Annotated in this window: 38 protein-coding genes (1 of these 38 running past the window's edge); 8 read left to right on the plus strand and 30 right to left on the minus strand. The window is 47.2% G+C overall.

Annotated elements, in window-relative coordinates; translation table 11 throughout:
* The 11 genes from BC351_RS30355 to BC351_RS30405 all read right to left on the minus strand — a co-directional run.
* On the minus strand, positions 1-1566 hold a 1566-nt coding region (locus BC351_RS30355), incomplete at its 3' end, for a fibronectin type III domain-containing protein (RefSeq protein ID WP_144028573.1).
* Between the two features lie 235 nt (positions 1567-1801).
* Positions 1802-2785, minus strand: coding sequence for an SDR family NAD(P)-dependent oxidoreductase (locus BC351_RS30360; protein WP_208629868.1), 984 nt, complete (start codon positions 2783-2785; stop codon positions 1802-1804).
* A gap of 477 nt (positions 2786-3262) precedes the next feature.
* A complete protein-coding gene (locus tag BC351_RS30365; RefSeq protein WP_079418108.1) occupies positions 3263-6625 on the minus strand; it encodes an S-layer homology domain-containing protein in 3363 nt (1120 codons plus the stop codon).
* 227 nt (positions 6626-6852) lie between these two features.
* The gene (locus tag BC351_RS30370; protein WP_079418110.1) at positions 6853-8928 is read right to left on the minus strand and encodes a glycoside hydrolase family 65 protein; all 2076 of its coding nucleotides are present in this window, start codon (positions 8926-8928) and stop codon (positions 6853-6855) included.
* A 35-nt stretch (positions 8929-8963) separates the two neighbouring features.
* On the minus strand, positions 8964-11024 hold the full coding sequence (locus BC351_RS30375) for a beta-galactosidase (protein WP_079418112.1): 2061 nt from the start codon (positions 11022-11024) through the stop codon (positions 8964-8966).
* A complete protein-coding gene (locus tag BC351_RS30380) occupies positions 11014-13047 on the minus strand; it encodes a beta-galactosidase (protein ID WP_079418114.1) in 2034 nt (677 codons plus the stop codon). Before BC351_RS30380 ends, BC351_RS30375 begins: the two co-directional genes overlap by 11 nt.
* Before the next feature lie 103 nt (positions 13048-13150).
* A complete protein-coding gene (locus tag BC351_RS30385) occupies positions 13151-14737 on the minus strand; it encodes a type 2 periplasmic-binding domain-containing protein (protein ID WP_079418116.1) in 1587 nt (528 codons plus the stop codon).
* Between the two features lie 68 nt (positions 14738-14805).
* Positions 14806-15675, minus strand: coding sequence for a carbohydrate ABC transporter permease (locus BC351_RS30390; RefSeq protein WP_079418118.1), 870 nt, complete (start codon positions 15673-15675; stop codon positions 14806-14808).
* A gap of 2 nt (positions 15676-15677) precedes the next feature.
* The gene (locus BC351_RS30395) at positions 15678-16583 is read right to left on the minus strand and encodes an ABC transporter permease (RefSeq protein ID WP_244209223.1); all 906 of its coding nucleotides are present in this window, start codon (positions 16581-16583) and stop codon (positions 15678-15680) included.
* A 158-nt stretch (positions 16584-16741) separates the two neighbouring features.
* A complete protein-coding gene (locus BC351_RS30400) occupies positions 16742-18325 on the minus strand; it encodes a response regulator (RefSeq protein WP_079418120.1) in 1584 nt (527 codons plus the stop codon).
* A 40-nt stretch (positions 18326-18365) separates the two neighbouring features.
* Positions 18366-20183 (minus strand): cache domain-containing sensor histidine kinase, encoded by a 1818-nt coding sequence (locus tag BC351_RS30405; protein ID WP_079418122.1) that lies wholly within the window; start codon positions 20181-20183, stop codon positions 18366-18368.
* A gap of 463 nt (positions 20184-20646) precedes the next feature.
* Here BC351_RS30405 and BC351_RS30410 point away from each other — a divergent pair, with 463 nt between their 5' ends.
* Positions 20647-22323 (plus strand): hypothetical protein, encoded by a 1677-nt coding sequence (locus BC351_RS30410; RefSeq protein ID WP_079418124.1) that lies wholly within the window; start codon positions 20647-20649, stop codon positions 22321-22323.
* A gap of 308 nt (positions 22324-22631) precedes the next feature.
* On the opposite strand, the gene BC351_RS30415 is transcribed toward BC351_RS30410, so the two are convergent.
* The gene (locus BC351_RS30415) at positions 22632-22979 is read right to left on the minus strand and encodes a VOC family protein (protein WP_079418126.1); all 348 of its coding nucleotides are present in this window, start codon (positions 22977-22979) and stop codon (positions 22632-22634) included.
* A gap of 270 nt (positions 22980-23249) precedes the next feature.
* Positions 23250-23834, minus strand: coding sequence for a TetR/AcrR family transcriptional regulator (locus tag BC351_RS30420; RefSeq protein WP_079418128.1), 585 nt, complete (start codon positions 23832-23834; stop codon positions 23250-23252).
* A 400-nt stretch (positions 23835-24234) separates the two neighbouring features.
* Here BC351_RS30420 and BC351_RS30425 point away from each other — a divergent pair, with 400 nt between their 5' ends.
* Together BC351_RS30425 and BC351_RS30430 are read left to right on the plus strand one after the other, a co-directional pair.
* Complete coding sequence (locus tag BC351_RS30425; RefSeq protein WP_079418130.1) at positions 24235-25140, plus strand: SDR family oxidoreductase; 906 nt, start codon at positions 24235-24237, stop codon at positions 25138-25140.
* Positions 25137-26645 carry an MFS transporter gene (locus BC351_RS30430; protein ID WP_079418132.1) on the plus strand — a complete coding sequence of 503 codons (1509 nt, stop codon included), beginning with the start codon at positions 25137-25139 and terminating at the stop codon, positions 26643-26645. The genes BC351_RS30425 and BC351_RS30430 overlap by 4 nt, the downstream gene beginning before the upstream one ends.
* Before the next feature lie 533 nt (positions 26646-27178).
* Here BC351_RS30430 and BC351_RS42490 read toward each other — a convergent pair.
* The 9 genes from BC351_RS42490 to BC351_RS30490 form a co-directional block, all read right to left on the minus strand.
* A complete protein-coding gene (locus BC351_RS42490) occupies positions 27179-31021 on the minus strand; it encodes an RCC1 domain-containing protein (RefSeq protein ID WP_158082278.1) in 3843 nt (1280 codons plus the stop codon).
* A 129-nt stretch (positions 31022-31150) separates the two neighbouring features.
* Entirely contained in the window at positions 31151-34630 is a 3480-nt protein-coding gene (locus BC351_RS30455; RefSeq protein WP_079418136.1) for an S-layer homology domain-containing protein, read from the minus strand.
* 205 nt (positions 34631-34835) lie between these two features.
* Positions 34836-37394: a winged helix-turn-helix domain-containing protein gene (locus tag BC351_RS30460; RefSeq protein WP_079418138.1), complete on the minus strand. Its 2559-nt coding sequence runs from the start codon at positions 37392-37394 to the stop codon at positions 34836-34838.
* A gap of 95 nt (positions 37395-37489) precedes the next feature.
* The gene (locus BC351_RS30465) at positions 37490-38197 is read right to left on the minus strand and encodes a DsbA family oxidoreductase (protein WP_144028575.1); all 708 of its coding nucleotides are present in this window, start codon (positions 38195-38197) and stop codon (positions 37490-37492) included.
* Positions 38198-38244: 47 nt separating this feature from the next.
* Positions 38245-39135, minus strand: a complete 891-nt coding sequence (locus BC351_RS30470; RefSeq protein ID WP_079418190.1) for a class I SAM-dependent methyltransferase — start codon at positions 39133-39135, stop codon at positions 38245-38247.
* A 54-nt stretch (positions 39136-39189) separates the two neighbouring features.
* Positions 39190-40587 carry an MDR family MFS transporter gene (locus BC351_RS30475; RefSeq protein ID WP_079418192.1) on the minus strand — a complete coding sequence of 466 codons (1398 nt, stop codon included), beginning with the start codon at positions 40585-40587 and terminating at the stop codon, positions 39190-39192.
* 32 nt (positions 40588-40619) lie between these two features.
* Positions 40620-41537, minus strand: coding sequence for an NAD(P)/FAD-dependent oxidoreductase (locus BC351_RS30480; protein ID WP_079418142.1), 918 nt, complete (start codon positions 41535-41537; stop codon positions 40620-40622).
* 56 nt (positions 41538-41593) lie between these two features.
* The gene (locus BC351_RS30485) at positions 41594-42097 is read right to left on the minus strand and encodes an RrF2 family transcriptional regulator (RefSeq protein WP_079418144.1); all 504 of its coding nucleotides are present in this window, start codon (positions 42095-42097) and stop codon (positions 41594-41596) included.
* 223 nt (positions 42098-42320) lie between these two features.
* Positions 42321-43292 (minus strand): alpha/beta hydrolase, encoded by a 972-nt coding sequence (locus tag BC351_RS30490; protein ID WP_079418146.1) that lies wholly within the window; start codon positions 43290-43292, stop codon positions 42321-42323.
* A gap of 411 nt (positions 43293-43703) precedes the next feature.
* Between BC351_RS30490 and BC351_RS30495 the strand changes: the two genes are divergently transcribed.
* Entirely contained in the window at positions 43704-44009 is a 306-nt protein-coding gene (locus BC351_RS30495) for a copper amine oxidase N-terminal domain-containing protein (RefSeq protein ID WP_158082279.1), read from the plus strand.
* A gap of 568 nt (positions 44010-44577) precedes the next feature.
* Here BC351_RS30495 and BC351_RS30500 read toward each other — a convergent pair.
* Genes BC351_RS30500 through BC351_RS30520 form a run of 5 tightly spaced genes read right to left on the minus strand, consistent with a single transcriptional unit; the run spans position 44578 to position 49321 of the window.
* Positions 44578-45096 carry an RNA polymerase sigma factor gene (locus tag BC351_RS30500; protein ID WP_079418150.1) on the minus strand — a complete coding sequence of 173 codons (519 nt, stop codon included), beginning with the start codon at positions 45094-45096 and terminating at the stop codon, positions 44578-44580.
* Entirely contained in the window at positions 45089-46432 is a 1344-nt protein-coding gene (locus BC351_RS30505) for an ABC transporter substrate-binding protein (RefSeq protein ID WP_158082280.1), read from the minus strand. Before BC351_RS30505 ends, BC351_RS30500 begins: the two co-directional genes overlap by 8 nt.
* Positions 46433-46445: 13 nt before the next feature.
* On the minus strand, positions 46446-47588 hold the full coding sequence (locus BC351_RS30510; protein WP_079418154.1) for an efflux RND transporter periplasmic adaptor subunit: 1143 nt from the start codon (positions 47586-47588) through the stop codon (positions 46446-46448).
* 19 nt (positions 47589-47607) lie between these two features.
* Complete coding sequence (locus BC351_RS30515) at positions 47608-48465, minus strand: carbohydrate ABC transporter permease (protein ID WP_079418156.1); 858 nt, start codon at positions 48463-48465, stop codon at positions 47608-47610.
* A gap of 22 nt (positions 48466-48487) precedes the next feature.
* Positions 48488-49321 (minus strand): carbohydrate ABC transporter permease, encoded by an 834-nt coding sequence (locus BC351_RS30520; RefSeq protein WP_079418194.1) that lies wholly within the window; start codon positions 49319-49321, stop codon positions 48488-48490.
* Positions 49322-49531: 210 nt separating this feature from the next.
* On the opposite strand from BC351_RS30520, the gene BC351_RS30525 reads away from it, so the two are divergent.
* Together BC351_RS30525 and BC351_RS30530 are read left to right on the plus strand one after the other, a co-directional pair.
* Complete coding sequence (locus tag BC351_RS30525; protein ID WP_079418158.1) at positions 49532-50245, plus strand: response regulator transcription factor; 714 nt, start codon at positions 49532-49534, stop codon at positions 50243-50245.
* Between the two features lies 1 nt (position 50246).
* Complete coding sequence (locus BC351_RS30530; protein ID WP_158082281.1) at positions 50247-51662, plus strand: sensor histidine kinase; 1416 nt, start codon at positions 50247-50249, stop codon at positions 51660-51662.
* A gap of 456 nt (positions 51663-52118) precedes the next feature.
* Here the strand turns inward: BC351_RS30530 and BC351_RS30540 are convergent, their stop codons facing one another.
* Complete coding sequence (locus BC351_RS30540; protein WP_079418164.1) at positions 52119-53246, minus strand: NADH:flavin oxidoreductase; 1128 nt, start codon at positions 53244-53246, stop codon at positions 52119-52121.
* A gap of 378 nt (positions 53247-53624) precedes the next feature.
* Here BC351_RS30540 and BC351_RS30545 point away from each other — a divergent pair, with 378 nt between their 5' ends.
* Positions 53625-54044, plus strand: a complete 420-nt coding sequence (locus BC351_RS30545) for a GNAT family N-acetyltransferase (protein ID WP_079418166.1) — start codon at positions 53625-53627, stop codon at positions 54042-54044.
* A gap of 755 nt (positions 54045-54799) precedes the next feature.
* Here BC351_RS30545 and BC351_RS30555 read toward each other — a convergent pair.
* A complete protein-coding gene (locus tag BC351_RS30555; protein WP_079418170.1) occupies positions 54800-55912 on the minus strand; it encodes a dienelactone hydrolase family protein in 1113 nt (370 codons plus the stop codon).
* A gap of 219 nt (positions 55913-56131) precedes the next feature.
* Complete coding sequence (locus BC351_RS30560; protein ID WP_079418172.1) at positions 56132-56779, minus strand: HAD family hydrolase; 648 nt, start codon at positions 56777-56779, stop codon at positions 56132-56134.
* Positions 56780-57165: 386 nt separating this feature from the next.
* On the opposite strand from BC351_RS30560, the gene BC351_RS30565 reads away from it, so the two are divergent.
* Positions 57166-57671 carry the 5' portion of a stalk domain-containing protein gene (locus BC351_RS30565; protein ID WP_079418174.1) on the plus strand. The gene runs 163 nt beyond the window's last position, so the window shows 506 of its 669 coding nt (coding positions 1-506); the start codon lies at positions 57166-57168; its stop codon lies beyond the right edge, outside the window.

Below are 57671 nucleotides of genomic sequence, written 5' to 3' on the forward strand. Positions count from 1 at the left end.
CTTCGTTGTATAAGCCGTCTTATTGCCGGCCTCATCCTTCACGATTACGTTGAAGTAATAGGTCGTGCCTTCCGTTAATCCCGTCACATTATATGTGCCGATATCCGCTGTGTAGCTGCCGATTGCCGTTCCGTTCGTTTCGATATTCGCTACCGTGCCTAGGTTATTGCTGCTGGAGCGGTACACTTGGTACTGCAGGGCGCCTTGCGCGCTGACCGCATCCGTCGCTTTGGTCCAGTTCAATGTTACTCCTGTGCCTGTGATGCTTGAGGTGCTTAGCGTACTATTCGACACTACGGGTGCTGTGACGTCTAGAGTGACAACCTGCTTCGTTGTATAGGCCGTCTTATTGCCGGCCTCATCCTTCACGATTACGTTGAAGTAATAGGTTGTGCTTTCCGTTAGTCCCGTCACACTATATGTGCCGATATTCGCGGTGTAGCTGCCGATTGCCGTTCCATTCGTTTCGATGTTCGCTACCGTGCTCAGGTTATTGCTGCTGGAACGGTACACTTGGTACTGCAGGGCTCCTTGCGCGCTGACCGCATCCGTGGCTTTGGTCCAGTTCAATGTTACTCCTGTGCCTGTGATGCCTGAGGTGCTGAGCGTGCCAACAGACACTACGGGTGCTGTGACGTCTAGAGTGACAACCTGCTTCGTTGTATAGGCCGTCTTATTGCCGGCCTCATCCTTAACAATTAAGTTGAAGTAATAGGTCGTGCCTTCCGTTAGTCCCGTCACATTATATGTGCCAATATCCGCTGTGTAGCTGCCGATTGCCGTTCCGTTCGTTTCGATATTCGCTACCGTGCCTAGATTATTGCTGCTGGAACGGTACACTTGGTACTGCAGGGCGCCTTGCGCGCTGACCGCATCTGTGGCTTTCGCCCAGTTCAGCGTTACTCCAGTTGCGGCAATGCCTGACGTGCTAATCGTACCGTCAGATACCGTCGGTGGGGTGACATCCGCGCCAACCACATTGGCAATCGTAATATGATCAAAGTTTAAATTCGAAGGTGCCAAGGTATTTGCGAATTTCCAGGTTATCGTTACTGAGGCTACATTGTTGTAATTATAAGTTGACTCTCCAAGCAAGCTGCTCAATTGAGAAGCAGTAGTTGTAAGGTTTACAGTCCCCGACTTTGAAAGCGTAGCAATTGTAGCACCTCCCAAATCTTTTAAGACAACAGATAGAGAGGTAAGATTCCCAGAAGTACCATAAGCGCTTATCCCCAAATCCTTAAAGGTAAATGTCTTGCACGTACTCGTACCCGCAGCCTTGATAACAAGGGTTCCTGTTGTGTCAGGAGCTTGCTGATTCTCAGACCATAACTGCGTTCCTGTAATTGCAAAACCATTGCTCACAACGAATTTATCAGCAAAGATCGCATATCCTGCGCCTCCACTATTATTCACTTTCAAAGGACCGCTGAAGTCGTAAGTGCCGTCCGCTGTACCACTGGCTGCTGCATACACATTTGAAGAATTTATACTTAAAACAATTACAAATGCGAACGAGATAACAATCAATGACAGCAGGCTGAATTTCTTAAACTGTTTTTGCATGACCCTCTTACCTCCAAAACTTGATTTTTCTAATCATCTCTATTCTAGATCCCTGAGACTGGCTCTGATTCGATCGGAGACTTCAACTCATGGATGGAATGATAAGACTTCATAATTTAAGTTTATAATAGTCAACTGAAAGAATAATGAAAGACTTGGCTGCTTCTCTTTTGAAACGCAAAAAACCAGCAAACTCAAGAGTTTGCTAGTTTCCATAACTTCATTTATTAATTGATCAATTACTTTTCACTGTTAAAATAGCGCCATTTCTCCTCTGCAACGCGTGAACCGTAGCCGTGATTCCCTTTTCGAAGGTTGTTGCCCGCATCGGTCCAATCAGCCGCTCGTATTTGTCCCCGCTCAAAACAAGAGGCTCTTGCGTCAAATAAAGCATCTCCACAACTTCCTTCATTACGGGCACAGCCAGACCTAGCAAAGACAACCCCACTCTTCCAAGTGGAATAACCAGCTTGGCGCTTCCGCTTGCCTGCTGGGCTAGTTGCACAATCTCGCTGCCAGCGATCAAGCCTGCGCCAGGAATATGCCAGTTCTGTCCATACGCATCATCCCTGTCAGCGAGCTCCACGATCATGAAAGCTGCGTCTGGCAAATAAATGAACTCACGGGGGACACGCATATTGCCAACGAAAAATGTCATCTTGCCAGCCGCAATTGCTTCAAGTGTAGACCCCAGATAAGAAGCCTCATTGGCCGTCGGGCCGTAATAATCCGGCAAGCGGACGATCATAACCTTAGCCCGGCTCCACCGCGCATCGAACAGCATTTTCTCATAAGCGAGCCTGACTTTACCCTTCCTCGTATGCGGCTGCTTAGGATGTTCCTCGGTCGCCCGAGCCATCTGTCTTCTTCCATAGGGATAAATCCCGTCAATGACTATTATTTTGATACTTAGCCGATCCGCAGCCTCCATCACCGATTCACCAAGAGGAACCAGCTTGTTTACCATCTCGTGATAAGGCACGTTCGCGCAATGGAACAGGACATCCGCACCCTCCGAAGCAGAAACAATATCGTCTGGGCGAAATGCATCACCTACGGCAATCATCAAATGCTCTGGATGACCCAGATTAGCTCTAAGATCCTCTAGTTTTTGGCGAGATCGCCCAAAGGCTACCGTCCGAATCCCTCGCTTGACTAGCTCTTCCACCACTGCAGCACCTGTACCTCCTGTTGCTCCAACTACAATTGCCTTTTCCACAGGAATCACCTCTTTTTATTATTTGTGATTGGTCAATCACTAACTTAAAACCAATATAGCATCCAGTAATTGATTGGTCAATCACTTTTTTTGAACAGTTTCTTCTCTCACTGTAGCTATAACAGGTTCCGATAGTCTCTTGATAGACCTCCTACTTTCTTTGAGCTTCTAGCTCCAGTTGCTTTCTCTAAACCTGCAATTATACATCTTTTTTGCTCTTGGAATAGCCTCAACGATTAAATTCCTGCGTTTGTGCAGGTTTTTGAAGCTTTTTCTGAATGTACGGCTGAAAAAGATAAAAATGCCTGCACAATTGCAGGCATTTCCACTTTTTAACCGAATTCACCCGGAAATTCCTGCATTTTTGCAGGCTTTTACACTTGGGTGAACTGAACTCAACTCAACTGATCTGGAAACCCCATCATCTATCGACGCTTATCTACTAAATTTGGCTTATGGGGCTGCCTCTATCCTACATTACTTAATAGTACCCAAAAGAGCATTTAAATCCGGATTTGCTTGCAAAACATGCAGAACAATAGTCAAAGCCTCTGCTCGAGTAGACTGTTTGTTCGGAGAGAACAACCCGTTACCTTCTCCGCTGATCAGGCCTGCGGAAGCTGCCGCTTCAATTTGTTCTTTGTTCCACACGCCATTGATGTCCGTAAACACAGTCGTAGCTGGCGTGCTTCCCGCTTTAATCGTTATCAATTTGCTAATCATAGAAATAATTTCAGCACGTGTTATTTCTTTATTTGGTTTGAAAGTGCCCTCTTCGTAACCAGAAATAATTCCGCTTGCTGTTAAAGCATTAATGGAAGATTCTGCCCAATGCCCCGAAGTATCCTTCAGCTTATTGCCAGACCCAGTGGCAGACAAGTCAAATACTTTGGCAATGATGGTCGCAAATTCAGCACGTGTAATACTTGCATTGGGATGGAAATTACCATCCGTGTAGCCGTTAACAACACCAAGCTTCACGAAAATAGAAACCGTCGCATCTGCCCAATGAGAATTTGTGTCCTTAAATGTAACACTAGGAGCAACCTTAGCTTCTTCAACTTTTTGATTGAGCTTCGCAAAGACATTTGAAAAATTAACAACCTTATCGTTAAATTTCACTTCGGTTTTATTCTCTGGTTTTGTTTCTGGTTTTGTTTCTGGTTTAGGATCGACTGAAGGAGGAGTAACTGAACCTGAATCTGATCCCGAGCCTGATCCTGGCGTAGTATCATCTGGCTTTTTAACCACAGTAACAACTACACTACCCTTTATAGCCGCATTCTCAACAGACGTTGCAGTAACCGTAACAGTACCTGCTGTTAAACCTGTCAGCACTCCTTCAGCAGAAATGCTAGCATTCCCGCTTCCTTGACTAACGGTCCAAGTAACACCAGTGTTTGTCGCATTACTAGGTGCTACAGCAGCATTCAATTGCAGCTTCTCCCCTACGTATACACTGTATGTATTACTGCTCACCGTAATTGCTGTAACAGGAATACTTGCAGGAGTGTTTTCCAACCATCTCGCATATAAAATGGTGTCACCTGTTATGGCTATTGTTGATCCTGCTGCATAGCTGGTTCCGCTGCCATCCTTTTTTGTATTCCATCCTGCGAAAGTATAGCCCGTCTTCACTAAATCTACGTCTTGGCTATATACATTAGCCGTTACTCCCTTTGAATAGGCTTTGCCATCCGTCGGAGGCGTCCCGCTCGTGCTGCCGTTCCCATCATAGTCCACATAGAACTGTACATCTCGCAAGTAAGGGTACCCGTTATTTCGTGATGCGTTGATCGCCCATATACTAGCAAAATCCCATTGCTCATAGGTTTGTTGTATCTTCATTGCTTCAGTTGATAGCCCTTTACCTAATCCATTATCCGTTTGCCCTGTTGTTTCGGTGTTGAAGTAACTATTCATGATGTCAAATTGAGAGTATGCAGTCAATCCACCTAAACTATTAGCACTGCTGTTAGATTTTCCTGTGACATTACCTATCGCATACGAATTATTAATTTCTCCGGTGCTGGAGCCAGCCAAACCGCCGATCTCACTATAACCATTGACACTTCCCGCAGCGTAGCTGTTACTTATGCTTCCCTCGGTAGCGTTATTGCCAACTAAACCACCGGTATTATAGGTACTGCTGACGTTCACTTCAGCAAAACTGCGGCTAATCGTTCCTTTGTTGTAGCCAACTAAACCGCCAGCCGCAGCATTGGCTTCCACACTGCCTGTTACGGAACTGTTACGAATCATTCCTTTGTTGTAGCCAACCAAGCCCCCAGCTTGCAAACCGCCAACTACATTTATATCTTCCAAACGGATATGACTGATTTCACTATTCGTTTCCGTTACTCCGAAAAGTCCTAAGTAACTATTCTGAGATCGATTAATAGTTAAATTTCTGATTGTAAATCCATTGCCATCGAAGTTCCCTTGAAATCCAAAATCGTTGTCACCAATAGGCAGCCAACCATCTTCAACGCTAGGGAACGAGGTAATATCGGCAATCAAACGGTAGTACTTATAGGTATCTAAATGATATCTAATTTCGCTTAACTGCTCCGCGTTGGCAATCTGAAAAGGATCACTTGGTGTACCGGATCCTCCTGCGAAGGCTACAGGAATCTGCTTAATTAATATCGTTTTAAAAGCAGATTTTTTACTTTCGTCATTTGCCTCGGCCCATACGGTTACAATGCCAGCCGAGGTCCCAGTCAACACGCCGCTCGCATCAATAGTAGCTGAACCGGTGCCATTGTCAACGGACCATGTGACTGCCTTGTTGGTAGCGTTGACCGGTAAGATCTCTGCGGCCATAGCCAAGGTATCGCCTATTGTCATACTAGACACATTGCCGTTCGTGGTTATTTTGATATCAGTTACTAATGTCGGTTGTATCGTCATTATTTTAGAACCGACCTTTGTACTTCCATCGTTAGCTGTAGCCTTCACAGTAACCGTACCTGCAGTAGTTCCGGTTAACAGGCCGCTCGCATCAATAGTAGCCGAACCGGTCCCATTGTCAACGGACCATGTGACTGCCTTGTTGGTAGCTTCTACCGGCATAATGGTTGCACTCATAGCCACGGTGCCACCTACTTGCAATGTAGCTACATTGCCTTCAGACGCTACTGTCATATTCGTTACAAGATTAGTTCCAGTATGGAAAGGATCATTGGAAATTAACTTTGAACCGGAATATAAAGAGAGTGGTTCGGTTGTGATCGGATTACTAGTTGATTTAATACGAAAGGTAGCTTCTCCATTCACCGTGAACGTAGAAAAGCCTTCTTTCACCTCATTAGACCGATACGTGCTCGTGTCAAAAGGGTCCGTATTGTAAAACATGGATCCAAGCTTTGCCGAATGAGCAAAAACCTCCGTTTGCCCATCCACAAGTTTACCTTCTTTATCATAGACGGCAAATGTGACAGATACATACAGGCCTTGAGTTTCTGGCGGTTTAGTTAACTTGACATGGTCGGCAACGAGTATAGGTTTTTGCGCAGCAATCCCACTAACATTTACCGCAGAAGGTGGATCTCCGACAAAAGAGTAATTAGGAACCCAACTTACTACCCCGTTACTTACATACCCTCCTACTACTGTTTTAGACCCCGGATTACTTACGGTTGCCGTAGATGCTCCCGCATTGTAAGGTACTTGAGTTACGTTTCCATCTAAAAATCTGACAAATAGTTGCTCGGAATCGCTTAATTTATCATTCGGAAAATTAAAGGTGATTGTGCTTGCGGAACTCACGCAGCCACTTAATACAACCAAAATCAAAGTTGAAAGCACAAATAAACTTCTTAATGAAAATCTCTTCATAAATAAACTTCTCTCCCTCTCTTTATTATAGAAATGAGTATACCACCCCTCAATGACAGCAAAATGACAAACTTCGACAACATGACGACAAAATCCGACGGTAATAAGCAAAAAAAGGCCCTAATACATATTAGGCCCTTTATTGTTCGATAAATCTAGATTGGAACATATCTTTAAGTTTCTCGCCAAAGCTCTTAGTACCGTTACCGCACTGTCTTTATAAATGTTTAAAGCATTTTATGTATTCCCTCACAGCGTACCGTCCAGGTACCATCCTGTGGAAACCCGGGAGTTGTCGTATCAGGACCTCCCAACCAACCGCCCGCCATCATGGCAACAGCCGTCAGTAAGCCACCATTGCCAGGCAGATAGATCGGCAGCCTGCTGGTCTGAAAGTTATGGCCGTTCGGCAGATAGGTATTCTTCTTCTGATCGATCAGAAGAAGATCGACGGCAAGCTCGCCTTCTCCTAGCCTTGCTGCCGTCATCGCCATCATCGGATAGTCCCAGCCCCACGTATCCTCCCAATGCCAGACACGGACGACTTCCTTCAGTGTTCGCCGCATCGTTTCCGTATCTGTCATCAAGCCGGGCAGGATGCCAAGCGGAGCTAGCATCGTCGGATGGTCGTCGATACCCGTCATGCCGCTGAATGTGTCGGGAGCCGTTTCGGCTGCCACATATAGGCCGTCCGATACAGGAAGTGGAGACAGGTGTTCCAGTACATGATCCCATTTGTCCACTCGTGATAAGCCGAGCCTTTCCCTCCAACGATTCGCTGTGGATAAGCCGAAAGCCCAGTAAGCAAGCTCGAAAGTCGGATTCATCGTTACCGCATGATCATAGATTTCTTGCGCTGGTGCAAGCGGCGGTCCCAAAACATAACGATTGCGAACATCATCCCATTCTGCATAAGAAGCCATGAAATCTGCGCTTAGGAATACGATGTCTTGATACCGCTCTAAGGTGTCACGATCGTTTCGTACCGTATACAGCAGTTCAGCAAAATAGATGGGATGCGGCTGCTGCCAGATCAGAAACGGCTCGATAAAGCAGGGAGCATTTATGCCCTCCTCTGTTACGCACTTTGGCCAACGGGCCCCTTCGTATCCTTGGGATTGTGCCAGTCCTTGCGCTTTGGGGAGTATCTCACCATACCAGCCCAAGTTATTCTCCAACAACTCAGGACGGTTCCATAGCGCAAAATGCACGGAATGCCACCAATGCATCTCGAGATGGAATTTGCCAGCCCAACTGTTCATCGTCAGTCCCGTCTCTTGGGGAGGAAGCGATCCGGACGACTGGACAGCGGTCAAATATTGCGAAAGCACGATGCGCCGTTCTAGTTCATGGGCGCGGGAATCCTGACTCCCAGCCAGTTCTACAGCCCCACCGCTGTTCCAAAAAGCACGCCAATAATTGTGAGATTGCGACAGGACATCCTCGAATTCAGGAAGCGGTGTGGCCTGTTCGTCCTTAGAATAACGAATCACAAGCTCTGCCTCATCAATATCTGATGTCAATACGAAGTGGTGCGGGTCGCTCGCATCACGTTCGAGGGCGCCATTTGACCATTCGGCCGTGACAAAATAGGCATCCTCATCCAATGTTCGTCTTAAACGGACTGAGTGGTCTGTTGATGCTGCAATCTCCGTCTGATGTGCTTCGGGACGATCCCATACTGCGCCTGAGCCGCCAAAGGATGCTGATCCATACGGAAAACGCATAGCCAGTTTGAGCTGACCTGATACCAAGAGCTTAGATCTAACCCGGATCGCAAGCATATCTTCATCAGGATGACAGCAGGTCAGTACCGTAACCATTTCGCCTGATAAGGAAAAACGGCTGGAGATCACACCTGTCCACAGGTCCAGTGCTTGTTCAATCTCCTGTAAATTCTCTGGCCTTGCCGGTTCGGCAGTAGGAAGAGTAAGAAGGAATTTGACTGCCCCCAAATGCAGGCGGTGGGGATTCATCCGCAGCCACTTGTATTCCTCGCTAGTCTCCTCACGCGGCATGTAGGGAAATCCGATCTCTCTCCCACTAAAAGTGCTATAGTAGGTTTTCGGAAATTTCTCTACCTCGTAGCCCATTGGATTAGGAGAGGTGTGCCATCCCCAATTCGACAGATGACCCAGCGCGACTCCACCATTCTCGTAGATCTCAGGAAATGTCTGCAGCCCCGTTGCATCAACGGTGAAGGCATAATTCCCGTTTCCCACCGTTAGTGAAGAAAATTTATCAAAGCTCCTAACGACTGGGTTGTGGCGGCGCACTAATTCTTCTCGATTAATTCTATCCATTTTTTACATCCCTACTTGTCGTTATAATTGGACTGTTAGATCTCGATAACGCACACCTCAAAAGGCTTGATAGCGCAAACGCCATGAAGGACAGTTTCTGTGAGCAGATCGCGCTGCGGGGTCAAGAAGGTGACCGACCGCTCTTCGTGAGCATAGTTCAGCAGAAAGGCATATCGTTTATCTGAACCTTCATGAGCCCGTATCGCAAGCTCTACGTCTTCAGGCAGCTCGGCCCATTTCGCTGCCGGGGATATCAGGCCCATCTCGGCAATGAGTGCGCAAGCTGCCGCTTCTGTAAAGGCGCTGCCGTAATAATAAGCGGTCCCTTTACCGCGCATGTTCCGTACAAGAGCTGGTTTACCCGCATAATAATCGGAGGCATACGAGGCCAAGACTTCAGCGCTGTTCGACGTAACGCGCAAAATATCTACGAAGGCATCTCCTTGAAGGGTATTGCCGCCTTCCCAATGTATATCTGGCGCCTGCTGCAGCGGCCCGATCAGCGTAAAATCCTCCACCTCGATGCCGCACAAGTCGGCGAGCGGTCCTGGGAACGGCTGCATATAACACTGGCCCGTCGCATCCTTGTAGCCGCTTCTGCAACCGAGAATGAGCGTTCCTCCGCTTTCAACGTACCGTTGAAGCAGTTCTGCCGTCGACTCCGGCATAATGGCTGGATGCGGATAAATGAGCACTCGATATTTAATCAAGTCCTTCAAGGTCGTAGAGGAACGAATGTACTTCGTGTCCGACGGGATATGGCGGCGCTGCAGTGCCTTGAACCAACCACTGATGCTTTTCCCAGTCAGCGGACCATGCCAAACATCCAACTCTCCGTCCCATTCGTTGTCATAGTCCTTCAATATCGCAACCTCAGCCTGATACATGGTACCCAGCAATTGCCCGCCCATCCTCTTTAGCTCACCGCCAATACGGCCAGCTTCCTCGATGCGGCGATTCGGCCGGTTATGGTAATCGTTCAGCCCATGCCAGTAAATCTCCGTCCCCATGGTCGCTGTCCGCCAGCGAAAATAGAGCAGCATATCCGCGCCGTGCGCAATGGATTGATACGTCCAGAGCCGCATCTGGCCCGGCTTCGGCGATGGCATCTCGATGCGGTTCACCCAACCGCCAGGACCAGCCTGCTGTTCCATGACAATGAAATTCGGCGAAACGTCGCGAGCCGCGCTGAGATTCAGACTCCACTTGCGGTCGAGCAGCGGCCGCTCCCCTTGATCAGGAGAGATCGTGCTGAAATTGGGATACGAGTCATAAGCGAACACATCCAGCGTATCCTCCATCATTCGGTGGCTGTCCAAGTGGCCGAACATGCCGTTCGTCGTGACCCACTGATTCGGCGCTTTCTCCCGCAGAATATCCGATTGCAGCTTCGCAAAAGAGATGGCACTGCCCGAGAAAAATCGTTTCTCATCAAGCGCTTGATGCGGGTTTGGTGAATTGCTAGGTGTCAGTCTAGTCAAATGAACCTGTGACCAGTCGCTATAGGTCTGATTCCAAAATACCGCGCCCCACGCTTGATTCAAGGCATGTAAATTACCGTACTTCTCCTGCAGCCAGACCCGGAACACAGCATGATCTGCTTTTGAATAAAAGGTGTTGACCTCACAGTTCAGTTCATTGTCGATCTGCCAACCAACTACCGCCGGATGGTCTTTGTAATGCTCCGCCATCTGCGTAACAATCCGCGCGCACAGCTCGCGATAGATCGGTGCGTTGTAATTGAAATGGCGACGTTGGCCATGTTGATACACAGTTCCATCCTGCTTGGCGTTTAATACCTCCGGGTATTTGGCAGTCAGCCAGGCTGGCGGGGTCGCGGTCGGTGTGCCTAGAATAACGAGCATGCCGTATCTATGCGCGAGGTCGATCGCCCTATCGAACAAGGCAAACTCGAAGCGCCCCTCCTCCGGTTCGAAGATCGACCAAGCGAACTCGGCCACACGGACAACCGAGAAGCCAAGCTCTTTCATGCGGCGATAATCGTCTTCCCACAGGTTGTCAGGCCATTGTTCCGGATAGTAACAGGCACCAAGACGAAATTGTTCGGTTCTCCAGTCTCGCCCTTTAGGTGCCATCGTTTGTATCCTCCCTTACAATGACTTCGACCTCATACGGCTCCAACTGGAGAGTGATCTCGTGCATGCGTCCCGATATCTTGCCTTCTCTAGGTGCCCGAAGGGATATTTGCTGCTCCGATGATGTCGTATTCACATACAGGACACTGTCGCCAACCTGCCGCGCGATTACGCCTTGCGGTGTTTCAGGGCCCTTTTTGATATCGAGTTCTGCGTAGATATTGTTCAATAATGCCTGCATGAGGTCAATTTGAGCAGGAACAGCTGCATAGACCGCTTTCCCTTTTCCATAGGCATTCACACTAACCGCAGGCAGCTCACTTTCCAGGCTAGTGAATACAGCCAAAACTTCAGCCGTAGAAGGCTCCACAATTTCATAGTAATCAATCGGAAAATCTAATATACGATCATGTATCTTAATTTTCGGTGTTTCACGCCGAATGTTCATTTTCTGCTTTTGAAGTCCGCCTTCATTCGAATCGGAATAATGATAGACGGGGCGCTCGAAGGCGTTAGCGCGAATACCGAACACATCGCTAAGCCTGCCAGGCATCGACGTGCCGAATACCGTACTGTGCTCATCTACTTTAGCTGAGTAAGCTGTCATAATGACCGTTCCGCCTCCCGCGACGAACTCCCTGATCGTCTGAGCAGAAGCCTCGTCCATGATACAGTGGCCAGGAACTAGCAAAAGCTTATAATCTTTCTCGATATGGCGCAGGTTCACAATATTACAATCGACATTATCCTCACCAAGTGCTTGGAATGTCTGCATCATTTGATCCATATAAGTTGTTTTATAGTATCCTTTTTGATTCTCGGACACTTTAAACGACTCAAAGGAATAAGCAAGCGCAATTTCCGGCTTCGGCAGATAAGGCAATCCGATCGATTCAAGCTTCGCCATCTCATGCGCGAATTGACGGAATTCGTCCAATTTCCTTCCAGGCAGACCATCGTGATCCAGCAGTCCAAACAGATACTGCTCTTCTCCGCCCAACATCGATCTCCACGTCCATGCGCATATTGCTTCCGAGCGGAATAGCAAGGATAAATAGGCATACATGCGAAGGACACCCCTCGGAGGTGCATAGGCACCGAAGGAACCCGTCTGGAATTCCAGACACCAAATGGGTTCATCCTTCTCACTAATGCGGTGGTTCATGTGCAGGCAAGCGCCGAACAACGCATTGCGGTCTTCTGGATTAACTCCCGGGTAGAATCCGATTCCCGGCAAATCAAAGATTTGATTATAGCCTTTCAAATAGTCGAAGCCGAGTACTGGATTTTCTCCCCAGTGATTCGTCGTTTCACGTGCATGCGGGGCATTCTTCCGTACGATTTCACTTAAGCCGTAAAGATAGGAAAGCTGCTCATCCGAAAAAAACCTCCGCATATCCAGCATTCTTTCTGGTGCTCCGTTGATGTCCCCAGCAACCGGAAACTCCGCATCCTCGAAGCTGTTAAGCTTACGTGACCATCTTTGTGCGGCCCAGGCAATGTTTAGTTCCTCCACGCTGCCGTACTTCGTTTTCAACCACTGCCTGTATCGCTGGCACGCCTCATCCGAGAATGTCGGTATCCCGCTGCCGACCTCATTACACAGACCAAACGCGTGCAGCGCTGAATGCCCGGCATACCGCTTGGTCAGTGTCTCAGCGAATCGATAAGCGTACTCCTGAAAGGTTGGGTTACCCACATCCTCCATATAACGATGCACCGCCAGAAGTGGATTGCGATTTCGATCGGCGAGCTGGATAGCTGGATATTTCTTGTGCAGCCACGTCGGTGCTGGACGTGTTGCAATGTCTAACACCACTTTGAACCCTGCTTCTGCAAACAAGTCCATAACCTCATCGAACCATACGAAGTCGTAGTTGCCTTCCGATGGCTCGAAGCTGTCCCAGCATAGATGGCCGAGACGTACGAGATTGAATCCCGACTCCTTCATCATTTGGATATCAACGGGCCATCGTTCGCGTGGCCAATCATGGGGGTGGTAATTTGTTCCTACATAAATCATTTTATTCACCTCAGTTATAGTAATAAATCTCTTGGCTGCATAAGAAAAGGGAGCTGCTTGTTAAACCAGCCGCTCCCTTCCTTCTACTGCAATTACCTGCGGACTATTTCTTCACTTTCGCGTACCAATCTCTAGCACGCTTCGTGACTTCTTCACCGCCTGATTTGTTCCACTTGTCTACGAATTCATCAAATTTGCTGATTGGGTACTGGCCAAGGATAATCTTGGTTGCATATTCCACATATAGCGTGCGATTGTTGATGTCAGCGAAGCCATCGTAGACACTAGCCGGCATTCCGTCACCAGCAATGACTTTAACGTATTTCTGGGCTTCCTGGATATTTCGGATACCCTGGTCCACTGCCCATTTTCTATCTTCCGACGTCGTGCTTTTGTATAGTTCCGCTGAGAAGTCTGCGGTAGCTACATAAAGATACGGGTTAATAGCTAGATTCTCTTGTGTGCTTTTGTCTTCTGGAAGCTTTGTAGCTTTACCATCTTTCATTGTGTAATGCATGCCCTCAACGCCAAGGAATAGGGTGTTCCAATTCTTTTTGTCGTACATGTTGTTCAGCAGCTTCAAAGTCGCCATGAGTTTCGTCTGATCTTTGGTGTTCTTCACCACCCAGGCAGGAGGCTGCATCTTCTTCAACGTATAGAAACCTTTGTAGCTTGCAACCTCGGGGATCGGGAGGACGGAGTAATCGCCTTTCACCCCTTTATTTTTATTAATATTCTCTAAACGCTCGAAGACCGACTCTTCCCAGTGGAAGTAATTCCCGACAAGATTGGAGTCATTCTTGCCTTCCCATTTCGCCTTATTGTTCAGAAGTGATTCTTTATCCATCAAACCGTCTTTATACAGTTTGGCAATGAACTCCAAAGAAGCTTTCATATTCGGAGTAACCGCAGCGTAAGTCAGTTTGCCATCGTACACATCCCAATCCGGCTTGCCTTCAAACATGGCTACACCGTACATGGCGAATAAATGATCCATCCAAGCCGCTTGCTCCCGGCCCCCCGTTGGGAGTTCATCTTTTATTCCATTTCCGTTCGGATCCTTATCTCGGAAAGCCTCAAGCACCTTCACATAATCATCTTGCGTCTTCGGCATTTGCAGACCCAGCTTGTCGAGCCAATCTTTTCGAATCAAGCCGGTTTCTCTGCCATAGTCCAGTATACCCGGGACATAATAAATTTTGCCTTGTCCAGTAGGATCATTGGCTTTGACCACGTCCCAGACTTCCTTCGGGATAACTTGCATGACATTCGGTGCGTACTTCGGCAAAAGATCTGTTAAATCGGCGATAGCGCCATTTTTGGCCAAGCTGTCTTCGATCCCCTGTACAGGCTGGAACATGTCCGGCATTTCGTTCGCAGCAATCTTCAGATTCAGCTGGTTCAGATAGTTAGTGCCTCCGTTCCATTCCACATATGGTTGAATAATGCCAACGCCCAGCTTTTCCTTATAAAAGTCATATAGCTTGCTGCCTCTGGTAATGGGTTTAAAGCCATTATTGCCATCCCATACTTCAAGCTCAACGATTCCCTCTGTCTTAGGAGCAGTGCTCTGTCCTGGAGCAGGCGATGAAGAAGCAGCGGATTTGTCTGAATTGCTGCTGCAGCCTGTAAAGACTGTAGCGGCCAGGGCACCTGTTAGCGCCAGTACTCCCAATTTTTTGATAGCCATGCCTTGTTTCCCCCTTGAAATCGACATTATATGTTTTAGACTCATTAAGCCGTAAAACCAACACGAAATTATCCTTTTACAGAGCCGATCATAGCTCCTTTGACGAAATACTTTTGCAAGAAAGGGTACACGGCAATGATCGGAAGGATGGCGAAGATAACCGTCGCCGATCGTAACGTTCTTTCGTTAAAATTAAAGTCAGCCGTTGAAGCGGCACCTGGCATAATCATGTTATCATCCGTGATGAATTGGCGGATCTTCATCTGTAACGGGAACCAGTCCGTATTTTGGAGAAATAATAAAGGTGTCTGAAACTGGTTCCAAATGACCACCGCGTAGAACAAGGCTAGTGTAGCAAGTACGGCCTTCGACAGCGGAAGAACGAATTGAAACAGCATTCGAAAGTAACCGCAGCCTTCGAGGAAAGCGGCTTCCTCAAGTTCCTTCGGGAACTCCTTGAAGAAGCTTCTCATGATGATCAGATTAAAGGGATTCAGGATATGTGGAACAATCAAGATCAACGGATGATTATACAGGCCTATTCCTCGTACAGTAAGGAAATAAGGAATGATTGGCGCCTTGAAAATCATCGCAATCACCACACCAACCATGATCACAGAACCTAAGCGGAACTCCGGTTTCGAAAGCGGATAGGCGAGCAACGCTGTAATGAATAGCGCCAAGACGGTACCAATTACTGTGGAACCTAGCGTGAGGAAGAACGACTTCCACAAATCAGGACGGTCAATAATGTAGCTCCATGAATCGAATGTGAACTCCTTAGGCCAGATAGATACCAGATTTTGCACAACGGCACTCTTCGAGCTGAATGAGATTGAAATGACGGATAGCAGCGGCACGAGTGCAATGAAAGATAATAACAGAAGAAGGGTCGTGATACTTGTTACAAAAGCTTTTTCTCCTCTGGATTCAAACATATCTACCACAACTCCCCATCTGAAACTTTTTTCGACAACCGATTGAAGATGAACACCAAAATGAAACCAATAACCGACTGGAACAAACCAACTGCCGTAGCAAAGCTGTATTGTGCCTGTTGAATACCTGTTCGGAACACGTAAGTATCAAGAATATCCCCTACACTGTAGGTCATTGGTGTCAAGAGATTGAACACTTGATCGAAGCCTAAGTCCAGGAAGTTGCCGATTTCCAGTAAAAACATAACCAGCACCGTAGGCAGAAGCAGCGGAAACGTAATATGACGAATCTGTTTGAAACGGGATGCACCGTCCATCATGGCCGATTCATATAACTGCGGATCGATGGAGCTGATCGCGGCCATATACACGACGGTTCCCCACCCAGCGTCTCGCCAAATGGAAGTCAGCACATAGACCGGTCGGAAGTAAGCGCTGTCTTGCATAGCCAAAATCGGATCATACCCGAACCATCCCAAGACCACATTGAATAACCCGCTTAATGAGAAGATGTCAAACACGATGCCGGACACGATAACCCACGATAAAAAATGAGGGATATATAGCGCGGTCTGAATACCTTTCTTTAGCGCAGATTTCCGAATTTCGTTCATCATCAGCGCCAGCAGGATCGGAATCGGAAAGACCAGCACGATTTTCAGAAATCCTAGCGTCAGAGTATTTCCAAACACACGGACGAAATCCGGATAATCGAGAAGCTTCTGGAAATGCTTAAAGCCAACCCAAGGACTATCGATAAACCCTTTGAACACCGAATAATCCTTAAAGGCGATCACCGAGCCTAATAACGGAATGTACTTGAAAATGATGAGAAAAATGAGACCCGGAATGGCCATCACATAGAGCGGCCAAAAAACCTTCATTTGTTGAAAATAGGTTTTACCCAATTGAACTCCCCCCGCGTCTAGTTGTTGTATTCGCTTACACCAAGTGTACTCTTGGAGAGAGCTGCGCTCAAAGGGACGTTTTTAAGTTTCGACAAGGTCATTTTATAGTTACAATAAAAGTCCTTCCACCATAAGAACGGCGAAAGGACTTCTCATCATTAGGCAATTGGGGGATTCCTGCGATATTCGCTAGGTTTGCAGCCCGTTAGTTTTTCGAACAACTTGGCAAAATACTGCGGATCGGAATAACCAACCATCTGGCATATCTCATACACCTTTAAATCTGTTTTTTCCAGCAATTCCTTGGACTTGTTGATCCTTGTCTGTGCGAGAAAGGTCAGATAGGTATCCCCTGTCTTTTGCTTAAAGAGCTGGCTTAAATAATAGGGATTGATAAAAAAACGAGCCGACAGCTCAGCCAAGCTGATCGCATCGGCGTAATGCTTCGATACATATTCCTTGATCTCAGCGATAACATCCTTTTTCTTCATAATATTATGTTCCAGTTTAAAAGCAATAATACCCTTTATCATTTGAAGCATCCAAGTCTCCATACGCTCCAATGTCCGATACCGCGAGAGTCCATCCAGTATAAGAAGATTGCGTCCCAAGAAATCATTTTGCTGCAGCTGCTCCAAAGAAAGTTTGCGCGCACTGGACAAAAGAATGCTTAAGCACTGCAGTTGGAGGTCAACTGGACTTATCTCGCGCTCCTTCTCCAGCCAATGAAAAATCTCGCGGATCGCGCCGGCGCAAGCTCCTTCATCCATATTGTCGAGGCCTGCCTCCAGTTTGCTTATCATGTCTTCCGGAACCGCTTGCCGCTTGCCTGACATGGACATGATATCGGGATATGCAATGACGACGCCTGCGCCTTTAAGAATCTTATAACTTAATGAGTGGCGAGCTTCCTCAAAGGAGATGCTGATTTCATTCGCCCTTCCTTTCACTGTACCCAACCCGACTGTCACAGATAATTTCATCTTGCTGAATAGGGCTTCTTTCAGACGCTGAAAGCCTCGGACTAATTCCCCGTACTCGATGGCGCTATCATGTGTAACAATGACAGCCACCTGAGCGCCTAGATACCGGAAGCGATAGACGCCTCGATATTGTCCCAGCATGTGGTCAATAAGGCGGAACACAGGATCAAGCCCACTTTCCATCAAAGAGCCTAGGCTGCTTTCAAATTCTAGCAAAACGCACACAAGCTGTGTACGATCAATCGGAATACACGCAATCTGAAGCAGCTCGTCCACATGCGCCGTATTGTCGCTGTCTCCATCGATGATATCCCGTAAAGCGCTTTCCATCACGCGGCTGCTCACTTCTTGCTTCAGCTCATCCACTTCTTGAAGTTTCGCCTGCTCCTCCTGAATCTCGTCCATAACCTTACAGACGCATTCACGAAGCTCCTCTTCTTCTACTGGCTTATTGAGGTAGAATTTGACCCCCAGCTGCATGCCTCTGCGTGCGTACTCGAAGTCCGCATACCCGCTGAGCAGAATAAATTTAGCCTGACAATCTTTCTCTTTCAATAACTGGATCATGTCCAGCCCGTCTGCCTGAGGCATTCGAATATCTGTAATAACAATATCAGGCTGACGTTCTTGAATTAATTTGGCACCTTCAAGGCCGCTGTACGCCACTCCCACAATCTCGCATTCCGGGATATAGCGGCCTATCATTTTTTGGAGACCATCTACAATTCCTTTCTCGTCATCAACCACAACTACTTTCATCCGAAGTACATCCCCTTCCATGCTGTCTAACAACAAAATCTCAGTATTTGGGGATGAGAAACTCAACCGTCGTTCCCCTGCCTTCGCCCGAATGAATCGTCAGATCATAGGAATCCCCATAATGCAGCTTAATGCGTTCCGCAATATTTTTCAGACCTAATCCTTCACCTTCCGATTTCTCCGTCTCCTCCAGCTTATATTTATCCGATGCCGCATCCTCTAGAATGACACGAAGTTCCTCTTCCTTATCCCTAGAAATACCAATTCCGTCGTCTATAATTCGAATCAGAATCTCCCCTTCATCCGTCCACATGCCTTCAATCAAGATATGCATGCTCCCTCCATAACCCTTGAAGCCATGGATAATGCTGTTCTCCACAATCGGTTGAAACACGAGCGGAATAATGCTGCACGCCTGCATCTCTTCTGGCATACGGATGTCAAGCATAAAACTGTCGTCAAAGCGTATATTCTGAAGCTGCAAATAATTAACGGTATAATCAATTTCATGTTTGATCGAATGCTGCCTGCCATCCTTGCCTAAGGTCAACCGGAACATTCTCGCCAAAATCATGATCATACCAGCGATCTCCTCTTCCTCCTTCACCAACGCCTTCATTCGGATCGATTCTAGCGTGTTGTAGAGCATATGAGGATTAATCTGGTTCTGAAGCGCGAGAAACTTAGCTTTCCGCTGTTTAATCTCCGCAATGTAAACGTCTTCAATTAAGGTTCGAATAACGATAATCATCTTATTGTAGCTGCGAACCAAGCTTCCAATCTCATCATTGGCCTGAATACTTTCTATCGGCAGGTATTGACCTGTTTCTGCCTGCTTCATACTGCGGCGCAGCGCCTTAATGGGCTTGGTGATCCTTAAGCTTAATCCGAAAGAAATCAATGTCGTGATGACAAAGCCTATAACAATTAAAATGATCGTGACGAGCTTGATCCTTGCAATTTTATGCAGCAATTTCTCACGGGGAATCTCTGTTTTAATAACCAGATTTCCCAATTGCGTGCTTCCTGATATCACGATTCGGTCACTGCTGCTCATGTCTTTGGTAAAATCATTTCCTGCTTCGAGCACCTGCATCCAAGGCACTCGACCGCTGGCGGCATCCGAATGATAGACAGTTTCACCAGTAAGCTTGCTAATGATCACACTCATGCCGTATTTGTCCCTGGTCAAAACAAACTCGTGGTTTAACTCCATCAATGTGAATGGATCCAAGTCGATAAGAAGCACCCCTGTGAATGCCCCTTCAGAACTCAGCAACACCCGGCCCACTGTTACTAATGTACCCTTCCCTTTATCCTCATAGTAGGAGCGATCGTGTAACCCAGTAATAAAAAAAGTATCTTCCGAGCTGCGTGCCCGCTTGTACCATGCTTGAGCCAACAAGGCGCTCTCATTCACGGTGCTGCTAGTATTCGTATATTGATAGACGCTGTTATCACGGCTAATCAGCATGACATTATTAATCTCTGGCTTGAGCAAGGCAACCCGCATCAGTACTCGTTGGACCGATAACTTCTGAAGAATGTACTCATTCATGGACATGGCATGCTCTTCCCCAAGCCTAGAAATAATTTCATTATCCAAAAGTACGGATTTGGTTACTTTGTCATATTCCTTCATGAGTTCATTTAACGAATTCTCAACTTGAGACGTGTACAGCGCCGCGAACTCTTGGGAAGAATCCTCCAAGCCTGCTGCCGATTGACTGTAAATGATGCTGGTCACCACGAGCAGTGGAAACGCACACGCAATGAGATAGCCTGCCATAAATTTGCTTTGGAGCTTCATGTTTTTGATTTGGCTAATTGCCGCTTGGATCCATTTGCCTTGTCTCATGTACAACCTTCCTCGTTTAACATCTTTGCTTCTCATTGTACATGCCGTGATGCACCGAAGCTACCGAAGTATCTCAGGCTAAAAATGTATACGTTTACAAGATACTATAATGGAAGCAGATTCATAAAACAAAGGGTCATTTTTAAGTTTATACAAGGGCAATGTTGGGGATTTTCAAATAAATCATTTATAAAATAAGGGGACTGGATGGTCTTCAAGGTTACCTTAAAAATGACCTTGATGGAACTTAAAAACGTCCCATTGAGTAATATTTTTCCAAATTATATAGTTTTGCAAGCGGATACATTTTCAGACACATCAAACATCTCAAATACGAAGTGAAGCATAGGAGGTGAATTGGATTGAGTTAGATACTCCATATAGAAACAGTCATGAACAACCTAATACCATGCAATCGTGATTTTTTCTCAAATCAGAATGATTAAAATTGGAGGCGATGGTAATGAAAAAAAGAATAGTTTCCGTCCTCATTATGCTAAGTCTTTTCTTGTCTTTGGTACCCCCGACATTAGCCGCAGATCTATCTTCAGACCTTTCCAGCGACAAGCATAACAGCAATAGCATTGGAAGAGTAAAGGTAAGTACAATTTCATTGCCAAGTTACGTGATCTTACAGGATGCAACTTACACTTACTCTGGTAAAGTATTTATTTCGTATAAGACAGCGGATGACCTCAATACGACCGATTATTTTAACTTCGCTGTTCTCAATGACGATGGGACGGATTTCAAGCTGATCTTCTCTGGTGTCATTCCCTTGAATGCAAGATCAGGCGGTATTCGGTACATGCCATTTCAGGATAACAAACGTGTATTACTAGGAGATTATGTGTTTGAATGCATGCCAAATCTTAACAACTGCAAGAGCAATAAATTAGTTCCGATCACATATCCAACAAGCCTTTCAACAGATCCGCACATCTCCAGTGTATGGTCGGAAATCATTATTGCACCTGACAATAAACATATGGCTTGGACGATCCTCCTCTCCAACTACACGGCTGGCCAAGCGATCGGTGTTCTGTCACGTAAAACAGATAGCTATGTCCTCGAGAATGTCCAGCTGCTTAGCAAGCCAGAACCTTTTGTCAATGATCCAAACAAACCGGGCTTTATTATTCCCCCAACCTCAACACGTGGAGGAGAAGTGAAGCAGTTTATCCAAGGAGGAAACGCCCTCTCCGTCGTTGGGGCTAAAGATTACGTTACCGCGGATTCGGTTATACAGGATCTGACTTCTGATAAAGTTACCCATATTACTCGTACACCCGGATATGATGAGACAACTATTTTTTCCCCGGACGAGCGCCTGGGCATGGTCATGAGTACAAGGTTTTCCAAACAAACAGATCCAGCCATATTCGGAATCCTGCCTAGGCCCGCTTATGCCGGTTCAGGGATTAATGGCATTCTGTATTTTTATTCCGTAGCTGGCGTGCGCACTTTCCGAAGTGGAGACATTGGTCCCGCCCTAATTGACATTGATCGTTCTATGAACGAACCCGGATATCAAGGCATAAACCTTTCAACTGATGAGAATTGGGTGTACCATTCACCGATGTCCTGGCATCCGGATGGAAAAAGTGCCATGTGGATTGAGGGACGCAGAGGCTTAGATGATGATTTGCATAAGCGGCTGCAGAAAGTAAACCTACTTGATTATAAACCACACAAAACAGTCCCTATTAAACCGACAACGGATAATATCCCTTACGCGACCAAAGACTTAACAAAACTAACCTCCAGTTCTAATGGGAATGTGCAAGGGAAGATAGCCGGCAAGAAATCTGGCTACATCGATTATGTCACTACAACAACCCCCAATCTATCGGGAAAATCGGAAGCCCAATACGTCAACTTTAGTGATGACGGTGTAAATTTCTACAATGGCTATGAGAAATATAATTATAATTATCTCAGCGAATCCGTTTATGAAGCGAACCTTCAATTGACTGGCAAGCAACCGGGTGAAATGAATTTGCGGGCTACCTTCTCATCTATCCTTGGAGATACTCCTGCTAGACTGTTGTTTGAGACAGCTGCGGACGGTAAACCTAAGAGCTACGGGTATGCTGCATTTAAAGGTACCACGCTGCACATCGAAGATCTGTTGGAGTAATAGAGGCCACTGAGAAAGTCCCAATCTTATAGACGATGCAGTCTCATAAGGGGAAAAAGCATAGAAGTCGCTCCGAGACTGCCGAAAAGGCAGTCTCAATATGATGTTGCATCTTCCTTAGAATTGGTAGGCCTTTACCTACTTTGCTTCTAGTCACGCCACATAAAGAAAGACCAGCCCAATAGGCCAGTCTTTGATTACACCAGAAGCTTATCGGCCCCTTGCTTCGCTTCCATAATGGACCAGACCGCAGCTCCATTGCCATCGATATCCCAATCTCGTCACAGCCAAAAATGAGTGACAACTCGTTATTTCTCCCAAAGCTCGATCAGTCGACCTTCAGGATCTTCAATCCAAATAAACTTTCCAAATTCACTAGTCTCTTTTTTCTTTGCAAGAGGTACGCCAATATGTTCGAGATGCTTAATCGTCTCGTCTAGATTATGCACTTGGAAATTTAACATCACTTGTTGATCTGCTGGAAAATAACTGTCATTCTCGGTAAAGAAAGAGAAGATAGTCTCATTTCCTAATTGGGGTTTTATCACAGTCCCATTCCAATTTTCTATTTCAATCTGCAACACTTCACTGTACCATTTTTTCACAACTTCAAGATTCTTGGTTCTCCAAAAAATTCCTCCAAAACCTTTTATCATCGTATCTAACTCCTGTCTGTCATCAAATTTTTAGCTACCCGATTATATTAAAAAACTCTAGAAAATACTTGTGGTCCATTAGTTAACTGATTTCAGGATGCAATTAGAGCGTTAACAAAATGATGCGCAATGTGGGTTAAACTAGAAAACCGTCTCTCGTTACCCGAGCGACGGTTATTTGTTTTTCGATCAGCAGATCAAAAAACATATTCGGTTCCAGCCATTGTCCCAACAGGCAAACAGGCAAATCGGTCTCCTTTATACGCCAATTCATCGCAATTGTCTTGCCTGAAGGTCATAAATGAAGTTCTCAGCCAGTTCCCTCGGGACAAGCCCCGCGGGATCGCGTCCGCTCAGAATCCAAAAGAAGCTCGGTCCGATCAGCAAGGAGGTTGCCTGTTCGATCCGAAGTGACCGCACTTCCTTCCCGATCACTTGCTCGATCACGAATCGAGCACTGTCGCCGAGCGGGTCCTTCGCGGAGAGCAGTTCCGCTACAGCAAGGTCGTGCTGCGCTTCGCCGAGGAGGGCTCGGTAGGCAGCTCCGGCCGGTGAATGCGCAAGGAAGCGCACAAGCGCTTCCACGTAGGACGTTAGATCGTCCAATGGATTGCCTGTAATTGTAATCGCAAGTTCCTCGGCCGCATCGGCCGCGCTTGCCTCAAACAAGATCTCCGCTTTGTGTGACCACCACCGATAAACGGTCTGCCGAGACACTCCTGCCCTCTCGGAGATGCTCTTCATTGTCATTGCCGCATAGCCTACTTCGACCAAGAGATCGTCAACCGCATTTAGAATAGCCGTCCTCGCTTGCTCGCTCCGGGGACGACCGCCATGATAAAGTTCTTTGTCCATAGTTCAACTATACATGGAGAAAGTGCTCCTTGTCCACTTCCTAGACAAGTTGTCTCGAAATTGTAACGGCGTCAAGCCGGTAGATTGCGTATTCTTTGGTTGCGGGATATCCCAATCGATGCAGCGGCATCATTTTCTCGGAACCTCATCCGCACGCGATGTCGCGCGACAAGAACACGGGCTACGGCGGAACCGCCATTTAAGCTCGTCCCCGGGGTCCTCACGCCGTTTTGTTCCTACCCCAAAATAATTACTGGACACAATGTATCGTTTCTAGTATATTAAGTTACACGGTGTCTCGTAATTGCAGAGGGCGACCAACATCGCGAACCCAAACCATGCGAGTAACCGCAAAATTGAAGCCGTAGCCAGCAGAAGGGCTACTAAGGAGGAAATACGGATGAATGTATTTGTAACTGGAGCAACAGGTTGGATCGGATCGGCCACCGTAGATGAATTGCTGAGAGCGGGCCACAAGGTCGTCGGATTGGCAAGGTCGGACGCCTCCGCAGCGTCACTCGAGGCGAAAGGCGCGACGGTCCTGCGCGGGGATCTCGATGACCTCGATTCCCTCCGCCGCGGGGCGGCCGAAGCGGAAGCTGTCGTTCACCTGGCGAACAAGCATGACTTTGCAAATCCCGCGGAGTCTGACCGTGCCGAGCGGGCTGCAGTCGAAACCCTTGCCGAGGCGCTGGTCGGTACCAATCGGCCTTTCATGGTTGCGACTGGATTGTCCGGTCTGTTTCAGGGGCGGCCGATACTGGAGACGGACCCGTCGCCTGACGTGAGCCCGAACTCTCACCGGGGCGGCGCTGAGAACCTCGCTCTCGACTACGTCAGTCGCGGAGTACGGACTATCATCATCCGGTTCGCACCGACGGTTCACGGGGTAGGAGACTGGGGCTTTGTCAATTTCCTGGTGAGCGCTGCACGCAAGCATGGCGTGTCCGGGTACATCGATGACGGCTCCCACGCATGGTCCGCGGTGCACCGTTCCGATGCCGCCAAGCTCATCCGGCTTGGACTCGAGAAGGCTCCGGCCGGATCACGCCTGCATGCGGTCGCAGAGGAAACCATCTCCACCCGAGCCATCGCCGAAGCCATCGGACGCGCACTCGATATTCCGGCAGCCTCGATTGCGCAGGAGGACGCTAAAGCACACTTCGGATTTATCGGCAGCTTCTTCAAACTATCCATGACGGGCTCCAGCGAACGCACCCGCGAACTGCTTGGATGGAAACCCGCCGGCCTCACTCTGGTGGATGACATCCTAGGCGGCGCGTACAAGGAAGCCGGACAACAATGAGCGCCCCTCAGACAATATCCACTGTTACCGTGAACCCGTCACGGCAGTCTGGGTTGGTTCTGGCATGTGTGTGCGCGTGCACCATCTTGGTCGTGGGCCTTGTCGCCGCCATCAATCTGGCGGTTCCAATGCTCGCGGTCAGCGGGTTGCACCCGAGCTCTTCGGAATTGCTGTGGATCGTTGACGCGTATGTCGTCGTATTCGCCTGCTTGGTCATCCCAGGCGGCGCGGCCGGCGACAACTTCGGACGCAAGGGCGTGCTGATCGCCGGGCTCATCACATTCGCAGCTGGTGCGGCGATCTCGGCCGCCTCGGCTAACGTGATAATCCTGCTCCTTGGCCGAGCCATAACCGGCGTTGGGGCGGCGCTAGTGCTTCCGAACTGCGTGGGAGTACTGGTTCATGCGACCGCGCCCGAACGGCGCGGCCGAGCCCTTGCCATCTGGGGCGCTATGACCGGCATGGGCGGACTCGTCGGCAACATAGCCGGCGCGGCGCTGCTGACTGCCGGATCGTGGCGGACCCTATTCGGGGCCATCGTGCCAATCGCGCTTCTCTGTGCTCTCTGGACGGTAGTCTCCGTAAAAAGAAGCAGCCCTAGTCCGCGCAGCCTTGACCCGGTCGGCACCGCCTTGCTGGTCGCGGCAACTATTACTCTTCTAATCGGCATCATCGAAGGGCCGGAGCTCAGTTGGGGCAGCGCCATCGTCATCGCCGCGTTCGCAGTCAGTGTCTTGCTCGGTGCCGCCTGGGTCTTCGTCGAGCTGCGTGTTCGTCACCCTTTGCTAGACCCCCGCCTGTTCCTTATTCCACTGCTTAGTACTGCCAGTCTGGGCATGCTCGTGCTGTTCTTCGGCAGCTTCGGCCTGTTCTACCTCAATGCTTCGCTCCTGCAATACGGCCGCGGGTACTCTGTCTTGCAAGCCGGACTCGCGATTGTACCTATGACGGTGCCAATGCTGTTGGGAGCACGATTCGTTCCCGATCTGGTGAGGCGCATCGGCATTCCCTTAACGCTGTCTGCAGCCTTCCTCGCCATTGGCATCGGACTGTTCGGCTTGACCTTCGCCGCACATCAACCGTACCTCGTCTACGCTGCCTGGCTCGTCCTAATCGGGACCGGCTTCGCGCTCGCTCTTCCATGCTTGACAGCCGAACTCACTGCGGCGCTGCCCGCCGAACAGGCCGGCGTAGCAGGTGGACTTCAATCTGCGACACGGGAACTTGGCAGCGCCCTCGGCGTCGCGATCGTCGGCACCGTGCTAACCGAGAGCTTTACCCGGCATCTGCCGGCAACCCTTCAGCACCAGGACCCAATCCCTCGCACGGTTGCTGAGGCAGTCGCTGCAGCCCCCTCACAGCAAGCCGTTATCATCGGTTCCTTCACAACTGGGGCCGAGTCCGCATTGCAGGTAGCGAGCGCCGTCACTCTCATCGCTGGCGTCCTCGTCGTCGCGGCAGCCTTTCAGACCAGCCGCCGCCGCAAGATAAGCTCAACCAATTGATAATTTGCAAAAAAAACCAAAATCCAGTTAGTGCTATGATACATTTCACTCTTGTGTAGTTGAGACAACGGCTGCCGTCGCGTATGCCCAAACACTGCGATATTCGCATACTCCGACTACGCAAAAACGCTACTGACAACAGGATGTCAGTAGCGTTTTAACATTTTTTCTATTCCTTCACTTTATCCGCCACGTCATGAATAAATTGAAGGCGGATTCGGAGATGCCAATCATCCGAAGGCTGGTACTCTCTTCAGTTAAATGAGACCACCAGTTCGAATCGATCTTCCAAATCGAGAAGTTCGATCATTCAGGACAGACGGAAATAGCCATCCATCAAGGAATATCCTGTGCCTGGGGCACCTATAATCCCTCTACCAAGGATCGGCTTTTTTCCGGAATTGCACCTAGACCGACGTAACGGCAATTCCATAAATGATGCACCAAAATAAAGCAAGAGGCTGCCCTCCCAGTAGAACATTCTACTAGAAGGGCAACCCCTATCTTCATTATCTTTTTCATAAAAGCTAAGTTCACTCCGGAATGCCTGTAGCTAAAGGTTTTGCTGGGTCATTAAATAAATTGAAGTTAGCCACTTTACCAGGTGTAGACCGGTTAGAGGCTTCGCCACTTCCGAGAAGGCCATTAGTAGCGTCGCCCCACGTCCAAACATCACCATTGGCCTGCAACGCAATGCTCGTACTTCCTTCTCCACCTGTTATTGCCAGAACATTGGTTAAGTTCGTTGTTATGAGAGTAGGCGTATTCCGGTTATCATTCCCGCCTATGCCTAGACTTCCATTCCAATTGGCGCCCCATGAAAACATTTTGCCTTGATTATCAATGGCGAAAGAATAATAATGCCCAGCCCCAATTTGAGTTATGTTAGATAAACCCGCCACTTCATAAGGCGCTAATTGCTTATTTATTGTACCATTTCCAATTTGCCCCGCATTATTGAAACCCCACGTATAAACGGCGCCAGTTACACTTAAAGCTAAGGAATGTTGATCCCCATTTCTGATATCAATGATGAATGGCAGGCCCTCAACTTTGACTGGTGCCGGTTTATTTGCACCTGTTCCATCGCCAAGCTGCCCATTGTCGTTAGCTCCCCAAGCCCAAACTGTCCCATCAGCCTTTAAGGCAATTCCTGTATCGGACCACTCGCCTCGAACAGCTATGACATGATCCAATCCCTGAACTTGCGCAGGAGTTGCATAAATCGCAAACTTCCATACGGTACCGTCACTTTTTAGAGCAAAGACATTAGTTCCCTCTGCAGAAATAGAAACGACATGATCAATGCCAGTTATTTTTTTGGGACCCGTTGTATCATAGTATCCCCATTTCCAAATATGTCCATCAGCTGTTAGCGTTGCCGTGTATCCTTCACCAGCTTGTACGGCGATGATGTTAACAGGCAAGTTTGGAACTGCAAATATTTGTGTACGAGGTAATTGCGTCCCGTCGCCAATTTGCCCACCATAGTTAGAACCCCATGTATAGACTTGACCATTTGTAGCCAGCGTTGCGATATGTGCTTGGCTTTCAGAAATTCGATTTGCTGGCAAAATGGAAATGGCTTGGACAATATAGCTCACTCCTGCCGAAACACTGGACTGACCTGATGCATCTACGGACTTTACTTTTAGTATGTGCGTACCTACCGTTAACGGATCAATTGCAATTGTTATTGACGTTCCTGCAGCCTTGCCGGATCCGATCACAGACGTGCCATCCGTATCGTAGACGGTAATTTGATTACCAGCTGCTACATTAGCAACCGTGATTACCGGCATATGGTTAGAGAGACTGCCATCCACAGCAAATGTAGGAATGGGAACAATAATGGCTGTACGGAAAGCAGCGGTAGCTGAAGATAGTGCCGTAACGGCCGCATCCACCTCATTTTGTTTTGCAATTGAAGATGTTTGTACAGCAGTTGCTGCTGCAATTGCACTTTGGTAGGCGTCATGAGCTTCTTGCGAAACTTTCCCTATCTCTATCCCAACTGAGTGATTGCTAAGCAACGTAGTTGCTTGAGAGATGGCTGAAATTAAATTTGTTTTGTTAACAGGAGGCACTTCATTGGCCTCGTTGACATCATCAATCATCAGCAATATATCTTCTGCCGTATCAAGGTCACCTGCCCCTGCAGCAAGAATAGCATTTCTATAGAAGGTTACATTAACGGGAATAGCCGTATTCCTTCCAGTTGCTGTATTGAGAACGTGAATCAAATCGATATCTTCCCCATGGTAAGCTTTAATCGTTGCAATGGCCGCTGCTTGGGCCGCTACGTCGACTGCTAGCCGATGGACTTTAACTGAGTAGATGTCACTTCCATCTTCATCTGCATAGATGACGTAAATTTGTACCTCATTAGATCCTACTAGTAACTGCTTAGTATCATCCTCATAGTTTAAATCTATGGATGCATGCTGATTCATCGGTGTAGCTGTTATTGTTGTGCTCGTTACATTAAACGGTACGGTTGCTTCATAATGCTGAATATCCGGTGAAAATGCCGGACTCAATGTGACATCGCTTAAATGTAAGGCGAGTAATCGACCATCCGTATCCGCCGTATCCTTCAATACAATTGCCTCAAACTCTTTCGTTTGGGGTGTCCCTGCATCTTTCGTGATTGTCGCTGTCAAATGAGCGGTACCATTGCCATCTGCAAAAGCAGGACGTGTAACCACACCTGTATTCGCAACGATTGCCGTGTTATCTGAACTCCAGGCAATGGTAGTACCATTTGATCCCGTTGTACTTAAGTTCAAGTTTGCCATTACTGCAGTTAATGCTGTGTTAGTGTTGCGAATTGTATCTGCTGTAAGCAAAGCCTTTGCCGCTGTTATAGATTCATTAGCCGTTTCTTGTGGCGGGTTACTTGGTGTTGGCGTTGGTGCTGGCGTTGATGTTGGTGCCGGTGTTGACGTTGGTGCTGGTGTTGGCGCTGGTGTTGATGTTGGTGCCGGTGTTGACGTTGGTGCTGGTGTTGGATCTGACCTTGAATCTGATGATGAATCTGACGTTGGTGCTGACGTCGGCGCCGGTGTAGGCGTAGTTGGGGTCGTTGTTTTGGTCGGAGGTGTCTCGAATGTAGAACCACCTATATTCATAGTTGCCAACACAATCGTACCTTTACCTAGCATTTTTATGATAGCATCTAGGACAAGATCATTAATTTTAGCTCCCTCGCTAAGGTTAAGTACCATTCCTGTTGTTGTCGATGCTACATTCATTTTCTGAATTGTGCCTTCGGGCATATCTATTTGTAATTGCTGTGAGCTCACGTTTACCGTATTGAAGGAGCCTGCCAATGTAACTTTTGAACCAGCTGGAAGTGAACTAATATTGACATTACCAAAACCATTCCCAGTTGAATTGGTTTCTTTTAGAATAGCCGAAGATTTTACACTTACTAAAGCAACCGTCGTGGTTCCTTCAGAAACGATACGTACTGTACCAGTCCCTGACTTCTTGTCAATAATAATGTCGACGAGTACCGAGTTATTAAAATGAATACTGTTCTCGCCACCACCTTGTACGATAACTTTACCAGTGACTTTAACATTCTCTAGGAACGCATCGCCATTGCCAATGCCCTCAGCCAATAAGAGATCACCCTTAATGACCATATTCCGAAGCGTGACACCTGCTGCATTCACAGTTACATTCTTATTCATTGTCTCAACGCCAGTTTCCGGACCGTACGTACCTGCTGCTTGATAGGCCACGGTTTGTGCGGCTTGAGCGCGATCTAAGGTAACTACCGCTTCCGCACGTGTAATAGGGGCCGATGGTTTAAAGCTATGATCGGCATCATAACCATTCATAATTTGTGAAGCCACCACTTCATCGATGGCGTCTTTGCTCCAAGCTGCCATTTGGCTGGCATCTATGAAAGCTGCAGCCGTAGTGCCAGTTGCCGCGTTTAATGTCAATAATCGGCTTACGATTACCGCAACCTCTTGACGACTAATCGGTTTATTGATACCAATCGTTCCGTCTGCATAGCCAGTGATATAGCCGGCTTTAACAGCTTTGGCTACTTCGGCATGCGCCCAATTATCTGACGGCACATCGCCGAATGCGATATCTGACGCTTCTGTAAATCCAAACGAACGATTGATCAAAGCAATGAATTCTGCTCTTGTAATTTGGCTATCCGGCTTAAAGCTGCCATCGTCGTACCCTTTAATGAACCCTTTATCGATCCATGCCGAAATTTTACTAGCTGCCCAATGCCCTTGAATATCCGATGTCCCGGCTGTAGTAGCACCAAATGCGACACCAAACGACGAAAATAATAGGCATGCCATGACGATTATGGATAGCAGCTTTTTGACTAATGTATTCCTCACAAAATTTCCCCCTATGATTAACCTAGACTGTATCTCTTATTTTTCGGCAAAAAATTCCCCCATTCGGGGGAACCACCAATTAATTACCTCTGATTTAGACATGAAATTTAGAAAGTTATACGGTTTGCTTCACTTGCTTTTTTGCGCCAACACGTTCATCAGCACCGTTACAGCCTCTGCTCTTGTTGCATGGTCCTCAGGGGCAAAATGGTTATCGCTTTTCCCTTGCACGATGCCTGCTTGTTTGACGTAAGAAACGCTGGCTTTGGCCCAAGCTGGTATGTCCTTGTCATCTGCGAAGTCAGTTGAAGCATTGGCTGCAGTTGACTGACCCAAAGCACCGCCAATCATCACTGCCATCTCTGCACGTGTAATGACTGCATCAGGACGGAATGTACCATCCTCATAACCTTTAATCATACCTGCTTGCACCGCTTGCTCGACTGCTGTCTGCGCCCAGCTTCCAATCTTTGCTTTATCTGTGAATGTTAGTGCCGCTCCTGCTCCTTGCGGCTTCAACGTGTTCATTAGCATCACCGTAAATTCCGCACGTGTCACTGTCTTCCCAGGCTTGAACGTTCCGTCTGGATAACCGCCGACGATTCCTCTGCTTACCGCTTGCTTAATGATCGCCTCTGCCCAGTGCCCAGAGATATCGCTAAAGTTAATCGTTGGCTTTGTGTCAGGTGTTGGCACAGTTGCCGCTTGACCTACAGCGAATACTGCATACTTTGTAAAGTGGTCTACCTGTACGGTGATATAATTTTCGTTAATCTTGCCGCCGGAAACTTCCACCCATTCCTTCTTCGCTTCGTCAAAATAGTATACAGCTGCTGTTTGGTTGCCACTCAATTTGGTTTTGTCGAATACAAAAGTCAGCGTAACCGGTTTACTGAAGTTCTCCGAGAAGTTTTTTAGAATCTCAAAGATCGGGCTTGCTAGAACATGTTTATCCGTTATCAGGTTTTGAGTGTTCACCAATTTCTCTATCGTTATTTTTAGTTCTTTAGCTGTCGCACCTGTGGGAATAGATACCGTCACTTCTTTTTGCAAACTGACCTCGCCTGATCTACCTACAGGAAGCGTTAATGTACCATCTGTGGAGATAATTGGTGACATTGATCCTGTCGAACCGCCGCCGCCACCGCCACTGCTAGGTGGCTCACTTGGTGCTATCGGCGTTGCGCTCACTTGGTTCGAAGCCGCACTGTCTCCTCCGGCATTGATCGCCTTCACGACAAAATAATAGGTCGTGCCGTTGGCCAGGCCGGTCACCGTACTTCTATAGACCGAGTCTGTCACATTATAGCTATACACCGAGCCGCTCACTGTGGTCACTTCGGTTCCATACGTTGCGGAATTTACACTTTGGTAGACTCTGTACCCTGTCGAACCATTGACCGGATTCCACGTAAGTGCTACCTGCGCATTGCCTGCTACAGGTGTTGCTAACAACGGAACACCTGGTATTGGAAGTTGTGGCGTTACGCTCACTTCGCTGGAAGCCGCGCTATTCCCGTCTATATTCGTTGCAATTACCGTAAAGGAATAGGTGGTTCCATTCGTAAGTCCTGTAACTGTAATCGGACTCGTTGTCCCAGTCCCTGTCTTTCCACCCGGATTTGCAGTTACTGTGTAACTGGTAATCGCGCTTCCCCCGTTATACGCAGGTGCCGTAAAGCTGATGGCAGCTTGTTGGTCACCTGCCATTGCCATTACGCCTGTAGGAGCATTCGGCACAACCGTCGTTACCAGCTTCTGTATGCGGTGGTTATTCGTATCCGCCACATACAGATTACCGTTGCTGTCTACCGCCACTCCAGTTGGAGAAGCAAACTGGCCTAAGTCACTTCCATATTGGCCTCCTCCCCACTGGCTCCAACCCCCTGTGGATGCCGTCAGCTTCTGTATGCGATCGTTATCGCTATCCGACACATACACATTCCCACTGCTGTCTACCGCCACTCCAGTTGGATAAATAAACTGGCCTAAGTCATTTCCATCTTTGCCGCCCAACTGGCTCCAATGCCCTGTGGATGCCGGCAGCTTTTGTATGCGGTTGTTATCGTTATCCGACACATACACATTTCCGCTGCTGTCTACCGCCACTCCAGTTGGAGAAGAAAACTGGCCTAAGTCATTTCCATATTGGCCGCCCAACTGGCTCCAATGCCCTGTGGATGCTGTCAGTTTTTGTATGCGATGGTTATACGTATCGGCTACATACACATTTCCGCTGCTGTCTACCGCCACTCCACTTGGAGCGGTAAACTGGCCTAAGTCACTACTATTTTCGCCGTCCAACTGGCTCCAACCCTCTGTGGATGCTGTCAGCTTTTGTATACGGTTGTTATTCGTATCCGCTACATACACATTTCCGCTGCTGTCTACCGCCACTCCAGTTGGAGAAGAAAACTCGCCTAGACCACTTCCATCTTGGCCTCCCCACTGGCTCCAAGCCCCTGTCGATACCGTCAGCTTTTGAATCCGGTGGTTATTCGTATCCGCTACATACACATTTCCGCTGCTGTCTACCGCCACTCCACGTGGACTATGAAACTCCTTCGGAGCAGTACCTGCACCCATTCCCATGGTGGCCCACTGCTTCCAGCCCCCTGTGGCTGCTGTCAGCTTCTGTATGCGATTGTTATTAAAATCCGACACATACACATTTCCGCCGCTGTCTACCGCGACTCCAGTTGGATAAGCAAACTGGCCTAACTCACTTCCATTTTCGCCGCCCAACTGACTCCAAGTGGCTGCCGTCAGCTTTTGTATGCGGTTGTTATCTCTATCCGCTACATACACATTTCCGCTGCTGTCTACCGCCACTCCAGTTGGAGAAGAAAACTCGCCTAACTCATCTCCATCTCCATTTTGACCGCCCCACTGGCTCCAAGTGGTTGCCGTCAGCTTCTGTATCCGGTGATTATCCGTATCCGCCACATACACATTTCCGCTGCTGTCTACTGCCACTCCACGTGGATAAGCAAACTGGCCTAAGTCACTTCCAGTTTTAAAAGTTTCGCTGCCCCACTGGCTCCAAAGCCCTGTATCTACGCTTAGCTTCTGTATGCGGTTGTTATATGTATCCGCCACATACACATTTCCGCTTTTGTCTACCGCCACTCCATTTGGATAAGCAAACTGGCCTAAGCCACTTCCGTATTGGCTGCCCCACTGGCTCCAAACCCCTGTATCTACGCTTAGCTTCTGTATGCGGTGGTTATTCGTATCCGCTACATACACATTTCCGCTGCTGTCTACTGCCACTCCACGTGGATTAGCGAACTGGCCTACGTCACTTCCATGTTGGCCGCCCCACTGGCTCCAAACCCCTGTGGATGCCGTCAGCTTCTGTATGCGGTTGTTATTCGTATCCGCCACATACACATTTCCGCTATTGTCTACCGCCACACCGCCAGGATTAATAAATCCTCCTAATTCTCCACTTGAAACCGGTACTGGCTTCCCATATTGACTCCATTGTTCTGTTGCTTGTACCGGGTTTGCAAACAACCATGCACCTATTAATATGAACAGTGCAAAGCTCAGCATGTACCATTTGGTTTTTTCCCGTTTTATTTTACTTTGATTCGTGTTGGTCATCAGGTTTCTTTCCCCTCCATATCTACTGAACTTGATGAAAGTTAGCAGTAAAAGTCAAACTTCTGTTGCTTTATGTCACATTATGTCGCTCCTTTCCTAACTTTAAGACTATTTCGGCAAAAAAAAAATCCCCCGAAACAGGGGGGAGAAGAAGACAGAAAAAGGGGTAGAACACAGAACGAAGGGTGAATATCAGGGATTCCCTTCATGCCAGTGTCATTATTTCTTTGGCACGCTCCAACGCTTGCGCTCGATTGTTGACACCGAGCTTTCTGTATATGTTTTTAATATGCGACTTTACCGTTTCCCCCGAGATATTCAGACGATTGGCGATTTCCTTGTTTGATTTACCCTGAGTGATCAGTAGGAATATCCTGGCTTCCCGCTCGGTTAATATCTCGCTAAGAGAGAGTTCCTCTTTCGAAGTGACATGCATAGCCTGAAGCAGTTGCCCTACGTACGCTAATGAAACAGAGGGGGAACTCTTTATGCGAGCACCTAGCTGCACCTTCATATATGCGGATAACAACTCTGTCATCACAGCGCCTTCGTCCATAAAGCTGCGAATGTACCCCTCTGGTTCTGCTAAGAGCAAGGCTGTCTCCAATTGAACGAGTGCATCCTCTTTCTGAGCTAAACTATAAAGCGCTACACTTTGCATAATCAACACCTTGATTCGATCCCGAAGACGATCTTCCCTAGCTAACAAACGCTCCAACCGTTCTAACAGATACAGCGCTTCATCCATCCGTTCACATACTGCAAGCACTCTAGCCAACGCCAAATGCTCTGCCATACGATTCAGCGAAACCTCGTCCGTATGCGCCAGACCACACCTTTGCAACCAATCAAGCGCATCTTGACGTGAGCCTTTCTTCACAGATAGACAAGCTTGTTCCGCTTCGATTTTCAACTTAAATAATTCAACATCTGGCGAGTTAATCTGCGACTTCAACTGTTCCAACAGCTCGGATGCCCGGTCTAGATTGCCTTTGGCTTGCTGAATCCGAGAGGCGCTAATGGCATTTTGCATCAAAATCCGTGCAAAAGGCCGTATGTCCTCTCGTCCAAGCGCCTGATTAACATAAAACTCTGCCTCATCCAACCGATTCCACTCGTACAGCAATTTGCTATAAGAGGCATACAAGAATCCGATGAACGGATATTCTCGCTTGTCTTTCCAGATTGTAATCCACTTCAACAGGAAGACATCCGCTGCATGTAGATCGTTAATAAGCGCCAACTGATCATCGAAGGAATCATGGCCTTGATACCGGTTACGCCCCACCGTCTGAAAAAAGCTACCTTCCGGCATATATCGTTCTACCCATTCGAAATAGTCTGACGTTCGTTCCAAATCCTTCTGAAGATACGAGGCAACCGCCATAAAAAAGTAAATATTGCCCATGGCCTGCTTCCACTCTGCATCGGTCCAGTTCCCCTCCTGCGCTTGAAAGCGGCTTACGGCTTGCTCCACTCTACTGAAAGCGGCCTTCCATTCCCCTACTCCCAGCAATACGGATATATAAAACAGTTCGATCATCGGCTTCTCCACAAAGGAGTCTTCTGGCAATACAGATACCCATCGGATCAGCAGCACACTTTTGGATTGCACGAACGTAGGCAGCTTCTTCTCAATCAACCGAACAGCATCCTCGGTCTGTTTTCCCTCTACATAATGGTCCACCGCTTCTTCGTCAAAACCATGATTCTCCAGCCATTTCGCCGCACGAATATGCGCTTGCATCCATTTGTCCGGATCGGTTCTAAGCAGCATTTGTTGCAAAAAATCGGAAAGCAACTGATGATACCGATACCAATTCCTGTAATCGTCCAGAGGGATGATAAACAAGTTCAGCTTCTCTAATCTCTCCAAAAGCTCTTGACTGTTCACTTGACCCGTTACAGCCTGGCACAAGGAACCATTCATCCGACTTAATATTGAAGTTTCCAATAAAAAAGCGCGCATAGACTCCGATTGATGAAGGAACACTTCTTCCAGCAAATAATCAGCTATATGATGCTGGTGACCGCTGAATTGTTGAAGCGTCTCGCCTATATTCATGCTGCGCTTCAGAGAGAGCGCAGCAAGCTGCAAGCCGCTGATCCACCCCTCGGTCTGATGGAACAGCACCGTCACTTGCTCTTTGGTTAGTAACAAATCGGTCGTGTCACTGAAAAAGGCATGCCCCTCATCCAGTTGAAACCGCAAATCCTGCATCATGATTTGATTTAGCTCACCTTTTGCCAGAAGCCGAGTCGTAGGTATCGCCATTTCACTGCGACTTGCAATAAACATATGAATATGGGGAGGCAAATGCTCAAGTAGATAGATCATGGAATGTTGAATATCCGAATCATCAATGACATGATAATCGTCAAGAATGATGACCAACTCACCGTTTAATCGATTAAGCTCATTTAGTAATGCCGTAATTGCAAGCTTCAATGATAGCAAAGGCCCTTTTTCAAGAAGAGGTTCTACCGTTTGACCAAAGCCTGAGACTCTTTCCTTAATGGAAGTTGTGACGCAGCTCCAGAACTGGCTCCAGTCATTGTCCTGCTTATCCAGCGAAACCCACGCTACAAGCGCGCCGCATTGCTTCACCCATTCACTTAACACGGTTGTTTTCCCGTAACCAGCTTGCGCGGAAACAAGCGTCAGCTTGGCGTGCAGCCCCTCATTCAACTTGCGCATCAGCCTCGGCCTAGACACCAAGACCTTGCGCACATGGGGGATATGAAGTTTCGTACTTACAATCAATAGAATCCCTCCGGGCGATATTGAACTTTACGTCAATCTATTAATCATAGTATATCAGACAAGACAAGTTCGCGCCCTAAATTTGGCAAACCAAATTACACATAGCAAACCCCGTCGGTGCAGCTATCATCACCTTTTGATTCGCCCTTCAACTCCAGTTTTTGAAATTTCTTTTCTTCATCCCAGATCGAGTTCAGAGTATTTAAAAAATCCTCCTCAGACTGAGCACCTGAAATTAAGAATTTGTTATTAAACACGTAGGTAGGTACACTTGAAATATTCAACTTTCTTGCCTCAGCGATGTCATCTTTGACCGAATCTTTATACGCATCAGATTCAAGCATTTCTGCTACGTCCTGTTCGTTAAGCCCCGCCTCGCTGCCCAAGGAAACAAGTACGTTGTGGTCGGCGATATTCATGCGTTGCGAAAGGTAAGCGCGAATAAGACGTTCTGTTAACTCAGCTCCCTTTCCCGCTTTGGCTGCAAAATGAACCAAACGATGACCATCAAACGTATTAGCAATCGTTACTTGATCATAATTGACATCGAGTCCAGCTTCTTTTTTTATCATATGAGCTACTTGTGCTTGCTTGGCCTTCAATTGCTCGACAGTCATGCCCTTTTCTCGGGCAAGCTGCTCAGTACTAAGCGATCTGTTTTGTGCATTTGGATCAAGTTGGAAACTGCGATACACAACTTCTACTTTATCCCTCATCGTAAACATGCCAAGTGCATTCTCAAGTTTTCTTTTACCTATCACACAAAAGGGACATCCAAAATCCGACCAAACATCTATTCTCATCGTCAATTCCCCTAATCTTTCATGATCTTTCAATTCTTGATTCAGATTCAAAGCTCTCTCGTATACATATTGTGATCCTGCAATCGAATCAGTACTTTGCCAAAACGTCCGCCTTCCTGGATGACGACTTTGCCGGACGGATAGGCTTGCTCCAGATAGTCAGCAACGATGCTCCGATTCCGCTCATCTACAGGCAGACGGTGATGGCCAAGCCAGGTCATCGCTTCCTGCAGCGCCGCTTCTCTGGAGACTTCCGTCGTTTTCACTTCCCTCGTGATAAGCGATTCGTATGCATAACCTTTAAGATACAGCAGGTGCAGCAAATATCCCATTTCCATATGTTTCGTATGGTAAGGCTGACCGGTGATGAGCGGCCAAATTTCATTCACCAGGCTGTGCTCCGCAGGACTTACCGGCAAACTGATATAACAGAATTTCCGAGCGCACTGGAGCACCTTCTCCACGCTTTCCCAATTGTGAATGACCGGGCACATCGAGACAAAGACGAGATCGAAGGCTTGGTTCCAGCCCTTGGCCACTACGTCAATTTCTTCAAACGGTTCGGGTACAATCTTCACCTGGTCTTCGGCGAACTTCGAGATGTTTACTTCCAACAATTCGACCTGTGGAGGGGAGGTTTCTATGGCGGTTACATGGGCGCCTCGCTCAGCAAACGGCACCGAGAATACGCCGGATGCGGCGCCAATATCCAGAACGGAGGCGTTTTCGAATTGAACTCCTTGTCCTTCAAGCCAGTTCATGATTCGTTTGGTTCGTTTTCTTCCCTCTTCGCTAAATGATTGTTCGTTGAAGGTCTTGGCCTTATGGTCAAAAGATCTGCTGGGATCAATTCCATTCTTTTTCATCCTGTTGATGTTCAAATCAGACTCGTCTTTCCATGCTTGTTCCCATACAGCTGCATTAAAAAAATCGTTCATGAGCATTCCCCACTCTTTCCTTATAGTTGATAGATTTCCCTCAACGAACGGGCCTCATCCTGCCGCCTGTCCCTGCTCCGGCGATTTCCCTTTACGGAGAAAGAGACCGAGTACGAGGGCAACGAGCGCGATGATGACGCCGAACCAGAACGCGTTGTTGATACCGGCTGAGAGTCCTTTGACGATCTCCGCCGGAGCCTGCGGATCGCTTGCTCCGCTCAAGTACTGCTTCTGTCCGCCCGACATAATACTGATGTACAGGGCAGTACCGATTGCGCCGGACACCTGCTGCAGCGTATTCAAGATCGCTGTCCCGTGCGGGTGCAGATGGCTTGGCAGTTGGTTCAGCCCCGCTGTCTGCGCGGGCATCATGACTAGCGCGATGCCAATCATCAGCGCGATGTGAACGGCGACGAGGAAGCCAGTGCTCGTCGCTTCGTCGAATCGGGTGAATTGCCACAACGAGACGACGGCAATGGCCAGTCCTGGGATGACCAGAACGCGAGGCCCAAACTTGTCAAACAGCTTGCCAGAGACAGGAGCCATGAACCCGTTCACAATCCCGCCAGGAAGGAGGATCAAACCAGACTTGAATGCTGTTGCCATGAGCACCCCTTGCATAAACATCGGAAGCATAATCGCCGATGAGAAAAAAGTCATCATAAGCACAAACATCAGCACCGCAACGAGCGCAAATGTCGGATACCGAAATGCACGTAAATCCATGACAGGCTGCTTTAACAACAGCTGCCTCCAGATGAACAGCAGCAAGGAAACACCGCCTGCGGTGATCGTCCAGATGACTTCCGGTTCCGACCAACCGTGTTCGCCAGCCCTGCTGAACCCATAGACGATTCCGCCGAAGCCGATCGTCGACAACACGATGGATAAGAGATCCACTCGCGGTTTGGTGACTTCTGACACATTCTTCAGGACAGCGGCTCCTATAATAATGGAGAGCAGCGCAAACGGTATCACAAGGTAAAACAGCCAGCGCCATGAAAGCCCGTCAACGATTAAACCCGATATCGTCGGGCCAATCGCCGGCGCGAACATGACGACGAGCCCTAACATCCCCATCGCGCCTCCCCGCTTTTCCGGCGGATAAATGGTCATGATCACGTTCATTACAAGCGGCAGCAGCATGCCGGTTCCTATCGCTTGAATAATCCGCCCAACCAGCAGCACGCCGAATTCCGGCGACACCGCCGAGGTGACCGTACCGACGAAGAACAGACTCATCGCCGTCAGAAATATTTGCCGGGTCGTGAACCATTGCTGCAGGATTGCCGTCACTGGAACAAGCACGCCAACGACGAGCATGTAGGCAGTGGAGAGCCACTGGCCCGTTGCCGCAGACACCCCAAACGATTTCATCAATTCGGGAAGGGCATTGCCCATTAGCGTCTCGTTCAAAGCGGCGACGAACATGCCGATAATCAGAGCAAACATAATCGGACCGCGCTTAATCGGATTTAAATCGTTCACCTATTTTCCCCCCAAGCCTCTATATTCAGTTCATTATTGATGACGGCAGCGGCCAATGCGCCCATCGAAGCCGCAGCTATCGCCTGATGCATTCGCGTTGCTGCATCTCCGGCACTATATACGCCCGGAATGTTCGTTTTTCCGAATTCATCGACGACGATCGCCCCCATATCCGTCATCTCGCATCCTATCGTTTGCGGCAAATCCGATCCTGTAATCAGATTCGGTTTGAAAAAGATCCCTGTGCATGGAACGATCGTCTCGTCTTCAAGAACAACTTGCCGAACGATCCCATCACTGGAGTCGATCTGCCGGATCGGCGAGTCGAACAGAGGCACATGATTCCGCTGGAGCTCCTCACGCTGAGCATCTGTCAGTTCGTCGGGGCCATTCGTGCAGACGGTAAAACGGTTCGTCCACCCGGATATGAGCGGAGCGAAATGCATAAGCTCAGCCCCTTTCGTAATGATGACAAGCGGCTGATCCCTTAACTCCCAGCCGTCGCAATACGGGCAGACGAAAGCGCTTTTCCCGTATACTTCCGCCAGTCCCGGAATGCCCAGCGGCTGATCCTTCATGCCGACGGCAAACAATATTTTTTGGCTTGCAAAAGTTTGTCCTTGCTCCGTCTCAATCTGAAACTGGCCATTGGTTCCAGTGATCGACACCACCGTATCCGCCACAAATGATACGGCGGGATAGGCGCTAATCTCTTCCTTCGCCATTCGCCGAAACTCGCTCGGACTGATCCCATCGCGGGTAAGAAATCCGTGGACTGCGTGAGTCACAGCGTTGCGGGGACGGCCTGCATCGATCACCGCCACCTTTTTCCTTGCTCTCCCAAGCACCAGGGCGGCGTTCAGCCCAGCCGGCCCGCCTCCAATAATTGTTACATCGAAAAATTGATTTTCCATTTCAATATACACCTCCGAAGATCTATGATATCCATAATTAAGGCGCAAGAAGTGTATCACTTCTTGTTTGCCTCGTGGTTGCAACGCTTGAAAGCCTCATCCAGTAACGACTGAATCGTGTGTTCACGCAAGTATTGATGCAGCTGCTGTTCCGCGCCCTCCATCACCTTCTCGACCAAACATTCATTCTTTCCTGAACGCTCCTGATCCTGATTCTGATCCCGCTCCCGCAGGGCAGTCCCTTCTTCCGCTAACAACTGATGCTGCTGCGACTTCATATTGGAACATTCGAACAACTTCTGTCTTCCTTCAATCACTTGAATCACATCAAGAAACGTAATCTGTTCAGCTGCTTTGGCAAGCTCATAGCCGCCGTTCACCCCTGGCACAGCACGCACGATTCCATCCTGCCTCAACTTGGACATGATTTTGGATAAATAACTCTCGGAAACACCTAGTTTCCCAGATAATTCCTTGATCCCGACATTGTTGCAACGCTCCGAATGTCCCAGATAGACTAAGGCGTGTAGGGCATAATCTGTACTTTTGGAGTACTGCAAGTTTGCCACCTCCCTTCTCAAAATTATCATTAATGTAGACCTGTAGTGTCCATAATAAACGATCCAACTTCAAATTGCAATAACTAAACTAATTTATAACAACAAAACAACGGCGATCTAGGACTTGAAAAATAAGTCTTAGATTACCGCTGCTTTTCTTAGACGCCTTTAAAGTGATTGCTGTTCCCCGACTAATGCCTCCACTCCTACGTTGGGCTTACAATCAAAGTAACCCTAGAGCTTTCAGTAAGGCGTGTTCACTTGATTTAGCGCCTTCTTGAGAAAAATGCGCATTCGGAAACATGGGAGACAAATGATGATATCCAGGGTATACATGTAATTCAACTAAGACACCATCAAAGACCAGTTGTTTTGCAAATAATAAAGCTTCATCTATGAACAGATCAATGCTGCCAATACTGATATACGTGGGTGGCAAACCAGCCAGTGATTTTGCCCGAGCAGGCACGTAATACTCACTTTCCTGCTCCTGACCAGGCTCGTGTCCTAATGCAGATTTCCAGCCGAAATAATTACTTCGTAATGTCCAAACAAATTCACCGGCATATGGATGTTCTGGCGTAATACTCGTACGGTCATCGAGCATTGGGCTGCGCAGCCGCAGATGATGGATATCGAATTCCTTCTGATCACGAACGTATAGGGCTAGACCCGCTGCTAAACCACTGCCAGCGCTGCTGCCCGCAATAGCAACTTTCTGTGTATCTATCGCTAATTCCTCGGCATGTTCAATGCACCATTTCAGGCCCGAATAACAATCCTGCAGCTGACTTGGCTGAATATGTTCTGGCGCTAGACGATAATACACAGATACGCAACAAAAACCATGTTGTACAGCCAATGACGCATTGCCTGAACGATCACCGACTGGGCTGCCCATAACCATTCCGCCACCATGAATCGAATAATACAGCGGCATCTTAGTATACTTAGGTTGGCGAGGCTTAATAATTTCTATGCGAATATCTGGACCGCCAAAATAACTCGGAACCGTCTTTTCTTCGAATGTGACAGGGAATATCTGTGTTACATCAATTTGTGGCATCATTTTTGATAGATTAGTACGTGATTCTATTAGCGTAGTTTCCGAAAGATCGCTTGTTGGTATCAAATCAATTGCACTAATAATCTCCGAATCAATCAGATGCCTGCTTCTGCTTTTTTGCTCGCTCATACTTATAGTCTCCTCGTTTTCTTTCTCCATACAAATATTCATAATTAATTATGATGTATTGCTCTTCGTTTTATTCAAAAATTCGGACCCTGTTGAATTGTTCGGAATGAGCATGTATCCGGTAGCTAACCATTGTGCACATCCCCATATCTACTCTTAGTTTAAATAATGCGAACAGTTATTCATATGCCAACAATGAATAAGACTCGTTGTTGACATATTGGATCGGCGAGTATCTTTGCATCTGACGAGCGTTGCCTTCGCGGAGCATCAGTCCGCCATCATTGACACCGACGGCATGATTGGCAGTCTATCCCACCGTTTTTCCACATTTCGTCCAAAGTTTTGCCTAAGTTGAGCGGTACAATGAATCGTGTAAGGCAAATACAAACTTTAAAGGAGCTGATACCATTGAAAAAAGTAATCTTTGCTCTCTCCCTCGGTCTGCTGATCGGATCAGCAACGTCGGCCTTGGCCGCGACGAACGAGACGGTGCGGGCGACAGTTACGAAGTTCGTTATTAAGGTCAATGGCACCGAGAAGGCGCTGCAGACCTCGCCTATCGTCGTGGACGGCACGTCCTATCTGCCAGTCCGCGAAGTCGCTGGGCTGCTTGGTGCTGAAGTAAAATATGACGATGCAACACGCACGATTTCGTTGCAAACACCCGTTCTCATGGATGATAGTATGAAAACGAACCTGGGTGGATTAAAATAATTGATCAGATTGAATTTCCATTCTCGATCTAGTAAAAGCAACAGTCTTCCCTTCTCGTCCCCGCTTCCCCGTGATTGAACAAAAATCTGCGTATTCATGCTGGCTGCGATGCGTCCGAGCTTATCGGGCGCTATTTCCATTTCAAACTAATACTCGATTGATCTTGCCTCGTCAATCCTTGGATAGGCATGTTACCGGCAGCTCGAATTTGCACATTTTAACCTGACATAAACTGGTCGTTCTGCATGTGAACTTCTTGCATTCGTATGAATATAGCTGTCAGGATCTATTTCACTATAACTGTTACGGGTTCTGATAATCTCTTGATGAGCCTCCTTCTTTCTCTGAATCTAGTTCCAGTTGCTTTCTCTAAGCCTGCAATTATGCATCTTTTTTGCTCTTGGAATAGCCTTAACTATTAAATTCCTGCGTTTGTGCAGGCTTTTGAGGCTTTTTCTGGATGAGCGGCTGAAAAAGATAAAAATGCCTGCACAATTGCAGGCATTTCCACTTTTTAACCCAATTCACCAGGGAACTCCTGTATTTTTGCAGGCTTTTACACAATGGCTCATTTTGCCGAAAGATACAATGTGCCAGCGCTCCCTCGCAAAGCCACGCCGCGCAACTTCTGTTTGGCTCGATGGATTCTTGACTTCACGGCGCTGATCGACGTTTGCTGATAGTCAGCGAGCTGTTCATACGTCAAGCCATATTCGTAGACGAGCAGCAGTTCCTGCCGGTTGACAAGCTCTAACGAAGAAAGCAATCCATGAAGGAAATCCTGATCGACGATTGTCCGCTCAACATCGGTTTCGTCCTTGTAGGCTTCCCTCAACGCACCATAGATGTTCATTTCCCGGCACCGTTTGCGATACATGTCAATCGCCACATTGCGGGAAATTGTCTTGAGCCATGCTTCTTGGTGATCATGCTGCTCCAACGAGTCGAAGTGACGATAAGCCTTCAAGAACGTTTCTTGAACCGCGTCCTGTGCCAGCTCACGATCCTTGATGACCGAGAAGGCGGAAGCATACACTTGCTTGAAATACCGGGAATACATCACTTGGAACGATTCGACGTTACTCATTTATATACGTCTTCACCCGGTTCTGGATCAGCTTGCTGACTTCTTCCGCCGATTTCTGCCCGCTCATGAAGCTATTGAACTCCTCCATCGCGATCGTTAATACTTTCATATCGCTGGATCTTCGGAGGTCCGCCTCCGAGATCAGCTTCTGTACCTCTTCAATCCGTTTTTTCGCCTTTTCCATATCCGGCAGCATGTTTTTCGGTATCGGCGTATCCAGCGTTCCGTTCTTGATTTTCTGCAACACTTCATTGAATCTCTGATCGGCGACGCTCTTATTCATCGGCAATCCCGTGAGATTCGGCGAAGCTTGCATGTCATCAGAAAGCAAAAACTTGATGAATGCCCATGCTTCCGGTTGAACGCCGGATTTGCTGTTCATCCCCAAACTGTAATGGAACTTGAACGGTAAACCATTCTTTTTTCCGTTTGCGCTCGGCTTCTGGTAATAATCCAGATTCGAGGCCATCGTCAATGCATCCTCGGGGCTGTAGATGCCTGCCATTATAAATGCCCCTTTGCTGGAAGTGGACGCAAACCCGGAAAGCCCTTCATTGAGCAAGCCCTCGTCATACATCAACTTGATTTCTTTCATCATGTTGCGGAACAACTCCGAGTCGAAGCCCGGCTTGCCCTGCCCGACGAGCTGAGCGTAATTATCCTCAATATAATCGAAGAGCAGGTCTGTGGGAGACAGGTTTTCGAATCCTTCGTACCCTTGTTGCTTCAATTTCTTCGCGACATCCTTAAATTGCATCCAGCTCCATGGTTTATTCTGGTCCACTGAAATATTCGCCTTCTTCAATAACTCGGTATTTCCGCGAACAAGATCAAGCGAATAGGAGAGCGGTATGACATACAGGCCGTCCCCGTCTTGGGATGCCTTCAAGATATTGGCGTATAACGCGTTTCGGTCGAATGAGTTGTCTTTGGCCAACAGATCGTTCAAGTTAACCAACAGTTTTTTGCCGACAAATTTGTCCTGAGGCAATTCGTTCATGAGCATAAGATCGGGCCCTTTGCCAGAAATAACCTGTGTCGTCACCGATTGACCATACTTTTCGATATCTGCCAGCGAGAGGGATTCCATGCTCATGCCGCCTTCTCCAGTTTTCGGCAGCGCCTTGTATTCCTTCATTTCGATATGAATGTCCGCATGCTTTTCCTCAAATTTCTGCACAGCACTTTCCAAGAAACGATCTTTCATCATAACCGAGACAACCACGGTTTTCTTGCCGCCCTTCGTCTCGCCCTTGGATTCGCCTCCGCCGTTGCCGGAACAAGCGGATAACAGCAGAACGCTGGACAGCGTCACGATTAACCCTATTTTTTTCAAATGAATCATCCTCTCAATTTAATCGAACCCGATTGCCTTCCTGCAGTGGCTCGCTCGATTCCGTCACGATGTCTTCCCCCGAGTAAACGCCTCCGAGCACGGCGACCTCCTCGTCGTTCGCCTTCCCCGTCTTCACGTAAGTCTTCTGGACCGTGTACGTGTTGCCGAGTGAACTTCGCTTCTCGCGAACGACGAACACATAGCTGCCCGTTCCGTCTTTTTTGAGCCATTTTTTATTGATGACGAGCCCCTGCTCCTTGAGCGGCTTCTCCAGGTTAACACTGGCTGACTCACCTCCCTGCAGACCATCGTCCGACACGTAGACAACAATCGTTCTTTGACCTTTGGCGCCTCCGTCTGAATTACCGCTACCCATATCCGGCTTGTTGGCACCTCCGCCGCCGTTTCCCGGGGAAGCGGCCTTGATTTCGGCGATTGTTCCTTCGATCTGACGCGGCTCATCCCCATTCACGTTAACAGGCACTTTTTCGTCCTTTCTCATCAAATCGGCAGACTCTTTATCCACCGTGAAGGTGAATTGGAACCCTTCGCCGGCTTCCACCAGCGTCAGCACCGGCTGGCCTTGAGGAACGTTCAAGCCTTCCTTGGCTTGAAGATTCAACACTTTGCCGTCCGCAGGAGCTATCAACGTGCGTTTTCGTGCCAGATCATTGCGCATTGTTTCGATTCTCCGCATCGCTATGTCCCGATCCAGCCGATCCAATTCCAAGTCGCGTTTCGCTTTGCGAGTCGTTCCCTCGTCCCCTGTTCGCTGAACGTCGACGAACTGTTCTTGCAGCAGCTCCCGGTTTAAATTCCGTTTCTTAAGCTCGTCTTCTGCATCGAGAAGCTGCTGCTGCGCCTCCGCTGCGTCGAACGTAACGAGCACCTGGCCTTTCTTTACTTGTTCGTCACCACGGACATGAACCTTCACCACCTTCCAGCCGCTATCACTGTTTAACTCGATTTGCCGGCGCGGTGTGATCAGACCGCTGCCTTCGATGCGATGAGCCAACGTTTTTTTCGCAGGTTTATCTATCGTCACTTTAGGCAGCAATGCAGTTTGAAGTGTTTGGCTGAACAACGTCAACCCCGCCAATATGAGAAGGAACGCAGCCAATGCAATGCCGGCAATCCGTTGTCTCTGCAGTACCATGTTGCTAATCTCCTTTCGCTCAGCCTTTCACGCCGGAAAGCTGAATTCCTTCGATAAAATACCGTTCGGCGCTTAAGAACAGGAGTACCATAGGCATCATATACACAACCGAGACGGCAAACGAGACGCCCAGCTCATCTTTCTGAATGCGGGAGAGAAAGACCGAAAGCGGCTGCATCTCGGCGTCCTGCAGAAAAATAAGCGGTTGTTCAACCATGTTCCAATAATCGACGAACAGCAGCACGACGAGTGCAGCGATGCCCGGCTTCACCATCGGCAGCGCAACCGATAGGAATATGCGCAAGTATCTCGCCCCGTCCATTTTGGCCGCTTCGATATAAGCCGAATGGATGTGGAGCATGAATTGCCGAAGCAGAAAGACGCCGAAGGCGCCGAATACGCCAGGCAATATGATGGAGCTGGGATGATTCAGAAGACCCAACCGGTCGGCCATCAAGTAGTTGGGTACCAGCGTCACCTGGAACGGCATCAGCATCGTCATCAAGTAGAGGAAGAACAATCCTTCCCTGCCTGGAAACCTCAGCTTTCCGAACGCGAATGCGGCGAGCGTTGCCACCGTCACTTGTCCAATGATGATAGGAGCCACCATCGATACGGAATTCCAGAACAGGTATAGAAATTTCGGCGTCGCGATCAATACTTTGTCGTATTGCTGGAACGAAACCCAGTCGGGGATCCATTTGAGATTAACGAATACGCTCGTGTCAGTTTTGCCTAACATGCGGTAATTCGCCAGAATTTCCCGCTCCGTCATGAAGGAACTAACGACGGTCAAGACGACGGGCATCAGCAGCAGGACGGCGATCGCGATCAAGAGCAACGAGCGCAACAGCGGTATGACCCATTCCTTCGTCATGTCATTCACCTCTTTCTTGTGCTTACTCCATATAAGAGCGGAAAATCCGCTCCGTACGGAACAGCACGAACACGAGCGCCATAATGCAAAGCGCCATCAACACCGCTGCAGACGAGACTTTCTGGACATCGAGGGACAGGAACATATTGTTCATATAGTGCTGCATCATATAGATGCGGTCGTGCGGGTAAGCGCCGGCGACGAGATACGTCTCGCGGAACACCTTGAACGAATTCAGCACGGACATGAGCACGACCAGAAACGTCGTTGGCGTCAAATACGTGAGCGTAATTCCGACCAACTTACGAACGGGACCCGCCCCTTCCAGACCGGCGATTTCATAATAATGATCCGGAATGTTCTGCAAACCAGCCAGGAACAGGATGACGTTGTATCCGATGTTCTTCCATACATAAACCAACACGATTACTAAGCCAGCCCACTCGGATTTCATCCAGTCGTGGCGGCTAAAGCCGAAATACTCCATACCGGCGTTTAGTGCACCGTTCCAATCGAACAAAATTTGCCAGACAAGCACGATTGAAGCTACGGGTACAACAAGCGGCAGTACATAAGCAGTGCGGAGCCAGTTTCGGAAAAATATCCGCTGGTTCAAAAGCAGCGCCAACAAGAGCGACACGACGACGAGGATCGGCACGCTGATCGCGGTGAACCAGAATGTGTTGGACGCCGCTTTTTGAAACGAGGAGCTGAGGAGCAGCTCCTCGTAGTTGGACAACGTGAAGCCTCCTCCGAGTCGATCCTGAAACGAATTCAGGACACTCTGGCCGAACGGAATGAGATAGAACACAGCAAATCCAGCCAGACTCGGAGCCAGAAAACCGAGGGCAGCCATAAGCTCCCTGCGGGCCAGACGGTGAAATTTCAAGAAGAAACCTCCATTCGGGAGCCGGTAAACGATTTGTGAGGAACGGCTTTACGTAGACTAGTGTACAAACAAATCCGGTTAGTAAATATGAAAGCAATGTGGAAAAAGTGTGGAATCCGGCCTCAGCGGAATCTATTATGGTAAAATGGTTCTCGATAAACGTTAGGGGGTTGCCGCATGAAGTCCTATCAAATCGCCGTAGTCGACGACGATGCCCAGATTCGGGAAATCGTGGAGGCTTATTTGCTCAAAGAGGGATACCATACGATTACATTATCGACGGCGGAAGACGCGCTCGAGCTGTGGAAGAACGATCCGCCCGACATGTGGATTCTTGACATCATGCTTCCGGGGATGAGCGGCTTCGAGTTATGCCGGCATATCCGCAAAGAGGCGGAAGTGCCGATCGTCATGATCTCGGCACGTGACGAAGAAGTCGATCGCATCCTCGGGATCGAGCTTGGCGGCGACGATTACTTGACAAAGCCTTTTAGCCCGAGGGAATTGGTCGCGCGCGTGAACCGCTTGTTCCACCGGGTCAGTTCGATTCGCCAAGCCCTGGAGAATTCCGCCCCTTCGGGGCCCGAGTATGCGACGATCGAAGTTGGCGAACTGCGGCTCGTTATGGAAGAAAGGCGCGTTTTCTGGCGTGCGGAAGAAGTCGAAATAACGCTGAAGGAATTTAAATTGTTGCAGACGTTGACCGAGCAGCCGAATCGGGCGTTTACCCGGGATGAACTGCTTACGTTGATTTGGGGAGATAATTATTACGGGAGTGATCGGGCGATCGACGATCTGGTAAAGCGGCTGCGCAGAAAAATAAAAGAGCTTCCGGTCGATACCGTATGGGGACATGGCTATCGGCTGCGAATGGAAAGGACGGGTCAATAAGATGAAAATGGTTTATCGGCTTCATCTTTCATTTGCCTTGCTGCTGCTATGTATTTTGGCGATCACTGCGGTTCTGATTTATCCGCTGCTGCTTGATAATTTGGTGGACAACCAGCGGAAAGAGCTGCGAAATCAAGCCAGCTTGCTGATGGATTTTACTCCAGTCATGCCGCTCATACCTACCATGCCGGTCATGTCGATGATGCCGATGCAAATAACGGATGCACCGACAAACATCGAAACGACTCCTTCTACTGGGATCACGAACGCAGTACTGATCGCGCCTGGGGAGCAGGTGGTCTACAGTACCTTGTCCGGCGAAGCGACGGCAGAGCTGATGGAATTATCGAAACAATACAACCTCGACTCAGAGAAAATCTGGAGAGGCAAAAACGATCAATATATTGTCGAAACGTTAACCGCGAGCCAAGGCAGCGAACCGGACTGGCAAGGGGTCACGGCGATGATGGCAACCCCGCTAAGTAAAATTAAAGCTATGCAGCTTGCCTTGTTTAAACGGCTGCTGCTCATCCTATCCGTCGGCGGGATCGTCGCTTTCCTACTGAGCATGCTCATTACGAGAAGGCTTGTCAAACCGCTCGGGGACCTGAGGAAAGAATTGAACAAGGTGGAAATGCGTCGTTTCTCTGAAGTTCAGTTAATTGAAACGGGAGGCGAAATCGGAGTAGTCGCGAAGGCCGTTTACGATCTTGCCGGCGAATTGGAGAAGTACCAACACACGCAGAAGCAGTTTTTCCAAAATGCCTCGCACGAGTTGAAGACGCCGCTCATGTCCATTCAGGGATACGCCGAGGGCATCAAGGACGGCATCTTTACGGGAGAGCATGCCAATAAAGGTCTAGATGTCATCGTCAAAGAATGCGACCGTTTGAAAAAAATCGTGACGGAAATGATTCTTCTCTCCAAGCTGGAAAGCGAAGAAGGAATATTCCATATGGACCGCTTCCCCGTACGGGAATTAATCACGGAGACGTTGGAGCGCATCGATCCATTGCTCATCAAGAATGGCTTGCACATTGAGATAAACGGACTCGACAACGGCCAAGAACTGTTGATCTATGCAGACCGTGAGAAACTGCTGCAAGCACTTATCAACATCTTGGGCAACGCGGCTCGCTATGCCAAGGAAACGATTCGCATCCAAGCTTCTGCTGACGCCGAAGGAATCCACATCGGAATTACCGACGACGGCCAAGGGATTCCCGAACCGTTATTATCCCAGCTTTTTGAGCGGTTTGCCAAAGGAAAGAACGGCGAGACGGGGCTCGGCCTCGCCATTTCCCGCGCCATCGTTGAGGGGTGCCGTGGCCGCATTTCGGCCCATAACGAGCCGGGCGGCGGTGCTGCGTTTGTTTTGCGGTTTCCAACGCTACCAACGAATGCATCTGCATTTTGAAATTCCCGAGTACAAGTTCGGTTATAAGGCAGCTCATTGAGCTTTTCTTCTATATCGCTACTGTTGAACCCGTTTGGGATGGTGATGAAAGAAAAGCTGAATATGATATTACGGTCCCAGATGTAGGTAAGTATTCAATATCCGCCGAGAAACCAGCTGGAACTGACATCTTTTTTATCACAAAGATTTCCTTAGTGTTGCAGGGTTAGAGTTCATATTACGAAATGCTGTTGAAACGCTCAACAGCGTTTTTCCTATATCTATGTTTCACCTTCTTTTCAGATATAGAAAAAAGACTGCCGAGATTTCTCGACAGCCATTTGTTATTCAAATATTAGGTGAATCTCTATAAGCGTTAACAATGGTATGAAGTAGTTCTTTTTGAATGTGCTCCATCAGCTTATGCATGGCTCGACCTCTGAATTGTTCAGCTCCACTGAAGAATTACAGCAGAAATCAAGATAGCGAACCCAGCGCTTCAGGGCTGAAAGGCTTCAGCTCGTCAAGTCGGCCATCGCGGACCTTAGCCGCCCATGCCGGATCAACCAGCAGCGCACGGCCGACTGCAACCAGATCGAACTCTTCGTTGTTAAGCTTGTCGGTCAAGGCATCCACATTCGCCGTACCTGCATTTTCCCCTCTAAACGAAGATAGAAACTCATTATCCAAACCTACGGAGCCCACAGTGATTGTAGGTTTGCCGGTTAATTTTTTGACCCAGCCTGCGAAATTCAGATCGGAACCGGCGAACTCCGGTTCCCAGAAGCGGCGGGTCGAGCAGTGGAATACATCAACGCCCGCTTCTACAAGCGGCGCAAGGAATTTGGCCAGTTCATCCGGATTGGCAGCCAATTTCGCCTCGTAATCACTTGATTTCCATTGCGATATCCGCAGTACGATAGGGAAATCAGGTCCTACGGCGCGACGGCAAGCCGCAATAATTTCAGCCGCAAAACGAGTTCTTTTCACAAGGTCTCCGCCATAGCTGTCGGTCCGTTGGTTCGTTTTTTCCCAGAAAAACTGATCGATTAAATAGCCGTGAGCACCATGAAGCTCAATCCCGTCAAAGCCGATCCGCTTGGCATCCGCCGCCGCTTGTGCATAAGCAGCAACAACGGAATCGATCCTTTCCTGGCTCATTGGCTCATTGACTTTTTCCCCGGTCGCGAGATCCAAGCCTGAAGGTCCGATCGGCAACTCCTCCGGATTCGGAACGGCTCCTACCTTACGGTCCGTGCCGATATGCCACAACTGCGGCATAATCAGCCCGCCAGCTTCATGTACTTCCGCGACGACGTTAGCCCAGCCCTTCAGTGCTTCCTCCCCATGGAAATTCGGAATATTCGGATTATTGGTGGCAGCCGGATCGTTGATCAGAGTGCCCTCCGTAATAATAAGCCCTACACCGTTCTCGGCACGGCGGCGGTAATAAGCAGCCACATCAGGACCCGGCACTCCTCCGGGAGAGAAGGCTCTCGTCATTGGAGCCATGACGACCCGGTTCTTTAGCTCCAAAGTACCAAGCTTGAAGGACTCGAATAAAGGTCTCAGCTTGGAAGCAGGTTGGATTTTATGATTATTCATTTTAGCATTACCTCCATTACGAATAAATTCTGGTTTAATAAGCCTCGCCATTCAAACTGTCATATATATTATTACAGTTATTGATTTTACTATACCATACTATTTGCAAAAGCACTACTTTTACATACAGCTTCGCTAACAATCATCCAAATTTTTAACATATGCAGTTGAAGAATACTGCCCGTCCCTCAAGGGACAACGGCAGCCGATCGTTTGCCGACTGCCGCCATGTTTGATTATAATAAAGTTCTCCGTTGAACAAATTAGCTTTTGTTGTCTATAATAATATTCGTTGGCTCAGGCGATAATGTAACAAAAAGAATCCCCCCATTTCTCATATCATGGTACCTATTATATAAAGTAAGCGAGAGTGAAGATGTGAATATTAGAGTCGCAAATGAATTTGACTACCCAGCTTTAAGACAAATATATTTGGAATCCCGTCGTAAAAGTTTTCATTGGGCGGATATAGATGCAATGACTTTGGATGATTTTGATAAGCATACAGAAGAAGAGTATATCTTATTAGCAGAGGAGAATAATCAAATCCTAGGATTTTCTTCTCTGTATTTGCCGGATAACTTTATCCATAATTTATTCGTCCACCCCGATTTCTCCGGTAAGGGTGTTGGTGGTCTGCTGCTCCATGCCTCTATAGAAAAAATGAAAAAACCAATCAGATTGAAGTGCGTATCAGAAAATCAAGCGGCGATGAAATTTTATGAGAGTAAGGGCTGGAAGAAAGTCGTTGAAGAAGGTAATCCACACGAAAGATATTGGGTTATGGAATACAATTGACATCTCCGCGCTGCCTGTAACGGCAAGTCTTCTTAGATGTTCGTCATTTTCATATCTGTTAAAAGTTACTTCATTGGAAAAGGGAACAGCTGCCGCGGCGATCTGCTCCCTCTCCATTTCATCATAGAATAATAACCCATTAATTTGATACGTTAGTTCAATAAACAACTAATCATAATTGCTGCGTGCGATTTAATTTCCTTCTTCTAAATATCTCGACACAGAAACTAATCAATAATGTTAGCAAAACTCCAATAGTAAACGTGAAGTAGTTAAAATATAGTGTATTTGTATATTGATAAAACGGCCAAGGGAATGTAAAGACATCTGGAGGAAATTCTCCCCTTTTCAAATGACGGAAGAGAGATTGGACTAGATTATATTCGCCGTAAACGCAAAGGAAGAGCAATAGCAGTATAATCACAGGCAATATGGTAATGTTATTTCGATTACGATAATATGATCTACTGATTTTATAAACGAAGACCAACATGAATAAGTAAACAGGGATGGCAGGATAGACGAATAGTAGTCCAAAGTTTCCATTTCCTGAAATACCGTGACCTTCTCCTCTATATTTTAAGGTAAATAGATCGATTAGAAAAAATAAAACAATGGCTGCAAAAAAAGAAGTCAATAGTATGGTCAAGTTAATCTTGGATTCCCTCTGCATATATCAACCTCCTACGTTAATTCTTAATGAATCTGCTCCACAGCCCTGATCCCTACAGGGACAAACCTAAATTTAATTTCGGTCATACTCCCTTTAAAAAGTTCTTTATTTCATTCCAAGATTCCCCGTTCGAAAATATAAAATAGTGATCACCACGATGTATCGTCTTCATTGTTTTTTCTCCTCCCCATGCAGCAACAAGGTTTTTAGAATATTCGATAGGAATATTTATATCTAAGTCACCTGCTAAGCATAACAACGGAGTTTTAATAGAAGGAGCTTTTTCTAATGAATTGAAGGATTCTTCGATAAACGGTGAAAGAGGAAACATGTTATGTAGCTTTAAGACATTTGATATTCTATGGCTTAGTAATTTGGAATTATTATCATATGGGGAAATGAGGATTGTACCTTCTGTAGAACGTTCACTTGATAAATTCACAGCGATCCCCGTTCCCAGGCTATATCCCATAGAGACTATTTTCTTATTATCAATATCGCTTCTTTTTGAAAAGTAATCATAGATAGAATTAGCGTCATTGTATAAACTAATCTTACTTGGCTCTCCTTCACTCAGTCCATACGATCTATAATTAATCAGTGCTACAGACCATCCCTCTAAACCCTCAGCAAACGATATCATATCAGATACTTCTTCCCCAGAACCGCCGAAGTATATAAGTAGCGGGGCTTTTTTATCACTCGAATTTTTTATAAGCCATCCATACAAGTTTATATTGTCAGATGTGTTGAGTTTAATCTCTTCAGCGTTACTATAAAGTAAGCTAATCTTATCAGAAATAGATTGATCAATCTTTTTAGGTTGATAAACCAAATGATTAATTTTAATAATTCCGTCTAGATTTTGATAAATAATGAGACAAAGAAATAAATAGGAGCCAATTGTTATTGAAAAAGTTAAGGATAGAGCTGCAATTGCTTTTCTTGATTTTTTTTGAATGACTCTCATTAAAATAAGAGCTGTAAGTAAAAATAAAATAATGGAACACACAGCGAGAATATTTATTGTTGATGAATACTTTCTGAATATTTCTAAATCTCCTAACTTATATTGTCCTAAATGCTTAGCCCAATATGTTACTTTATAAGAGATAATAAAACCTGTTACTCCCAGAATACTCAATAATGTAGAAATTATAGTGAGGAAAAGCACTCGTTTTTTACTAAGTTTCAACTTTGCATCCTCCATTCAAAATAAAATAATTTGCATGTAGCAATTAATGGGAACTTCCATCATCGTTACAACATACATATTAGATGTTATAATTTGGAAATTAAAGGCACTAATTTTACCTATTCATTAAAATTATTGACATGATTTTTTTGTTCTGTATAAAACAAAAAAAGGCAGTTGCGAGAACTGCCCTTCCATGTATTAGACTAACGTTCCCAGTTAGTTTAATAATATTTCAATTAACTGGTTTGGATTATTAAATAAAAATGTTGGGTTTAGTGGGGAAAGCCTATCAAGTTTACCTTCTCCCCAAAGAGCCGCAACGCTAGTCATGTTTGCGGCATGTGTGGCTTGTATATCTGTCGGCTGGTCTCCAACATACAAACACTGCTTTGGCTGTATATTAAGTTTTTCAGCTAATTGTAATAAAGGAACAGGACTTGGTTTAAAATCAAGACAATCTTCCTTTGCCAAAACTGCCTCAAAGAAAGAAAACAACCCCGTGTTTCGTAATTCTGTCTCTGCATTTTGTTTTAATTTAGAAGTGACAATCCCAAGTTTAAATCCATTTTCATGGAGGATTTTAATCATTTCCCTAATCCCATCATATTCTTCAATCAGATGATTATATTTTCTATAATAGACTAATGTTTCTTCAATAATCTCTTCTTTTTCGGAAGATGATAACAATGGGAATACAATATCTAAAGCGTTAAACGGTTTTCCGAGCAAGAATTGTTTTTCAGTTTCGTTCATTTCTCGATTTAAGACTTTTTGAATCCCGTAATTATAAGCTTCTGTACCCAGTCCCTCACTATTAATTAAAGTACCGTCCAAATCAAAAAAAATACCTTTAAATCGGCTCATCTCAACTCAGCTCCCTCTCTCATCTCAACTCAACTTTTCTCAAACCTATTCCCAATTATATCCTGCTTCCTTATTTAAAAACAATCACCTTTATAAGTTTAATGGCTTTATACCATTTTCTTCTAGGGTTTTCATTAAACATCACCTGAATTTTAGAAGGTATACCACGATTCAAGGGGTATTCTCCGTAGTTAAACATGCGTTTTCTAAAAGTTAAGTATTTTTGTCATTGTTCTCTTTTTCGTAATTCCCAACAATTTGCTTCAACTGCATAACTCATGTATGGTAATATAATGTTAAATTATAGATAATATTTGATATCTATTTCTGAACAAAATGAAGGTTACAATAAGAAATTGCTACTATAAGGGAGAGAACGTTTACTTATGAAAAAAACAATTGTTTCTATCATCGGAATATCTATGCTATTTGGTGCTGGAGTAGGCGCTTATGCAAATGCAAATCTTCAGGAAATTAAGGCTTACCTGAACAACGATATTAAAGTTAAAGTGAATGGTAAAGTAGCTACGCTATTGGATCAACAAGGAAACGTGGTCACCCCTATTACTTATGATGGAAGCACGTATTTACCTGCTAGAGCTATTGCCAATTCACTAAGTGTTGCAGTAGACTACGATGCAGCAACAAACAGCGTATTATTCGGGGAAAAAGTCGAGGGTACCCCGGTTAATGCTGTTCAATCCTTTGCTCTTTCAATTAAAGACCCTACTTTGACTAAATATAAGAACAAGGATTATGTGGAAGTATTCAACATTACAAGTGACAATGGAGGCTCCAATTTCACTTTTGAGCCAAATAAGAAATTTCAAAAACTGTATTTACAAGTAGCAGCTGTCGACACAGAAATCAAACTAATAATTCAAGATGCTGC

Origin of the sequence: Paenibacillus ferrarius (assembly GCF_002027705.1) — a bacterium.
GTDB lineage: Bacteria > Bacillota > Bacilli > Paenibacillales > NBRC-103111 > Paenibacillus_E > Paenibacillus_E ferrarius.

Bases quoted from the DNA above. Each gene is read 5' to 3' on its own strand.
- BC351_RS30365 (WP_079418108.1), bottom strand. From the start codon at position 6,625: ATGAAGAGATTTTCATTAAGAAGTTTATTTGTGCTTTCAACTTTGATT.
- BC351_RS30370 (WP_079418110.1), bottom strand. From the start codon at position 8,928: ATGGATAGAATTAATCGAGAAGAATTAGTGCGCCGCCACAACCCAGTC.
- BC351_RS30375 (WP_079418112.1), bottom strand. From the start codon at position 11,024: ATGGCACCTAAAGGGCGAGACTGGAGAACCGAACAATTTCGTCTTGGT.
- BC351_RS30380 (WP_079418114.1), bottom strand. From the start codon at position 13,047: ATGATTTATGTAGGAACAAATTACCACCCCCATGATTGGCCACGCGAA.
- BC351_RS30385 (WP_079418116.1), bottom strand. From the start codon at position 14,737: ATGGCTATCAAAAAATTGGGAGTACTGGCGCTAACAGGTGCCCTGGCC.
- BC351_RS30390 (WP_079418118.1), bottom strand. From the start codon at position 15,675: ATGTTTGAATCCAGAGGAGAAAAAGCTTTTGTAACAAGTATCACGACC.
- BC351_RS30400 (WP_079418120.1), bottom strand. From the start codon at position 18,325: ATGAAAGTAGTTGTGGTTGATGACGAGAAAGGAATTGTAGATGGTCTC.
- BC351_RS30405 (WP_079418122.1), bottom strand. From the start codon at position 20,183: ATGAGACAAGGCAAATGGATCCAAGCGGCAATTAGCCAAATCAAAAAC.
- BC351_RS30410 (WP_079418124.1), top strand. From the start codon at position 20,647: ATGAAAAAAAGAATAGTTTCCGTCCTCATTATGCTAAGTCTTTTCTTG.
- BC351_RS30415 (WP_079418126.1), bottom strand. From the start codon at position 22,979: ATGATAAAAGGTTTTGGAGGAATTTTTTGGAGAACCAAGAATCTTGAA.
- BC351_RS30420 (WP_079418128.1), bottom strand. From the start codon at position 23,834: ATGGACAAAGAACTTTATCATGGCGGTCGTCCCCGGAGCGAGCAAGCG.
- BC351_RS30425 (WP_079418130.1), top strand. From the start codon at position 24,235: ATGAATGTATTTGTAACTGGAGCAACAGGTTGGATCGGATCGGCCACC.
- BC351_RS30430 (WP_079418132.1), top strand. From the start codon at position 25,137: ATGAGCGCCCCTCAGACAATATCCACTGTTACCGTGAACCCGTCACGG.
- BC351_RS30455 (WP_079418136.1), bottom strand. From the start codon at position 34,630: ATGACCAACACGAATCAAAGTAAAATAAAACGGGAAAAAACCAAATGG.
- BC351_RS30465 (WP_144028575.1), bottom strand. From the start codon at position 38,197: ATGAGAATAGATGTTTGGTCGGATTTTGGATGTCCCTTTTGTGTGATA.
- BC351_RS30470 (WP_079418190.1), bottom strand. From the start codon at position 39,135: ATGAACGATTTTTTTAATGCAGCTGTATGGGAACAAGCATGGAAAGAC.
- BC351_RS30475 (WP_079418192.1), bottom strand. From the start codon at position 40,587: ATGTTTGCTCTGATTATCGGCATGTTCGTCGCCGCTTTGAACGAGACG.
- BC351_RS30480 (WP_079418142.1), bottom strand. From the start codon at position 41,537: ATGGAAAATCAATTTTTCGATGTAACAATTATTGGAGGCGGGCCGGCT.
- BC351_RS30490 (WP_079418146.1), bottom strand. From the start codon at position 43,292: ATGAGCGAGCAAAAAAGCAGAAGCAGGCATCTGATTGATTCGGAGATT.
- BC351_RS30500 (WP_079418150.1), bottom strand. From the start codon at position 45,096: ATGAGTAACGTCGAATCGTTCCAAGTGATGTATTCCCGGTATTTCAAG.
- BC351_RS30510 (WP_079418154.1), bottom strand. From the start codon at position 47,588: ATGGTACTGCAGAGACAACGGATTGCCGGCATTGCATTGGCTGCGTTC.
- BC351_RS30515 (WP_079418156.1), bottom strand. From the start codon at position 48,465: ATGACGAAGGAATGGGTCATACCGCTGTTGCGCTCGTTGCTCTTGATC.
- BC351_RS30520 (WP_079418194.1), bottom strand. From the start codon at position 49,321: ATGGCTGCCCTCGGTTTTCTGGCTCCGAGTCTGGCTGGATTTGCTGTG.
- BC351_RS30525 (WP_079418158.1), top strand. From the start codon at position 49,532: ATGAAGTCCTATCAAATCGCCGTAGTCGACGACGATGCCCAGATTCGG.
- BC351_RS30530 (WP_158082281.1), top strand. From the start codon at position 50,247: ATGAAAATGGTTTATCGGCTTCATCTTTCATTTGCCTTGCTGCTGCTA.
- BC351_RS30540 (WP_079418164.1), bottom strand. From the start codon at position 53,246: ATGAATAATCATAAAATCCAACCTGCTTCCAAGCTGAGACCTTTATTC.
- BC351_RS30560 (WP_079418172.1), bottom strand. From the start codon at position 56,779: ATGAGCCGATTTAAAGGTATTTTTTTTGATTTGGACGGTACTTTAATT.